Annotated in this window: 36 protein-coding genes, 2 tRNA genes and 1 riboswitch (1 of these 39 only partly in view); of the genes, 22 read left to right on the top strand and 16 right to left on the bottom strand. The window is 40.1% G+C overall.

From position 1 onward, the window contains the following. Positions 1-355 precede the first annotated feature (355 nt). The 6 genes from LXL81_RS21050 to fumC form a co-directional block, all read right to left on the bottom strand. A complete protein-coding gene (locus LXL81_RS21050) occupies positions 356-1519 on the bottom strand; it encodes an aldose epimerase family protein (RefSeq protein ID WP_234648734.1) in 1164 nt (387 codons plus the stop codon). A gap of 26 nt (positions 1520-1545) precedes the next feature. Next, a complete protein-coding gene (locus LXL81_RS21045; RefSeq protein WP_234648733.1) occupies positions 1546-2739 on the bottom strand; it encodes a galactokinase in 1194 nt (397 codons plus the stop codon). A gap of 60 nt (positions 2740-2799) precedes the next feature. Then, complete coding sequence (locus LXL81_RS21040; RefSeq protein ID WP_234648732.1) at positions 2800-3741, bottom strand: D-2-hydroxyacid dehydrogenase; 942 nt, start codon at positions 3739-3741, stop codon at positions 2800-2802. Between the two features lie 161 nt (positions 3742-3902). Further along, positions 3903-4418 carry a hypothetical protein gene (locus LXL81_RS21035; RefSeq protein ID WP_234648731.1) on the bottom strand — a complete coding sequence of 172 codons (516 nt, stop codon included), beginning with the start codon at positions 4416-4418 and terminating at the stop codon, positions 3903-3905. Between the two features lie 1019 nt (positions 4419-5437). Continuing rightward, positions 5438-7813: a glycosyl hydrolase family 95 catalytic domain-containing protein gene (locus LXL81_RS21030; protein WP_234648730.1), complete on the bottom strand. Its 2376-nt coding sequence runs from the start codon at positions 7811-7813 to the stop codon at positions 5438-5440. A 90-nt stretch (positions 7814-7903) separates the two neighbouring features. Continuing rightward, positions 7904-9304, bottom strand: coding sequence for a class II fumarate hydratase (fumC, locus tag LXL81_RS21025; protein WP_234648729.1), 1401 nt, complete (start codon positions 9302-9304; stop codon positions 7904-7906). Between the two features lie 224 nt (positions 9305-9528). On the opposite strand from fumC, the gene LXL81_RS21020 reads away from it, so the two are divergent. The 8 genes from LXL81_RS21020 (at position 9529) to LXL81_RS20985 (ending at position 17717) form a co-directional block, all read left to right on the top strand. Further along, positions 9529-9765, top strand: a complete 237-nt coding sequence (locus tag LXL81_RS21020) for a hypothetical protein (RefSeq protein ID WP_234648728.1) — start codon at positions 9529-9531, stop codon at positions 9763-9765. Then, positions 9762-10175, top strand: coding sequence for a type II toxin-antitoxin system VapC family toxin (locus tag LXL81_RS21015; RefSeq protein WP_234648727.1), 414 nt, complete (start codon positions 9762-9764; stop codon positions 10173-10175). Before LXL81_RS21020 ends, LXL81_RS21015 begins: the two co-directional genes overlap by 4 nt. A gap of 196 nt (positions 10176-10371) precedes the next feature. After that, positions 10372-10580, top strand: a riboswitch (cobalamin riboswitch). 344 nt (positions 10581-10924) lie between these two features. Further along, complete coding sequence (gene metE / locus LXL81_RS21010; RefSeq protein ID WP_234648726.1) at positions 10925-13246, top strand: 5-methyltetrahydropteroyltriglutamate--homocysteine S-methyltransferase; 2322 nt, start codon at positions 10925-10927, stop codon at positions 13244-13246. Positions 13247-13318: 72 nt separating this feature from the next. Further along, positions 13319-13717 (top strand): acyl-CoA thioesterase, encoded by a 399-nt coding sequence (locus tag LXL81_RS21005; protein WP_234648725.1) that lies wholly within the window; start codon positions 13319-13321, stop codon positions 13715-13717. A 274-nt stretch (positions 13718-13991) separates the two neighbouring features. After that, on the top strand, positions 13992-15854 hold the full coding sequence (locus LXL81_RS21000; protein ID WP_234648724.1) for a carbamoyltransferase: 1863 nt from the start codon (positions 13992-13994) through the stop codon (positions 15852-15854). Between the two features lie 42 nt (positions 15855-15896). Then, positions 15897-17018, top strand: coding sequence for an SGNH/GDSL hydrolase family protein (locus LXL81_RS20995; RefSeq protein ID WP_234648723.1), 1122 nt, complete (start codon positions 15897-15899; stop codon positions 17016-17018). Positions 17019-17098: 80 nt separating this feature from the next. Next, entirely contained in the window at positions 17099-17248 is a 150-nt protein-coding gene (locus LXL81_RS20990) for a DUF5989 family protein (protein WP_015812275.1), read from the top strand. 100 nt (positions 17249-17348) lie between these two features. Further along, the gene (locus LXL81_RS20985) at positions 17349-17717 is read left to right on the top strand and encodes an SxtJ family membrane protein (RefSeq protein ID WP_234648722.1); all 369 of its coding nucleotides are present in this window, start codon (positions 17349-17351) and stop codon (positions 17715-17717) included. A 36-nt stretch (positions 17718-17753) separates the two neighbouring features. Here LXL81_RS20985 and LXL81_RS20980 read toward each other — a convergent pair whose 3' ends face one another. The 3 genes from LXL81_RS20980 to LXL81_RS20970 form a co-directional block, all read right to left on the bottom strand. Beyond that, positions 17754-18638, bottom strand: a complete 885-nt coding sequence (locus tag LXL81_RS20980) for a Ppx/GppA phosphatase family protein (RefSeq protein ID WP_234648740.1) — start codon at positions 18636-18638, stop codon at positions 17754-17756. Positions 18639-18734: 96 nt separating this feature from the next. Then, positions 18735-20441, bottom strand: a complete 1707-nt coding sequence (locus LXL81_RS20975; RefSeq protein WP_234648721.1) for a hypothetical protein — start codon at positions 20439-20441, stop codon at positions 18735-18737. Beyond that, positions 20431-21045, bottom strand: coding sequence for an RNA polymerase sigma factor (locus LXL81_RS20970; RefSeq protein WP_234648720.1), 615 nt, complete (start codon positions 21043-21045; stop codon positions 20431-20433). The genes LXL81_RS20975 and LXL81_RS20970 overlap by 11 nt, the downstream gene beginning before the upstream one ends. Positions 21046-21420: 375 nt before the next feature. Between LXL81_RS20970 and LXL81_RS20965 the strand changes: the two genes are divergently transcribed. Continuing rightward, a complete protein-coding gene (locus LXL81_RS20965; protein WP_234648719.1) occupies positions 21421-22047 on the top strand; it encodes a hypothetical protein in 627 nt (208 codons plus the stop codon). A 95-nt stretch (positions 22048-22142) separates the two neighbouring features. On the opposite strand, the gene LXL81_RS20960 is transcribed toward LXL81_RS20965, so the two are convergent. After that, the gene (locus tag LXL81_RS20960; protein WP_234648718.1) at positions 22143-22622 is read right to left on the bottom strand and encodes an Lrp/AsnC family transcriptional regulator; all 480 of its coding nucleotides are present in this window, start codon (positions 22620-22622) and stop codon (positions 22143-22145) included. A 221-nt stretch (positions 22623-22843) separates the two neighbouring features. Here LXL81_RS20960 and metH point away from each other — a divergent pair, with 221 nt between their 5' ends. The 4 genes from metH to LXL81_RS20940 all read left to right on the top strand — a co-directional run bounded on the left by metH (position 22844) and on the right by LXL81_RS20940 (position 29952). Continuing rightward, positions 22844-26668, top strand: a complete 3825-nt coding sequence (gene metH / locus LXL81_RS20955) for a methionine synthase (RefSeq protein ID WP_234648717.1) — start codon at positions 22844-22846, stop codon at positions 26666-26668. Between the two features lie 231 nt (positions 26669-26899). Further along, positions 26900-27436, top strand: a complete 537-nt coding sequence (locus LXL81_RS20950; protein ID WP_234648716.1) for a nuclear transport factor 2 family protein — start codon at positions 26900-26902, stop codon at positions 27434-27436. Positions 27437-27624: 188 nt separating this feature from the next. Then, the gene (locus tag LXL81_RS20945; protein WP_234648715.1) at positions 27625-28863 is read left to right on the top strand and encodes a NupC/NupG family nucleoside CNT transporter; all 1239 of its coding nucleotides are present in this window, start codon (positions 27625-27627) and stop codon (positions 28861-28863) included. Between the two features lie 171 nt (positions 28864-29034). Further along, positions 29035-29952: a YihY/virulence factor BrkB family protein gene (locus LXL81_RS20940; protein WP_234648714.1), complete on the top strand. Its 918-nt coding sequence runs from the start codon at positions 29035-29037 to the stop codon at positions 29950-29952. A gap of 114 nt (positions 29953-30066) precedes the next feature. Here the strand turns inward: LXL81_RS20940 and sppA are convergent, their stop codons facing one another. Next, positions 30067-31833, bottom strand: coding sequence for a signal peptide peptidase SppA (gene sppA / locus LXL81_RS20935; RefSeq protein WP_234648713.1), 1767 nt, complete (start codon positions 31831-31833; stop codon positions 30067-30069). Between the two features lie 213 nt (positions 31834-32046). On the opposite strand from sppA, the gene LXL81_RS20930 reads away from it, so the two are divergent. Together LXL81_RS20930 and LXL81_RS20925 are read left to right on the top strand one after the other, a co-directional pair. After that, positions 32047-32556 carry a histidine phosphatase family protein gene (locus tag LXL81_RS20930; protein WP_234648712.1) on the top strand — a complete coding sequence of 170 codons (510 nt, stop codon included), beginning with the start codon at positions 32047-32049 and terminating at the stop codon, positions 32554-32556. Next, entirely contained in the window at positions 32556-32759 is a 204-nt protein-coding gene (locus tag LXL81_RS20925; protein ID WP_234648711.1) for a hypothetical protein, read from the top strand. The genes LXL81_RS20930 and LXL81_RS20925 overlap by 1 nt, the downstream gene beginning before the upstream one ends. A 107-nt stretch (positions 32760-32866) precedes the next feature. Here the strand turns inward: LXL81_RS20925 and xerD are convergent, their stop codons facing one another. Beyond that, on the bottom strand, positions 32867-33763 hold the full coding sequence (gene xerD / locus LXL81_RS20920) for a site-specific tyrosine recombinase XerD (RefSeq protein ID WP_234648710.1): 897 nt from the start codon (positions 33761-33763) through the stop codon (positions 32867-32869). Between the two features lie 49 nt (positions 33764-33812). Between xerD and aroQ the strand changes: the two genes are divergently transcribed. Continuing rightward, the gene (gene aroQ / locus LXL81_RS20915) at positions 33813-34229 is read left to right on the top strand and encodes a type II 3-dehydroquinate dehydratase (protein ID WP_234648709.1); all 417 of its coding nucleotides are present in this window, start codon (positions 33813-33815) and stop codon (positions 34227-34229) included. A 6-nt stretch (positions 34230-34235) separates the two neighbouring features. Here aroQ and LXL81_RS20910 read toward each other — a convergent pair whose 3' ends face one another. After that, positions 34236-36725 carry a M14 metallopeptidase family protein gene (locus tag LXL81_RS20910; RefSeq protein WP_234648708.1) on the bottom strand — a complete coding sequence of 830 codons (2490 nt, stop codon included), beginning with the start codon at positions 36723-36725 and terminating at the stop codon, positions 34236-34238. Positions 36726-36980: 255 nt separating this feature from the next. Here LXL81_RS20910 and LXL81_RS20905 point away from each other — a divergent pair. The 4 genes from LXL81_RS20905 to LXL81_RS20890 all read left to right on the top strand — a co-directional run bounded on the left by LXL81_RS20905 (position 36981) and on the right by LXL81_RS20890 (position 40385). After that, positions 36981-37052: transfer RNA gene (locus tag LXL81_RS20905), tRNA-Glu, on the top strand. Positions 37053-37356: 304 nt separating this feature from the next. Then, positions 37357-38418 (top strand): acyltransferase, encoded by a 1062-nt coding sequence (locus LXL81_RS20900; protein ID WP_234648707.1) that lies wholly within the window; start codon positions 37357-37359, stop codon positions 38416-38418. Between the two features lie 13 nt (positions 38419-38431). After that, a complete protein-coding gene (locus tag LXL81_RS20895) occupies positions 38432-39391 on the top strand; it encodes an SGNH/GDSL hydrolase family protein (protein ID WP_234648706.1) in 960 nt (319 codons plus the stop codon). Between the two features lie 157 nt (positions 39392-39548). After that, positions 39549-40385 (top strand): glycosyltransferase family 92 protein, encoded by an 837-nt coding sequence (locus LXL81_RS20890; protein ID WP_234648705.1) that lies wholly within the window; start codon positions 39549-39551, stop codon positions 40383-40385. Between the two features lie 76 nt (positions 40386-40461). Here the strand turns inward: LXL81_RS20890 and LXL81_RS20885 are convergent, their stop codons facing one another. Next, the gene (locus tag LXL81_RS20885; RefSeq protein WP_234648704.1) at positions 40462-40851 is read right to left on the bottom strand and encodes a RidA family protein; all 390 of its coding nucleotides are present in this window, start codon (positions 40849-40851) and stop codon (positions 40462-40464) included. A gap of 115 nt (positions 40852-40966) precedes the next feature. After that, a complete protein-coding gene (locus LXL81_RS20880; RefSeq protein ID WP_234648703.1) occupies positions 40967-41530 on the bottom strand; it encodes a Crp/Fnr family transcriptional regulator in 564 nt (187 codons plus the stop codon). Between the two features lie 328 nt (positions 41531-41858). On the opposite strand from LXL81_RS20880, the gene LXL81_RS20875 reads away from it, so the two are divergent. Further along, positions 41859-42953, top strand: a complete 1095-nt coding sequence (locus tag LXL81_RS20875; RefSeq protein ID WP_234648702.1) for a sialidase family protein — start codon at positions 41859-41861, stop codon at positions 42951-42953. A gap of 157 nt (positions 42954-43110) precedes the next feature. On the opposite strand, the gene LXL81_RS20870 is transcribed toward LXL81_RS20875, so the two are convergent. Beyond that, a tRNA-Ile gene (locus LXL81_RS20870) sits at positions 43111-43184 on the bottom strand. A gap of 164 nt (positions 43185-43348) precedes the next feature. Between LXL81_RS20870 and LXL81_RS20865 the strand changes: the two genes are divergently transcribed. Beyond that, positions 43349-44492 carry the 5' portion of an HD domain-containing protein gene (locus LXL81_RS20865; protein WP_234648701.1) on the top strand. Its footprint extends 89 nt past the window's final position, so only the first 1144 of its 1233 coding nucleotides appear in the window; its start codon is at positions 43349-43351; its stop codon lies off the right edge, out of view.

Below are 44492 nucleotides of genomic sequence, written 5' to 3'. Positions count from 1 at the left end.
CTCATGGTCTTAGAATAAGTTTGCCTTTTCTCGTCCTATACTGGCTTATCACCTTTCTGGTGAATCCTTAGGTGCTGTTGTGACTCTTAGCATTGGGTGGTGGGGAATACCTTGGGTGCTACATATCCTGCTGGATTGTTTAGGCTTCAATCTCCTCTCACCACTCAATACCAAGTTCTGAACTTAATCTTTATTAACCATGATTTTCTAAGACAAACATACGAGGCTTCAGCCTTGGGTAGGAGCGAGCCAAAATCTTTCCGGCTTCAGCCATAGCCACATATCTCAAAGGTTTTAAAACAACAAAGCTGCCAGAAAATTTCATCCCTGACAGCTCCATAAATATTTTCAACAACTACTTCACCGAAAACTTGTACTCCGTTGAAGTCTTGTACGTTTCTCCCGGTTTCAGTTCGGTGGTAGGGAATTGTGGTTGATTTGGTGAATCAGGATAATGCTCTGTTTCCAGACACAAGCCGAAACGTTTTGCATATGTTGCCCCTTTTCCGGTCATCGTTCCATCAAGAAAATTTCCTGAATAAAACTGAACCGCAGGTTCTGTTGTATAAACTTCCATAAAACGACCACTTTCGGGATCTTTCACCGTCGCAAAAAGTGATAAGCTTTTATCCGCACCGCTTATAACCCAGCAATGATCATATCCACCGCCATTTTTGATTTGCTCATCAGCTACATCATTAATTCTTTTTCCAACAAGTGTAGGCTCATTAAAATCAAACGGCGTTCCTTTTACCGCTCTCAATTTTCCGGTTGGAATCAAAGTTGCGTTTACCGGAACCATACTATCTGATTTGATATAAACTTCGTGGTTTAGTATATCACGTTTCAATCCGGTCAGATTGAAATAAGAGTGATTTGTCAAATTTAGAACCGTGTTTTTATCCGTTGTGGCTTCATAATCAATACGAAGACCATTTTCGTTTGACAGCGTATAAGTCACTTTTACATTTAACGTTCCCGGATAACCTTCCTCGCCGTCCTTACTAACATAAGTTAATTCAAGACCTACAAGAGAATCTTTTTTAATTTCAGTTGCGTTCCATAGCTTTTTGTTAAAGCCATTAATACCACCATGCAATGAATTTGGTCCGTTGTTAATTGGTAAGGAGTAAGTTTTGCCGTCAAGAGTAAATTTTCCGTTGGCTATGCGGTTTCCAAAGCGGCCCACCAAAGCTCCAAAAAATGGATTTTCTGCTATGTAAGGAGCCAGGGAATCAAATCCTAACACGACATCTTCCCATTTTCCGTTCTTGTCTTTGGCAGTTAATTCTGTGATGATACCACCATAATTGCTGATTTTCACCGTCATTCCATTGGCATTTTTAAGCGTGTAAAGGTCCGCTTTTGTGCCATCCGGAAGGTCTCCGAATACTTCTTTCGAAATCGTACTGGTCATTGTTTTACTTTCGTTTTCGTTTTCTTTCTCGTTTTTGGTTTTTGAGCAGCTCATCAGACCAAGTCCAATCAGCGCAGCGAATATTAATGATCGTTTTTTCATAAAGGTATTTCCGGAAATATTAAGGTTTAAGCATTTAGTACAATCTCCTCGGTTCCATCTGTTATCTGTACGCGATAGCAGGGCAATTCTATTTGAAATTTATCGTAATAAGCTTTTTTCATTTTTGTTTCAAAAGCTTCAACACCCTCTTTTTTTACAAGGTTGATCGTGCAACCACCAAATCCGCCACCCATCATTCGCGCGCCTATTACAGACGGATCGTCAAATGTCTGATCTACCAGAAAATCAAGTTCGTCGCAGCTTACTTCATATTCGTGTTGCAACCCCTGGTGTGTTTCGTACATTTTTTTACCAAAACTGATCAGATCTCCAGCCGTGAGGAAATCACAGGCAACCTGCACACGCTCAATTTCTTCTGTCATATATTTACAACGACGGTAAACGACATCACCCATTTCATCTTTGTAGGTTTCAATCAGGGCTGGTGTAGCATCGCGTAAACTTTTGATTTCGGGATGATTTTTTTGAAGAACCGAAACGCCTTTTTCACATTCCAATCGCCGTGTATTGTATTCCGAACTTGCCAGCGAATGTTCAACAAGCGTGTTGCACAGCACGAGTATATACTCATCCATTGGAAATGGGAAATATTCATATTCGAGCGACCGGCAGTCGAGCCGGATCACAGCTTCTTTTTTTCCAAAGCCGGAAGCAAACTGATCCATAATGCCGCATTGCACGCCAACATATTCGTTCTCTGCTTTCTGAGACATTTTTACGATTGAAAACCGATCCAGTCCCAGGTTGAAAACTTCATTTAAAGCAAACAGTAAGCAACATTCCAAAGCCGCAGAAGACGACATACCTGCACCCTGAGGTACATCTCCGCCAAATGCAGCCTGAAATCCACCAATGTTCAATCCATTTTTATAGATCTGCTCAATAATGCCCAGCTGAAAGTAAGCCCATTTCTGATCCGGTTTGGAAAGATCTTCAACCTGGAAAGTATAGGTTTCGTTTAAATCTACCGCATGCAGTATTACCTGGTTGTCAGTACGTGGAGAAATTGCGAAATAGACAGCCTTGTCTACGCTTGCCGGCAATACAAATCCATTGTTATAATCCGTATGTTCTCCAATCAGATTTATTCTTCCCGGCGAACGGAAAAGCCTGAAATCTTTTGCATCAGTATTATCTCCAAAATGCGCTATATATTTTTCACGAATCCGTTCTGCCGTGCTCAATTCTGTACTTGTCATTTATTTTTTGTTTGTTGATTATCATAATTAAATGCACTGATAATCGTTTTCAAAGCTTTGTTAATATCCTTTTGCAAGATTTATTTCATTAATCGGAGCACCACCATTCTCAATGGCCATCATATTGTTCAGGAATAAATCCACTTTTCCTACATGTTCATCCGCATGTCCGCCTCCAGTATGCTGACTGAGAATAACATTTTCCATATTCCACAACGGATTGTCATTTGGAATTGGTTCTACTTCTGTCACATCCAGAACTGCTCCATCCAGATGTTTTGAGTTTAATGCTTCAATAAGTGCTTTTTCGTCGGTTGTGCTTCCACGGCCTACACTTGCGTAAACACTGCCTTTTTTCATGGCTTGAAACATGGCCTGATCAGCAAAATTGGCGGCGGATCCGGGTAAAGTATTGATGACTAAATGGGTATTTGGTAAAACATTTAACAAATCTTCTTTCGAATGAAGATCTGCATCCGGAGAAGTTCGGGCCATTAAATGTATTGTACATCCAAATCCCTGCAAGAGAAGTTTAACCATGCTGCCAATTGTTCCTGCACCCAGAATTACAACTTCCTGACCCGAAAGCAAACGCAATTCAGCTCTTAACGGCGCGCCAACCCATTCTGTTTTTTCTTTTAATAAAGTCAGTTTATCAATGCCGCGATAAAGTGCGAGTACGCCGCCAACGATCGATTCAGCACATGGTCGGGCAAACCAGTCGCCCATATTGGCCACTTTTGTTTCGCCATTCAATCTCACTGAGGCATATTGATCAAAACCGGCAGAATCCAGTTGCCAGAATTTTAGATTATCTAAAGGTTCTGAGAACCAGTCCGGTGGCGGATTTCCCAGTACATAATCAGCTTCATAAAACAGATTTTGCGCCTCTGTTTTAGACTGGGTATCAGATTGAAAATGAATCGTATATTTTGGCGAAAGAACTTCGGTTAAGCGATTCCGAAGTGTCTCGTCAAAATTTGCGTGACAGTATATATTCATTGTTTTTATTTTAAGAGCGAAAAATTCCGTTTTTTACCTGCGCTTTTTAAATAATCATTCCAATTATTAATGTGAGATGGAATGGTTTTAATATTATTCTTTAAAACTACACTAAGAAAAGTAAACCCTCAAATTGCTTACTGCGACGTCTATGTGATCTGTCACAACCCGGCGAGAATTTTCTTTCCTCTTGATCGATAAGCCGCTGTTTCGTATTCCATATTTTCCTCAATAATGATACGAAACTCATTTTTAATATCAGGATAAATTTTTGAAAGATTAAAAAGTACAGTCAACGCAAATGCCTTGATCGCTATGGCTGTTTCCCGATTTTGGAGAAACAGAAAACATGCATCCATAACTTCTCCATGAAATTTTTGCGGGATAACTAAATCTTCCAAAACACGCAAGCTGTTTCGGATTACTGCATTGTGAACATCTTTCCGTTTTAACTGATCAACTAAAATGCCAACATATGGCTGAACCATTTCCGGGTATTTCTCAGCTGCCCAACTGACACTCCTGGCAGCCCGCTGAGCCACACGCATATCCTTTGATAAAAAGCAATTAATAAGTTCTTTAAAGTTTTTATCAGAAGAAACTGCAAATTCAGTGATTGCGATTGCATGTTTTTTGAAGTGAATTTGTTGTTTTAAAAGTTCTTCCCGGATGTTCATGGGGTTTGATTTTTGATATCCAAGATTTCATTAATCAGTTGATTACGATGTAAAATATTGGTTGATAAGATTATGTCACCCCTTCGGGGTTAGGGTACCAGATTTCCAATCTCATGCTACAATAATGTCATCCCTTCGGGATTGTGGTCGGTCGAAATTCCGAAGGGACGTTATTTATGGTTCGTGTTATGTCACCTCGTCAGGGTTGGAAAAAAAATCTATGTTCCAATCGTTTTCTACAATAATGTCATCCCTTCGGGATTGTGGTCGGTCGAAATCCCGAAGGGACGTTATTCATGGTTCGTGTTATGTCACCTCGTCAGGGTTGGAAAACGTATGTTCCAATCGTTTTCTACAATAATGTCATCCCTTCGGGATTGTGGTTGGTCGAAATCCCGAAGGGACGTTATTTATGGTTTGAGTTATGTCACCTCGTCAGGGTTGGAAAACGTATGTTCCAATCGTTTTCTACAATAATGTCATCCCTTCGGGATTGTTGTAGAATGAAAATCCCGAAGAAACGGATATATTATTGTATGTGTTGTGTCAGCCCATCGTTTGGTTAAGAAATAGATATTCCAATTTGATGCTATAATTATGTCTTCCGTTCAGAATCGTGGTCGGTCGAAATACCGAAGGGATGTTAGATTTATGGTTCGTGTTATGTCACCTCGTCAGGTTTGGGAAATCTATGTTCTAATCGTTTTCTACAATAATTTCATCCCTTCGGGATTGTGGTAGAATGAAAATCCCGAAGGGACGGATATATTATTGTATGTGTTATGTCAGCCCATCGTGGGGTTAGGAAACCAATATTCTAATCTCATTGAATAATAACTTGATCCTGTTAGATTACGGTTTTTCACAATCCCGAAGGGATGACATTATTATAGCAACGCCGCTTGACGATTAAGGCGCAACCCTGAAAGGGTGACATAACCTACTTGAAAAAGTTATTTTTTATCATGATCATACCTTTGAATTTAAACCGAAACAAACATAACCTACGCCACAAACTCCTATTGAAACAAACCAACCGAAACAACTTTCTTCTGATCTTTAATCAAATCAACTTCCAACGTTTTCGTACCTAACTTCACCTTTTGCTTTCCTGAACTCCCTGAAATTAAGGTTGCTGAGACCAATTTGCCATCTCTCCATTGCGCATCAACCGTAACATTTCCACGTGCTTTCAAACCCTTAATCTCGCCGGCTGGCCATGAATCCGGCAAGGCAGGCAATAATTCAATTACACCCGCCTGCGATTGTAAAAGCATTTCTGCAATTCCGGCCGTTGAGCCCATGTTTCCATCCAGCTGAAATGGCGGGTGGGCACAAAGCAAATTGGAATAAGATCCGCCGCCATTTACCATGTTTTCTGCTTTATCACCAACCGGACGAAGGATTCTTTTAAATAGAGAATAAGCCCTGTTTCCATCCTGCAACCTCGCCCAGAAATTAACTTTCCAGGCTAACGACCACCCGGTTCCTTCATCGCCGCGCGCATCCAAAGTTACTCTTGCTGCCTTGGCGAATTCCGGTGTTGCGGTCGGGGAAATCTGATTACCCGGATGCAAGGCAAAAAGATGTGAAACGTGACGATGTTTATCAGTCGAATCATCAACATCCTCATTCCATTCCTGCAATTGTCCCCATCGACCGATTTGCGGAGGCTGGATATGGTCTCTTACTTTTTGTGCTTCATTAGCAAAATCAGTATCAGTTTTTAAAATTTTACTGGCACGAATGGTATTGGAAAGAACGTCCCAGGCAATCTGATGATCCATCGATGCGCCGGTGGAAATTCCGCCGTGCTCCGGAGAATAGGAGGGAGAAGAAACCAGAAATCCGCTTTTCCCTTTGGTCAGATAGTCAATCCAGAATAAGGAGGCTTCCTTCATAATCGGGTATGCGGTGTTTTTTAAATAATCAACGTCGTTTGTGAAAGCATAATGTTCCCACAAATGCTGACTTAGCCAACCGGCGCCGCCCGGATAAAACCCCCATGGAAAACTCCATCCCGGAGAAGTATAACCATAAGCATTCAGCATCGTATTAACCGTCCAGCCGCGGGTACCGAAAAATTCCTTCGAAGCCAGTTTTCCTGGTTCGACAATGGATTTGGTGAAATCAGACAGCGGCAGATAACACTCCGAAAGGTTGGTAACCTCGGCCGGCCAGTATAACATTTGTATGTTGATATTGGTATGATAATCATTCGCCCAGGGCGGATTTGTGCTGTCATTCCATTTTCCCTGCAAGCTCATGGGCATCGTTCCCGGCCGTGTGGAAGAAATCATCAGGTAACGTCCATATTGGAAATACAGAACTTCAAAACCCGGATCAGGCGTACCCTGGAAATAAGCGATCTGCCTTTTGTCTGTCGGCACCGAAGTGATATGATCAGTACCAAGTTTTAAAGAAACGCGATCGAAGAGATTTTTATAATCTTTTTGCTGCTCTGATTGGAGTGCTGTTTCATTTTTACTGGCCACCGAAGCCAATACCTGCTGATTTATTTTCTTGTAATCATTTCCTTTATACTTCGGAAATTGATAGGTATAATCTGTTGATGCCGTGTGGATCAGTGTAACTTTTCTGGCATTTTTTACAGTGACGATTCCGCTGTCATAACTTATTTTTCCATCCGTGTCAATCCGGTAAGTTGTTTCAAATTCCTGTTTGTTATCTTTCAAACTCCCACCGAAAATGTATTGATTCTTTTCAAATTTCTCGTATTCCTTTTTATGTGGCGTCGAAAAACGGATGGAGTAAGTTTCCGGCGAGGTGGATTTGAAATTGTAAACCATTACCCGGGAAGGATAATTACCAAAATATGTTCTCTCAAATTTTTCTTTCCCAACCTCGTAGGTGACTTTCCCGGTTGCCGTCGAAATATCCAGTTCCCGGCGGTAATTTTTTACAGCGCTGGTATGAGAAACGCTGACATACAAATCGCCCATGGTTTGTTGGGCTCCGAAATCGCTGGATGGTGTATTTCCTTTTTTCTCATGAATAATACCGGTCATTTCTGCACTGGCGAGTTTATCCGCTTCTGCCAGCTTTCCTTGTTCAAGCAGTTCTCTTATTTTTGGAAGTGTTTTGTATGCGTCTTTTCTCAATCCAAAATTATACTCTTCGTTCGCGCCTTTTCCGCCTGCCCACAAACTTCCCTCTGAAAATTGTAAACGTTCTTCTGCCGGATCACCGAAAAACATAACGCCGAGATATCCGTTTCCTATTGGCAAAGCCTGTGTCATCCAGTCGGTTGCAGGTTTATCATACCAAAGTTTTAGATCGGTTTTGTTATAATCAGTTTTTTGAGAATAAGCATTCGGCGAAATTTTGAAAAGAAAAATGCAGAGGATTAGAAATCTTGAATGGCGAAACAGCATAAGCAGGGATTTTAGGAATTTGTAGCACAAAGTAAATAAAAAGCCCCACGCAAATGCGCAGGGCTGTGATATTATTCACGATAATTCAGACTATTTGATCTCGCCAACCATTTCTTCCGGTTTAACCCAGGCGTCAAATTCTTCTGGCGTTACATAACCCAAAGCAACAGCCGTTTCTTTCAAAGTTGTGCCGTTTTTATGAGCCGTCTGAGCAATTTCAGCTGCTTTGTAATAACCAATTTTTGTATTTAAAGACGTTACCAGCATCAAAGAATTATTTACATGTTTTTTGATATTTTCATGCAAAGGCTCGATACCAACCGCACAATTATCATTAAACGAAACGCAAACATCACCGATCAAACGTGCTGAATGAAGGAAGTTATAAGCCATTAAAGGTTTGAAAACATTCAGTTCAAAATGTCCGTTTGAACCTCCGATGCTGATCGCAACATCATTTCCCATAACCTGGGCTGCCACCATCGTCATCGCTTCACATTGCGTTGGATTTACTTTTCCAGGCATGATCGAACTTCCCGGTTCGTTATCGGGAATGTGAATTTCACCAATACCAGAACGTGGCCCGGAAGACAACATACGGATATCATTTCCTATTTTCATCAGACTAACCGCCACTGTTTTCAAAGCGCCGTGCGCTTCCACGATCGCGTCGTGGGCAGCCAAAGCTTCAAACTTATTTTCAGCCGTGATGAAAGGTAAACCAGTTAAAAGTGCAATGTGTTTTGCTACATTTTCTGAATAACCTTCCGGCGTATTGATACCCGTTCCAACCGCAGTTCCACCCAAAGCCAGTTCAGATAGGTGAGCAAGGGTGTGGTAGATGGCACGTAAACCGTGATCTAATTGAGAAGCATAACCGCCAAATTCCTGTCCAAGTGTCAACGGCGTAGCATCCATAAAATGGGTACGGCCGATTTTAACCACATGCTTGAAAGATTCCGCTTTTGCTTTCAAAGTATCACGCAGTTTGGTAATACCCGGAATAGTAACGTCAACCAGAATTTTATATGCTGCAATGTGCATTGCAGTCGGGAAGGTATCGTTTGATGATTGTGATTTGTTCACATCATCATTAGGGTGCAAAAATTTAGTTTTGTCAGCCAGGTCGCCACCTTGCAAAACGTGTCCGCGGTAAGCGATCACTTCATTGCAATTCATGTTGGATTGCGTTCCAGAACCCGTTTGCCAAACCACCAACGGAAATTGATCTTCCAGTCCGCCAGTCAGAATTTCGTCACAAACTTTACCAATCAGATCGCTCTTTTCTTTTGGAAGAACACCAGCTTCTGAATTTGTAATCGCCGCGGCTTTTTTAAGGTATGCAAACGCCCGGATGATTTCCTTTGGCATTTTATTGATATCCTGCGCAATCGGGAAATTCTGGATAGAGCGTTGCGTTTGCGCGCCCCAATATACATGAGCAGGTACCTGCACTTCGCCCATGGTATCTTTTTCTATACGGTATTCCATTTTATGACGGTAATAATAATGTAAAATGAATGAATCAGATTTGAACGGTAAAGTTAGGGTTGGACGGGGAGTTTTTAGTATTTTTTAGTGGATAAATGTTTTGGTAAGGAATTAACACCGACTAGATGATATAGAATTGATTAAGTTGCTTTATCAGTAAAAACAGTTTAAATTAGTACAAAATATTATACTAATTAGAATCAAAACAGTACTGGAAAGTAGCTATGACACATACAATAATTATTAATACAACCGACGATAAAGATTTTGAGCTAATCAAGGGATTAGCAAATCGACTTGGTTTACCAGTCGCTGAACGACATACAGAGGAGCTCTTGATGACGCCAGAAGATTCTTTCCTGAAGCTTTTTGGTAGTTGGGAAAGTGATGAGTCCGGTGATGAGTTAGCTGCAATAATCCATTCTTCCCGAAATGATAATCCCCGTGATATTCAGTTATGAGTCTTTATTTACTTGATACAAATATTTGTATTCACTTTCTTAAAGGGCAATATAGCCTGGCAGAAAAAATAAAAAATGTTGGCCCATTATCTTGCTATATCTCAGAAATTACTATTGCGGAATTGTTATTCGGTGTAGCGAATAGTTCAGAGTCTCAAAGAGAGAAAAACCGAAAAAATGCTCAGGAATTTTTAAATTCTTTTTCCGGGCGAACACTTCTTATGGGAGATTGTTTTTATGAATATGCCCGTCAGAAATCAAATTTGAGAAGAATTGGTAGGACCGTTGGAGAGTTCGATTTACTTATTGGGTCTACTGCGATTGTGAATGATTTAATATTGGTCACCAGAAATACCAGAGATTTCATTAATCTTAATGGAATTATGCTAGAAAATTGGATTGATAGCTGAAACCGGTTCTATCAATGTGCACGAATCATAGTGAAAACTTCACTTTCCAAACTCCATTTCACCCCACCAAAAAGATATTTTATCTACCACACATTTTCAATAAGTAACCGCTTCACTTAAATCCCAGACCCTAATCTCTCAGGCCTCTTTTTTCCATAACTTTGCCAATGTTCTTTGTGAACGCCCGTCAATCGGGGTAATGGTTTTCGCTTTTGGTGCCCTCAGCCAATCAAGCAGAAATTAAAAAGGAACCGTGTGAAATTCACGGGCAGTCGTGCTACTGTAAGTATCACCCTGAACAGATCAGGAAAGTTTTTACCCTCGTGACCCATTGTCATATTTATGATGAGAAGGGCGGTAAAAATGGTACAAGCCAGGAGACTTGCCTTTACTCTCAATGGCCACTCCCTCACGTTTGGGGTTTTGTCACGCATTGATTTTACAAATGTATTGCTGTCAGGTTATTATCTACAAAATTTATTTTCGGAGATATGTTTGGTCAATTTTGTATCTGACAATTTGATCAAAATCTGATAACAAAACGTACTGATTTAGCAGCCGCCACAGCGGTAAGTCGTGAGTTAATGGTTTTCGATCAGCGAGGTATATAAAATGGTCGGAATTTCTGAAAGTTATGCCTTTGGGCGAAAGTCACTTTCAACCGCGCGGCGGACCGCTCTCAACTTTAAACTAAATCAGGACGGGTAGGGCATTCCAAAGAGTTTTTATTAACTCTTTAACTAATGTTTATGTTGTCACACAATTTGGGCTACCCGCGCGTGGGAAGCCAACGAGAACTCAAAAAAGCCAGCGAACAATTCTGGGCTGGGAAAATTACCAAAGATGAATTGCAAAAAACGGGACGGGAAATTCGTCACCGCAACTGGCAGCTTCAAAAAGAGGCCGGTATTAATTTAATTCCTTCCAACGATTTTTCATTGTACGATCAGGTTTTGGATACTTCCCTGATGGTGGGAGCGATTCCGAAACGTTATCAGCAACTGATTGACGGAAAATCAAACCGGGAGCTGGATCTTTATTTTGCTATGGCACGTGGCCTTCAACGCGACGGACTGGATATAAAGGCAATGGAAATGACTAAATGGTTCGATACCAACTATCATTACATCGTACCAGAATTTGTCAAAAATCAGGAATTTAACCGCTATTCCGATAAGGTCATCCTTGAATTTGAAGATGCGAAGCAAAAGGGAGTTTTAACAAAACCGGTACTGGTCGGTCCGGTTACTTTTTTACTATTGGGAAAAGAAAAGGAAGAAGGTTTCAACAGAATTTCTTTGTTGGAAAAACTACTTCCGGTTTATATAGAAATCTTGCAGGAGCTTGCAACGCGAGGTGCCGTATGGGTACAGCTAGATGAACCTTGCCTGGTTTTGGATTTAAGTATTGAAGAACAAAATGCGCTAAACTTTGCTTACCAGAAAATTCAGGCAGCTGTTCCGAATCTGAAAATTTTGCTGGCTACTTATTTCGGTGCGTTGGATGATAATCTTTCACTCGCCGTAAATCTTCCCGTTGCTGTATTACATATTGATGTGACCCGTGGCGCATCAAGTTTTGACCAAATTCTGCAAAACCACGAATTTGTTAATTCATCCAAACTGCTTTCTATTGGTGTCGTTGATGGAAGAAATATCTGGAAAAATGATTATCAAAAGTCGCTTGATTTCATTCAGCAGGCAATCAATATTTTGGGAGCTGAACGTATTTTGGTTGCGCCGTCATCTTCCTTATTACACAGCCCGCATGATCTGGATCTTGAACATAACGAAGAAGTTTTGACGCCTGAGATCAAAAACTGGATGGCTTTTGCCAAACAGAAATTGCATGAAGTTGTTGCATTGTCAAAACTGGCTTGTACCGGGTATCATACTGACGAAACATTTATTATAAATCAGAAAGCGATCGAAAGTCGCCGCACTTCCACTTTGATCCATAAACAGGAAGTGCAAGAACGTGTGGCTGCAATTAAGGATAAAGATTTTGAACGTGTCAGCCCATTTTCTTTACGTCAAAATATTCAGCTGGAAAAACTGAAACTCCCGCTTTTTCCATCTACAACCATCGGTTCTTTTCCGCAGACAGATGAAGTCCGCCAATTACGTGCGCGTTTGAAGAAAGGAAGTTTGTCTTTTGAAGAATATGAAAGCAGGATTGAAGAGGAAGTAATCAGCTCAATCCGTTGGCAGGAAGCACTGGGTGTCGATGTACTTGTGCATGGAGAATTCGAGCGGAATGATATGGTGGAATATTTCGGAGAAAGACTTTCCGGATTTGTGTTTACAGAAAATGGCTGGGTTCAGAGTTATGGCAGTCGGTGCGTGAAACCGCCGGTTATTTTTGGAGACGTGGAACGCCCGGCTCCGATGACTATCCGATGGTCCGCCTTTGCTCAGGCCAACTCTGAAAAACCGGTAAAAGGAATGTTGACCGGTCCGGTAACGATTTTGCAATGGTCATTTGTACGTGATGATCAGCCAAGAAAAGATACTACATTCCAGATCGGCCTTGCGATTCGTGATGAAGTAATTGATCTTGAAAAAGCAGGAATTAAAGTGATACAAATTGATGAACCTGCAATCCGTGAAGGTTTACCGCTGAGGAAATCCGATTGGAAAACATATTTAGAATGGGCTGTCGATGCGTTTCGTTTGAGCGCAGCCGGTGTTGCCGATCAAACGCAAATCCATACGCACATGTGTTATTCAGAATTTAACGATATTATTGATTCCATTGCGGCAATGGATGCAGATGTGATCACAATAGAAACCTCCCGCTCGCAAATGGAATTACTGGATGCTTTTGCTGACTTCAATTATCCGAATGAAATCGGACCGGGCGTTTATGATATTCATTCGCCGCGGGTACCTACCGTTGAAGAAATTACGATATTGCTGGAAAAGGCATTAAATGTAATTCCTGCACGTAATCTTTGGGTCAATCCGGACTGCGGTTTGAAGACCAGAAAATGGCCGGAAACCGAAGCCGCCTTGCGAAATATGATTACTGCGGCTAACTTGCTGCGAGAATCGGTAACAATAACGCAGTAATAAAACTATATCAATATTATATAGAATCTCCCGGTTGTCACAGATGCCGGGAGATTTGTTTTTTCTAAGATTATGAATTTAGAAGAGAGAATTAAGCTATCGGAAACAAGAGTTTTTAAAACTGTTTTTCCAAATAATACAAACCATTACGATACACTTTTCGGTGGTACCGCTTTGTCAATGATGGACGAGGTTGCCTTTATCGCAGCAACCCGTTTTACGCGTTTGCGGTGCGTTACGGTTTCATCTGACAGGATCGATTTTACACACCCGATTCCCGCCGGGACTATTATAGAATTAGTTGGGACGGTTGTGGAAATTGGGAATACAAGTATGAAGGTGCGAGTTGATATTTTTGTTGAACAAATGTATGAGCAAAAAAGAGAAAAGGCGGTTTCCGGAATGTTTACTTTTGTCGCTCTGGATGAGCATAATAAACCAGTTAGAGTATTGAGCAAGGAAGTAGAATGAATTCTGTAAAAAATAAACCTTTCCTCAATCCGGAATGATGAATTCGACGTATATTTACAGTTGGCATGGAATTTGTGTAGAACATCCGGCTCAACTCTCCTCAGATTTAACTAAATCTACTTTGAATTATATTGCAGGATTGACGTGACCGTTTAATAGAATTTACGTAGGTATTAATAATTAATAATAATACTGCTAATTATTTATTGCCTAACATTTTGCTATTTTGACGACTACTACGATCGCACCGAATTGGTTAACTAATTGAGTTTAAATGAAAATTTTAGGAATTTCGGCCTTTTACCACGATTCAGCCGCAGCACTAATTGAAAACGGGGAAATTATCTCAGCGGCACAGGAAGAAAGATTTACAAGAAAAAAACATGATCCGGGTTTCCCTTCCAATGCAGTAAGTTTTTGTTTGGAATACGGAGGCATTACTCTAAATGAGCTGGATGCTATCGTCTTTTATGACAAACCCCTTTTAAAATTCGAAAGACTACTTGAAACATATTATGCGTTCGCCCCGAAAGGTATCAGGTCCTTCCTGACTGCAATGCCCGTATGGATTAAGGAGAAAATGTTTTTGAAGCGTCTTATCAATGAAGAGCTTGTTAAACTTGGCTACGATAAAAAAAAACCGGTAAAAATTCTTTTTCCGGAACACCATCTTTCTCATGCCGCAAGTGCATATTATCCATCTCCATTTGAAAAATCAGCTATCCTGACTATTGACGGAGTTGGTGAGTGGGCTACTGCTTCTATTTGTCTGGGAGAAGGAAAAGATATTACCAATTTAAAAGAATTGAGATTCCCGCATTCATTAGGTTTGCTGTATTCTGCTTTTACCTATTTCCTTGGATTTCGGGTTAATTCGGGTGAGTATAAATTAATGGGACTTGCGCCTTATGGCAATCCATCATCACCGGATATTGCCAGATATGAAGAAATTATTCTTAAAGATTTAATTGAATTAAAAGAAGATGGTTCGGTTTGGTTGAATCAGGAATATTTTGATTATGCTACCGGCCTCAAAATGGTTAATGAGGATAAATGGGAAGCACTTTTTGGTTTCAAAACCAGAAAACCGGAAGATGCGCTCGAATCAGTACATTGTAATTTGGGACTTGCTATCCAAAATGTTACGGAAGAAGCGGTAATCCGAATGGCAAAAGAAGCTAAACGTCTTACCGGTGCTGATTATCTTTGTTTGGCAGGGGGTGTTGCATTGAACTGTGTATCAAACGGTAAACTACAAAAGGCCAACATTTTCAAAGACATATTTATCCAGCCCGCGGCTGGCGATGCCGGCGGGGCACTGGGTGCAGCGCAGGCAGCTTATCATATTTATTTCGGACAGGATCGGAAGGTAACCTGGAAAGCGGATGCGATGAGAGGCTCTTATCTCGGCCCTACTTTCTCTGATCTGGAAGTAGAATTGACTGGTAAGAAATACAAAGCCGTTTCTACCTATTATGAAAATTTCAAGGATCTTGCTGATGCTTCTGCAAAATTATTATCCGAAGGAAATGTTGTAGGATGGGTACAGGGGCGTATGGAATTCGGGCCTCGCGCGTTGGGTGGCAGAAGTATTCTGGGTGATCCGCGTAATGCTGAAATGCAGAAAAAATTGAACCTTAAAATAAAATACCGTGAATCTTTCAGGCCTTTCGCACCATCTGTGCTTGCCGAGGACGTTGCTGAATATTTTGATTACGACGGTATATCTCCCTATATGCTTCTGGTACATCCGGTAGCCGAAGATCGCCGGAAGCCTGTTCCGGCCAATTACGATTCTATGGATCTGAGGGAAAAATTATATTTTGAACGTTCAGATCTTCCCTCAATTACACACATTGATTATTCTGCAAGGATCCAGACAGTTCATAAAGAAACCAATCCGCGTTATTATGAGCTGATTAATTCTTTCAAGGCGCTGACTGGATATGCGGTGGTTGTTAATACCAGTTTTAACGTGCGCGGCGAACCTATCGTTTGTACGCCAGATGACGCCTATCGCTGTTTTATGCGGACAGAAATGGATTATTTAGTTGTGGGTAATTATATTTTTGACAAGAAGTTGCAGCCTGAGTGGATGGAAAAAGATAACTGGCAAGAGGAATTTGTTCTTGATTAAAATGAAAACAGCTATTTATTTATTCCCCTATCAGCAAAATTTATGACATCAAAACTTGTTACCAGCCTCATCAGGATCGGTTTTCTTGGCGTGCTGTTCGTGTTCTTTTTCTATCCGGATCATTTCAATGTTAAATTCGATTATCCGGGGGCACCTCAGAGTGATAACTGGTATATCCGTTTGACTAAAACTTTTTTCTGGCTTTTACTGGTCATTGAAATCCTGCGTATATTTTATTACGGAGTTGTAAAAAGTAAATCAAAAAGTATCCTGGCCAACGTTGTCACACTAGTTGTTCCACTTTTAGTTACACTTATATTTCTTGAAATCATTTTCATGTTTGTTCCGCAAAGTCATGAGGGTGTGCTTTCAAAGGCATCTCAGATCTGGTGGGAAAAGTATTGGAACCCTGTTAACAAGCTGGGATATCATGATAAAGAAGTAACCAAATCGTCGGGAAAAAAGAATGTCCTGGTCATTGGTGATTCCTTTGCAGCTGGTCATGGTCTGGAAAATGTTTCAGATCGGTTTTCAGATCAATTGGAAGAGAAACTAGGGAAATCTCAATATGCTGTTTATAATCTTGGCGTATCAGGTGCGGATACAAGAGATGAATATAAAAGATTGAAAGAGTTTCCTGTAAAACCGGATATCATCATTCTTCAATATTTTCCAAATGATATTGAAAAAGTAGGTAGAGAAAAAGGATTGTCTCTTTCCGGAACAGCTCCATATGCAGATTTGAAAGGGCTGATGGCAAGTTTAGTAAAACGCTTTTATCTGCCAAACTTTATTTACTGGCAATTGCCTCACGCGTCTTTCAGTACGTTCGAGACATTTGTCCAAACTGCCTATTCCGACACGACAATCCTGAATTCACATTTACAGGATCTTTCCAATATGATTGCTTACCGCGATAGTACAGGCGCAAAGATGTATGCCGTTTTTATTCCCTTTTTATTCCAGTTAGATAAAAGCGCAATATATACCAAACCTGTTGAAAATTATCTTCGGGGAAAAGGCGTCACAGTAGTTCCGATAAACGATGGAATAGCGAAAATACCTGAAAAAGAACGTGTTGTCGGAAAAAATGACGGTCACGGAAGTAAAACTTTAAATACGTTGATTGCTGACAGGCTTTTTGACGTTATGAAAAAACCTTAATATCAAAAGCGATAATTTTTATCGAAATTTGTAAAGAGAATAGAAATATTTGAAAATTAAAACTTTAATAAAACTAAGAAATGGATTTTTTAACTGACTTATTCGCATTTATGAAGGAACGCAAGAAATGGTGGCTTGCTCCGGTAATTATTGTGTTATTATTAATTGGCGTATTGATCGTTATTGGTGGTGGTTCAGCCGTTGCACCGTTCATTTATACATTGTTCTAGTCAAATTAAAGCCATCAACGCTATATGTTGATGGCTTTAATTTTTCAAAAAGCTTCTTGTTTTCAGGAAGCTACATTTTTATATCCTTTTTATTTTACTAATGAGCGAATCAGAAAAAGCCAAAGCGCAGCTGGTGATAGTAACCGGACTGGTCGTGCTATATTTTATTTTTAAATCCAGATATCCTTATTTATTGATTGCAGCGGCTGCTATCGGCGTAATTTGCATAGCGATTCCCGTGGCAGGAGATTTGATCGTTAAAGGCTGGTATAAATTTGCAGAAGTACTTGGCGCAATCAATGGTAAGATTTTACTTTCAATCGTATTTTTTGTTGTTCTTGTACCCGTTGCAATTATGGCAAAATTGGGAAAGAAAAATCCGTTGGCACTAAAACGTGAAAGCAAAAAAAGTGTATTTATTGACCGGAATCATAAATACACTTCAAAAGACCTTGAACAGGTCTGGTAAAAAAATATCAATCAAGCCAATCGAAAAGGATCTGTATCAGATCCTTTTTTTTCTGCATGCTCTGTCATAAAGTAACTGTAACATACCATCTTTCAGGCCAACATCAGGTACATGGATAACGGTTGCGCCGGCCCACTTCATAGCAGAAGTATAGATGTCACCGGCCGGGACAATTACATCCGCCCGGTCAGGATTTAATTGAAGTTTGTTGATACGTTCAGCAAGTGTAAACTGTGCTATATAGTCGCGCATCCGCAGGATTTCATCCAGACTTGTTGAGCTTTCACTTAACTTGGAAGACAAATCAAACAGCTTATTGATGTTTCCACCAGTTCCTACTGCTTCAATTGGTTTTGTGTGATCGACATATTTAAGAATCCATTCCTGCATTTTCTGGAAAGCCGTTTTTGACTCTTTTCCTTCAAGCAAACGCACGGATCCCAGTTTAAATGACTTGGCAATTATTTTCTGGCGATCCTGGTATAAATTAAGCTCAGTACTTCCTCCACCCACATCAATGTGCAGATATTGTCCATTGTCCAGCGATTTTACAACGACATTGTTAACAAGTTCTGCTTCGCGCTGTCCATCAATAATTTGTATATGAATGCCTGTCCTTTGCTCGATATTTGCCCGTACTTCGTACCCGTTTTCAGCTTCCCGCATCGCAGAAGTTGCGCAGGCCATGTAATCTTCTACTTCATGAAGTTCCATCAAAAGCTGATAGGAAAGCATCAATTTGATCATACGATCCTCACTCAGAGGCGATATTCTACCTTCTGTAAAAACGTCATGTCCAAGTCGGAGCGGAAAACGTACATACTCGACTTTTTTTAAACGAGTGATTCCTTCGTCATGCAAAACCGAAGAGATTTGCATACGGGCACCATTGGATCCAATATCTATTGCAGCGAATTTCAAAAGTGAACTGTAATAAAGGTGTAATAAAAACCAAAAATAGGGCTTTTCACGAACATCTTTTAATAAAAATGTCCGGAATCGTCCGGACAAAGGTATTTACATTTTTTTGCCAATCTGGTAAAGCAGCTTTATTTTGAAGCCGGGTCCAGTTTTGGTGGCTTGCGGAGAAATCGGATTGAAATAACTGTAAAGATATCCTTCCGCCTGAACCACAACCGGATGGAAACTTTTTTCTATCCCCGCTGAAAAGTTAACAGAATTGAAAAGTTTAAGATCTATTTTTTCAGAGGCCCGTTCATTCTGGAAATAAATATCAGGGCCTGGGCGTGGACTGGAGTTAAAGAAACAATCGTACGCTATATCTCTTTTTGAGCTTAATGTGATATTCGTTCCGGCTCCGACAAAATAGGAAAGGCCTTCTCCAATATTTTTTCTGAAAGCTACATTAATAGGGATCTGCATCAGTGACGACTTGATTTTCATATTAATCACTTTTAATGCCATTGGAAGAAAGTGGTCTTTCTTAAAGTCTGAACGGTTTTTGTCGTTATAACTTTTTTCTGAATTAAACTGTTCCGGCTTTATTTTTACCCAGCTTACTCCTGTTGAAACAGAAAAGTTTTTTGAAACCAACACTTCGCCAATTACTGTTTTAACCTGGTTTTTACCTTCCCACTGTTGGGCAATTCCAAAGCGATAGGGCACTTTCAAATTGAATCTTGGGATTGTGGTTTCTGTTTTTTTAGCAGACTCAACCTTCTTGTTTGATTCAACATTTTTTGTCTCTTCCTGAATTTTAGGTGGATTAGCAGCCAGTAATACATTTCTTACCTGTTTCGGCGAGATCCGGTGAGCCAGGCCATAATTCATTTTTCGGGAAAGTGCGGTATAATTAGTCTGGCCAACGGGAGCCTTAACCTCCAGCTGATCAAATTTTTCATCAAGCGTTTTTGCAGTATATACCGGGAGGTTTTTTTGATTACCGGCATTATTATCAACCATTGAATTTCCGTTTCCAAAATTTCCATTGCCATTTGAACCGGAATTCCTTCCCGTATTTCCTGATGCGGAATTATTAGTTCCTTTTGTAATCGGATTATTATTGCCGTTTGTGCTTATGGTATTGCCATTAAGTGCAACGGAAGAGTTTGAATTAATGGTTACTGAATTTTTTCCTATACCATCATTCCGGGATTTTCCAGGAGACTGACTACCGTTGGAATCAACCGAATTTCTAACATTCTCAGGTTGGCTATTACCAGCCAAAACTTCATTTTTGGAGTTGAGCGATGGATTTAAGTTAACTTCTTCAACACTTTTACCATCAGGTTTTGAGCCAGGATCGGTATTGTTTCCTACTTCGGTTTTTTGATTTTCATCCGAGCTGGCCAGAGATTCCTGACTTTCGTTTTGCTGCGGAATAAATCTCTGCTCTTCCTGATTTGAAATCTGTTTGTCATAAACAGGTTTTTCGATGACCTGTTGTTGAACCACATAAACCGTATCTGTTTTTTGAATTACGGTTGGTGTGTTTTTAATGGTTTCAATCTGGTTTTGCAGCGTTTTTACATCACTTAGCAAAGTGTTGTTCTGTGAAAGCTGGTTCACATACAAAAACACCATGACCGAAGAAACTGCCGCTGCCGCCGCATAACCAAACCATGAACTGTATTGCTGCCAAAACGTTGGAGGCGTATTGGCTTGCATAAAGTTCTGCATTTTCGTCCAGTCATTTTCATGAAATTCGGGCTCAATGCTTTCTAGTTTCCGGCGTATAGTTTTTTCAAATTTATCAGTTTTCATTGCTTTTGAAAGACTTTATGCCCCAATCACTGGGAAAGAGATGAGGATAATATTGTTTGATCAAATGTTGTAACCGTGCTCTTGCCCTTACGTAGTGCGAGCGTACCGTAGCCTCATTAATTTGCAGTAAATCAGCTATTTCGCGATGGTTATATCCTTCTACCACATAAAGAAGAAAGACGTTTTTATATATTGGTTTTATTTCCTGTATTAGTTTTAAAATTTCATCAGCCGTTATCTGTCCCACAATATCATCATCAAACCGGGGATATGGCGCGTCTTCAAGCGAGACCATATCTTCATGATGTTTTTTATGCTTTCGGTAATAACTGATTGCCGTATTTACCATAATGGTACGAAGCCACGCCTTGAAGGGATGCGCGGAATCATACCTGTCCATATTGTTAAAAACTTTCAGGAAACCTTCGTTGAGTACCTCCTCTGCCTCCTCAGGCGTTGATGTGTAGCGTAGACAGATACTTTTTGAATAGCTGAAAAAATGCTTATACAAATACCTCTGAGCCTGGTTATTACCAGCTACACATGCAGAAACGACCGTTCCGAAGTCGTTTTCATCGAAAGAAGATTTTTTACCAAATAGCAAAGTTAGGGTGTCAAATTTGTCAGGATATGAATTTGTATTAACCGATACGCCTAAGCCCGCCAGTCCGTTGCAAGTATTTTGTTTTTTACAAAATATCTTTCGCTAAGTTAATCTTTTTGACGTAAAAATTAATCGTACATAATCTGATTCTAATAGGGTTATAATATTGATAGTCAGATGAAAAACTTGTAATAAATTCCTTTTACGCCGGTAATGGCTATTTATATAAGACACAGGAGTCAGAATTTGTTGATATGGTAATGTAAAATAATCAAAATAAAATTTCCTGCATTTTGCAACAACCCGTTCTGGCGTGGCGTAATGACCCTTAAACCAGCAAATGTTTTATTGTCACACTATTAAACAAACTGTTCTATGAAAAAGGTAGCTGCATTATTGGTAGTATCATTAGGTGTATTGATCGCCTCCTGTAACAAGGATGATTCGGGTATGAGTCCAACGACTGATACGAGCACGGATGTGAGTCTGGAAACTGTGTCCACAACGGCAGCACGTTTTTCAATTGAGTCAGATTCAGTAACAACGCATGTATGTAAAGGAAAGCTGACAGAGGTTGCAGTAGCTGATCTTTCAACGGCTATTACAACATATATTTCTACTACTTACCCATCTTCAACGATCAAATTTGCAGCAACCGATCAGAGTGGCAAGATTGTTGTAACCATCCTTCTAGCGGATGGAACAACGCCAAAAGGATTGATATTCAATGCAGATGGTACTTTTAAAGAAGAGTTAAAGCATTTTGAACATAAAGCGAAACTGACCGAAGTAGGGGTTGCAGATCTTCCCGCAACGATCACTTCTTACATCACAACAACATATGCAGGTGCTGAAATCAAGAAAGCAGGCACTAACGCAGACGAACAATATTTTGTGGGGATAGTAATCGACAGTAAAGTGAAAGTATTACTATTCAACGCAGACGGAACATTCAATAAGGAATTGGATAAACCAATGAAGGGTGGCCCGAAAAAGCATTAAAGAATTTTGTTAGGGGTGAGTTGGAATACGGGACCGGATCTTCTGGTTCCGTATTTATTTTTTGTAGTTATACTTAAAAATGAAATGCCTGAGTGTTATTTTGACTTTGAATCAAGCATTTCAATTTCAGAAGTATTTTTTATTTCTCCCATCACAAATAAACTGTGAGAACTTCCGATATTTTCCAGAGATCCTAACTTTTGCATCAAAAAATGCTGGTATTGCGACATATCGTTCACTACAATTTTCAGCAAAAAATCATAATCTCCGGAAATATTAAAACATTCCATTACCTCGGGCATTGCTAAAACTGCTTTTACAAATTTTTCGCCCATTGTCAGCGAGTGTTCTTTTAGGGCAATGTTACAAAATACCATCAGTTTTTTGCCCACTTTTTCGCGGTCAACCAGCGCGACATATTTTTTAATGATACCTTCTTTTTCCAATCGGCGGATTCGCTCATATACAGGTGTATACGAAAGATTAAGTTTTTCTGACAATTCACGCGTTTTCAACGTAGCATCCTGTTGCAGATAGTGCAGTATTTTGCAATCTGTATCGTCCAGATTATACATAGATAGATTATCTTTACAATTCCATTTTTTACTTCAAATGTAGATAAATAATTTACCCGTTGCTTAAAAAGCAGACTAACCGTCTATTTTTTTTCAATTTTTTGAATAAAACATCTATCGGCGTAAATTTGTATTGTGGATTTTGTGTGACCAGCGTCATTTGAAGTTTGCAGATTTAAAAACATGGCGGAATTATTTTTTCGGACTACGATAAAGATATAATGATAACAACTCAGAAGTTTGACATTCGTGAAATATTGAAAGAACGTATTCTTGTGCTTGACGGTGCAATGGGTACGATGATTCAGCGCTATAAATTAGAAGATTACGATTACAGCGGAGAAAGATTCAAGGATTGGGGCCATGATGTGAAAGGTAATAATGATTTGCTTTCACTGACGCGCCCTGATGTGATCAAGGAAATCCATGCGGCATATTTTGAAGCTGGTGCGGACATCGCTGAAACCAATACATTTTCAGGAACTACCATTGCCATGGCCGACTATGGTATGGAGGAACTGGTTTATGAATTAAATTTTGAATCTGCCAGACTTGCCCGCGAAGTTGCCGATGATTTCACAGAGCGTGAGCCCGATAAACCGCGTTTTGTTGCCGGTTCAATAGGACCAACCAACAGGACTGCTTCCTTGTCTCCTGACGTAAATAATCCGGGTTACCGCGCAATCACTTTTGATCAGCTGGTTGAGGCTTATTATGAACAAATCAAAGGTTTGACAGATGGAGGTTGTGATCTTCTTCTGGTTGAAACGGTTTTTGATACACTGAATGCAAAAGCTGCGCTTTTTGCGATAGATAAATTTTTTACTGATGCCAAAAACGGATTGGTGGAAGTTTTGCCAAGCTGGAAAACAGGTGCAGACGGGTTTTTGCCGATCATGGTTTCCGGTACTATTACGGATGCATCCGGCCGTACACTTTCCGGACAAACTACGGAAGCATTTCTTACTTCTATATCACATTTGCCGCTTTTATCGGTTGGTTTGAATTGTGCGTTGGGAGCAGATTTAATGCGTCCTTATGTACAAATTCTGGCGAGTAATTCACCTTTTTATACTTCCGCTCACCCGAACGCGGGTTTGCCAAATGAAATGGGTGAATATGATGAATCACCTGAACAAATGGGTGAGGTGATCGACGGGTTTTTGAGAGATAACCTGATCAATATTATTGGAGGGTGCTGCGGAACTACGCCTGGACATATTCGTGTGATCGCGGATCTGGCCGGGAAATATAAACCAAGAGAAATTCCAAAATCTGAAAAGATCCTGAAGCTTTCAGGTCTGGAACCGATGGATATTACCAAACTTACCAATTTTGTCAATATTGGTGAACGTTGTAATGTGTCGGGTTCTAAAATGTTTGCAAGACTGATCCGTACCGGAAAGTTTGATGAAGCTTTGGCCGTTGCCCGTGATCAGGTAGAAAATGGTGCGCAGGTAATTGATATCAACATGGATGAAGGGATGATCGACGGCGTTGAAGCCATGAAAACCTTCGTAAACCTGATCGCCGCTGAACCGGATATTTCTCGTGTGCCGTTAATGATCGATTCTTCAAAATGGGAAGTGATTGAGGCTGGTTTGAAATGTACACAAGGAAAAGCAATCGTTAACTCAATATCTTTAAAAGAAGGCGAGGAGAAATTTAAAGAATCGGCCAGGGCAGTTTTACGTTACGGAGCTGCGGCTGTTGTGATGGCTTTTGATGAAACCGGACAAGCGGATAACCTGGAAAGAAGAAAAGAAATTTGTGGGAGAGCTTACCGCATTTTGGTTGATGAAGTAGGATTTCCACCGCAGGATATCATTTTTGACCCAAACATCCTGACCGTTGCCACAGGAATGGAAGAGCATAATAATTATGCGGTCGATTTCATCGAATCTGTAAAATGGATTAAGGCGAATCTGCCTTTTGCAAAAGTTTCGGGTGGTGTTTCTAACGTTTCGTTCAGTTTCCGTGGAAATGAACTGGTTCGTGAAGCGATTCATACTGCATTTTTATATCACGCCATCAGAGCGGGTATGGACATGGGAATCGTTAATGCCGGACAACTTGGTATCTATGACGAAATTCCAAAGGATATTCTTGAACTGGTTGAAGACGTACTTTTAAACCGAAATGCAGAGGCTACTGAAAAGCTGGTAAGTTTCGCTGAGACCGTAAAAGACAAAGGAAAAGTGGCGACCGGCCCGGATCTTAGCTGGAGAGAATTGCCGGTGAGAGAGCGGATCAGCCATGCTTTGGTAAAAGGTAATGCCGATTATATTGAAATTGATGTTGAAGAATGTCTTCCTATGTTTTCGCGTCCGCTGGAAATCATCGAAGGTCCGCTGATGGACGGGATGAGTATTGTTGGAGATTTGTTTGGCGAAGGAAAAATGTTTCTTCCGCAAGTGGTAAAATCTGCCCGTGTAATGAAAAAAGCGGTTGCATTTTTACAACCTTATATTGAAGCAGAAAAACAGGAAGGATCGTCATTTGCAGGTAAGATTTTGCTGGCAACAGTAAAAGGGGATGTCCATGATATTGGTAAAAATATTGTGGGTGTTGTGTTAGGTTGTAACAATTATGAGATTATAGATCTTGGTGTGATGGTGCCGACGGACAAAATCCTGGCGGCGGCTATTGAACATAATGTTGATATTATCGGTCTTTCAGGATTAATTACGCCATCGCTTGACGAAATGGTGGGTGTTGCCAAAGAAATGGAACGCCGCAATTTTAAAATGCCGCTATTGATCGGTGGTGCAACGACATCGCGTATTCATACAGCTGTAAAGATTGATCCGAATTATTCAGGCGCTGTAATTCACGTTCTCGATGCTTCACGGTCTGTTCCGGTTGCCGGAAAACTGATCCAGAGTGATCTGAGCCAGTCGCAGGTTTTGTCTGATATCAAAGTAGAATATGCAAAACTTCGTGATGATCATGCGAAAAGAGGGGGGGAGAAGGCGCATCATTCTATTGAAAAATCACGTGAAAATAAGGTAAAAATTGACTGGAAAAATTTCAAGGCAATAAAACCGCAGTTTTTGGGAACACGTGTTTATGACGATTACGACCTTGCTGAAATAGCAAAATATATCGACTGGACTCCATTTTTCCAGACCTGGCAGCTGCACGGAAAATATCCAAAGATATTTGAAGACAAGGTGGTCGGTGAAGAAGCTTCTCGTTTATTTGAAGATGCAGCGGTACTTTTAGGACAAATCATTCGTGATAAAAGTTTGAAAGCACGTGCTGTGATCGGTTTCTGGCCCGCAAATTCTATTGGTGACGATATCGTTCTGCATCATTATCAGGAGGAAGTAAAACAAACATCCTGTGAACGTCATGGTTCGCATGAGCATATTGAATATAAAATCAGTCAGCATACGCTTGAACAAGTAAATGGAGGCGAGTTGGTGAATGATACCATGAAGGTTTTACATCACTTACGTCAGCAAAGTGAAAAAGCAAAAGGTCTGGCAAATTATTGTTTGTCCGATTTTATAGCACCGCTTGAAAGTGGTCATCTGGATTATATCGGAGGATTTACGGTCACAGCTGGCGTTGGTATCGAGGCTTTGATCGAAAAGTATGAAGCTGATCATGATGATTACAACAGTATCATGGTAAAAGCTTTGGCAGACCGTTTGGTTGAAGCCTTAACAGAACTTATGCACGAACGCGTGCGAAAAGAAATCTGGGGACATTCTCCGGAAGAAAATTTTACGAATGAAGAGCTGATCAAGGAAGCGTATACCGGTATTCGTCCGGCCCCGGGATATCCGGCAAGTCCTGATCATACAGAAAAACGTATGTTATTTGATTTGCTTGAAGCTGAAAAACTGGGTGTTACACTTACGGAAAGCTACGCCATGTACCCGGCAAGCAGCGTAAGCGGATGGTATTTCTCTCATCCGGAGAGTCGCTATTTCCCGGTTGGGAAAATCTTTAAAGATCAGGTTGAAGATTATGCAAGAAGAAAAAATATGCCGCTGGAAGAAATTGAGAAATGGCTTGCTCCGGTTTTAGGTTATTAATAGTAGTAAGGTTCAATTTGCAAAAGAGAGACGGGAAACCATCTCTCTTTTTTTGTTTTTAACTGCATTGTTACTTTTCACGTAGATATACGTACATAGGTAAAGTATTAATACGCTAAATTTTGTAGAAAATATTTAAAACCTTTGTAAGCTGCTGATACTGTTTATGATGTATCAACGTTTGTATTTATAGCCAGGAAGAATTTAAGAAAAGCAACATACACATTAGCCATGAAAAGGAATATTTTAATCTTTATTTTTCTGATTTTAGGTGCCACTTCTTTCAAGTACAGGTCTAAAACGCAAGCAGGTATTTTGAATCCGGATACACGGGTATTGATTGAACAAACAGGAGATTCGTCACAAGATTCGGGCCTGGAAATAAAGACAGAAAACGATGAGATAAGAAGTCTGGAAAATCAGGAAAGAGAAGCTTATATACATGGTGATACAACAAAACTTTCCCGGTTATGGTCTTCTACTCTTGTAGTAACAAATCCGGATAACAGTGTCGAAACGCTTTCAGACATTAAAACTGATTTGTTTAAAAACAAAGTGTCGATTGTTCCGTTTGACCGTATCATCGAAAAAATTACGATTAATTACAACATGGCTGTTGTAATGGGTCATGAAACCACCACCGCTACAATGACTTCTGATAACCAGCAAAATGTTGTTACCAGAAGATTTACCAACATCTGGATAAAAAATGGAAATGACTGGAAACTAACTGCACGCCAGGCTACTAACATCTCCAACATTCATTAAGACCTGGTTATTTCCGGGTTTTTTATTTTCAATAATGTCTTCCAGGTAAAGTATAAGACATTAAGCGAAAAATTTATTGTTAATCCGGGATCTGAAAAAGGTCAAAATCTTATTTTGCATAACCTGTAACTTACATAAGAATTGTTTGTTATTTTGCATCTTGGTTTTGTGGGTAACAAATAATTTTCATGGAAAGATTTACTGGTCTGTTTGGTATAGCATTGATTTTGGGTATTGCTTTTGCAATGTCAAACAATCGTAAAGCAATTAATTATCGTACGGTTGGCGTTGGTCTGGCAATTCAGTTTGGACTTGCAGTATTTATTCTTCGCACCGATACGGGTCAGGCAATATTCCAGTGGTTAGGTGCAAAAGTTCAGAAATTACTCTCTTTCTCAGACAAAGGTGCTGATTTCGTGTTTGGTACGCTCGTTCGCCCCGAACTGATGCAAAAGGCGTTTGGGCCGGGAAATGATTTTGTATTCTTTTTTAAGGTAATTCCTACGATCATTTTTGTTGCTGTTCTTGTCAATATGCTTTATCATTTGGGCATTATGCAGCGGATCGTTTCCATCATGGCACGTGGCGTATACTGGTTGATGGGTGTTAGTGGGGCGGAAGCAGTTTCCAATGTTGCCAGTACTTTTGTTGGTCAGGTTGAGGCTCAGATCATGATCAAACCTTACCTGAAAAACATGACAAATTCAGAACTTCTGGCCTCCATGACGGGAAGTTTTGCCTGTATAGCGGGTGGCGTAATGGCAGTTTATATTTCTCTTGGTGTTCCCGCGCCTTATCTGATTGCGGCCAGTTTAATGGCTGCTCCCGGCGCCTTGGTAATCTCTAAAATTGTATTTCCCGAAACGGAACAGTCTAATACCAAAGGCGCTGTAAAACTTGAAATCAAAAAATCACATGCGAATTTGCTGGATGCTATCGCCGCAGGAGCGGGTGAAGGATTAAAAGTCGGGTTTAATGTTATTGCGATGTTAATCGGTTTTATCGCACTTGTGGCGCTACTTGATTATTTGCTGGGGTTAATTGGAGGTGTTTTTTCCTTCCCGCAGTTAAGTTTTAATTTCGTTTTAGGAAAAATATTTTCAGTTTTTGCGTGGGCCATGGGCGTTCCTTCCAAAGATATTGAAGCAGCCGGTTCTCTAATGGGTACCAAAATGGTGATTAATGAATTTGTTGCTTACCTGGATATGGTAAAAATGAAAGATACACTAGATCATAAAACCATTGTAATCACAAGTTTTGCACTTTGCGGATTTGCCAATTTTAGCTCGATTGCGATCCAGGTAGGAGGTATTGGAGAGTTGGCTCCTTCACGCCGGGCAGATTTGGCGCGTCTTGGTTTTAAAGCACTGATATGCGGAACACTCGCATCATATATGTCAGCGACTTTGGCTGGGTTGCTTTTGTAGTTGTTATTAACTTTTTTGGAATGTATAAAAGAAGTCAGCACCTGGTGTTGACTTCTTTGTTTTGAATCTTGTCAAAATAAATTTAACTCTTTCTTATTATATCATTAGATCTATTGGCATGATTATATTCGCATCCAAAACACACGCAGTATTAATTAAAACAGACCTCCTATGAAACAAATCAAATTTGCCTTCACACTATTATCCGATAGTTTTAATGAATTTATGAACGACAATGGACTCAAACTGAGTGCTGCTTTGTCTTATTATACCGTTTTTTCACTTGCACCCATGCTTCTGGTCATCATTTCGGTGCTAAGTATATTTTTTGGAAGGGACGCAATTCAGGGAGAATTGTTTGATCAGATCCGGGGATTGGTTGGTGATAATGCCGCGGCGCAGTTGCAGGAAATTCTGAAAAATGCACAGGTTTCAAATAAATCAGGTGTTGCTGCCGCTATTGGAGTTGGTACCTTACTGATTGGTGCGACCGGGGTTTTTGCTGAAATTCAGGATTCAATCAATTATATATGGTCGATTAAATCAAAACCAAAAAAGGGTTGGTTACAGTATCTGAAAAACCGGCTGCTTTCGTTTTCTATTATTCTGACACTCGGATTTTTGTTGTTGGTATCTTTGGGTGTTAATGCGATGGTTGATCTTTTAAGTTCCAGATTGCAGCAATACTTCTCTGAAGCATCGGTTATATTGTTTTACATCGTAAATCTGGCTGTTGTGCTTGCCATTATTACAGCACTTTTTGCTGTGATATTCAAGGTGCTTCCTGACGGATTCCTACGCTGGAAAGAGTGTCTTGTTGGAGCAGGGTTTACAGCTGTTCTGTTTTTGGTTGGTAAATTTGTAATAACTTTTTATATTGGTAAAGCAGATTTGGGTGCAACTTACGGTACTTCCGCTTCCATTGTCATCCTGCTTACCTGGGTTTATTATTCTTCAATCATTCTTTATTTTGGTGCTGAATTTACCAAGGTTTATGCCAAACTGGATGGTGTCGGGATTGCACCAAATCAACATGCCGTTTTGGTTATAAGAAAAGAAATTGACGAGGAAACCGGGAAGGCGGTTTAAACATTTTGCCACGAATACACGAATTTTCACGAATAAATATTCGATGTATATAATAGAAAATCCCTGACCGAAACTTCGATCAGGGATTTTCTTGTCCTTTTATTTATTACTAAATTATCTGATTATCAATTCGTAAGGTAATCTGGTTTGCATTCCGCCCATGTTCATCAGTTTTTTATACATCTTCACATAAGTAGACAATTCACCCAGATTTCTGTCCAGTACTTTATCTTCTGAGCCTCCCATCATTTTACCCAGCAATTCTTCAAACGGCTTTTTCTTTTCAGGAAAATAACGAACGCGGTAATCGCCCTCGCTCAATTTTGCAGCTTTTGCAGCGATGACGATTGCATCGTCGATTCCGCCTAAAACATCAACAAGTCCATTTGCTTTTGCTTCGGTTCCGGACCAGACACGTCCTTGTGCCAGGCTTCTCAATCTTTCAACAGGCATTTTTCTGCCGGCTGCTGCTTTTGAAGTGAAATTGGCATAACCTTCATTGACATTTTTCTGGATCATCGATTTCTCAAATTCCGTCATGTCGCGGGTTGCCGTTGGCCAATCGGCGTGTTCACTTGTTTTAACAGCATCAAAAGTTACACCCAGCTTGTTATTCATAAAATCTTTTACATTGAATATCAAACCAAAAATTCCAATAGAACCGGTGATCGTATTAGGTTGGGCCACAATTTTATCACAACCCATTGCCATATAGTATCCTCCCGAAGCAGCAACATCCGACATGGATGCAATGATTGGTTTCTTTTTCGATGTAACCTGAATTTCTCTCCACATCACATCCGAAGCAAGTGCGCTTCCGCCCGGAGAATTGATACGAAGCACGATTGCCTTAATCTTGTCGTTATCACGTGCTTTTTTCAATTCCTTGATAAAATCATCCGATCCGATAGATTCATCGCTTCCTTCTCCGGAATTGATTTCACCTTCTGCTACAATAACGGCAACACGGTTGTTATAATCACCATCTTCCGGTGTTACGTCTGATTTTATATATTTATCAACTCCTATGTAAGAGATATTTTTCTTCTCTTCGATACTCAGTTCTTTTTTGATACTGGTTTCAAATTCATCCCAATATCCTAAATTTGTTACCAGTTTGTTTGCCAAAGCCGCCTTAGGATTATCAATCGAAAGTGAATCAGCATAACCTTTTAATACAGGAACTGCTATACCACGGGATTTGGAAATGTTGGTCAGGAAATTACCATAAATCGCACCGATCAGTTCTGCTGATTGTTTTTTACTTGAATCACTCATATTCTCACGAATAAAAGGCTCGATCGCGCTTTTGAAAGACCCAACCCGGAATATTTCAGGTTTGATATCCAGTTTGTCAAATGTTCCTTTGTAAAAACTATATTCAGCCGACATCCCGTTCCATTCCATGTCGCCAGCCGGGTTCAAATATATTTTATCTGACAAGGAAGCCAGATAATATCCTTTTTCTGTGAATGACTCACCGTAGGCAACGACAAACTTTTTAGATTTTTTGAATTCCAGAAGCTGGTTTCTTATTTCTTCCAAAGTCGCCCATCCAGCTTGTGGATTTTCTGCTTTCAGATAAATCCCTTTGATTTTGTCATCCTTCTGTGCATTTTTCAAAGCATCTTTAATGTCTTTCAAACCCGTAACATTTTCGTTTCCGGAAAAAGGACCGCCAAGTTCTGACAATGGATTTTCAACGCCAACTTCTGCGATGGGTTTATTGAGGTCGAGTTTTAAAACCGATTTATCTTCAACAACAACTTTCTCCTCCGACGAAAGCTTAGAACCTATGCCAATGAGAATGAAAAACGACAGTATAAAGAAGACCAGAATACCGACCAGGGTTGCAAAAACGTATTTAAAGAATTGTAACATAATGGATATATAGCAAAGATTTTGAGTTTTTCAGATATTCAATTAACAAAATTAACTATTTATTGTGCCAGGTAGGTTAACAAATAATGTCCGAAGGCAATTTTAGTGAAATGAATGGTTATATTTTCATGTAGCTAATTCTTTCTTTTTTATTTCCTTGCAAATCCTCGGATTGGCTCGATCAGATTCATTATTTTTGTACAAATTATAGCAATGAAAAGAACACTTATACTTGTGCGCCATGGTGCTGCCGAAGACCAGAAACTGATGGTCCGGGATTTTGAACGCGAATTGGTTGGTAAAGGCAAAACAGATTCTTCTGCCATGGGCAGATGGCTCGCTTCAAAAAATATATTTCCTGACCGTTTTATTTCAAGTCGCGCCGCACGTGCCGCACAAACGGCGGTGATCATGGGTGACCAGCTGCATTTTCAGGCTTCGGATATTGTGTTGGAAGATGTTTTATATGATGGAGGTGCACGTGGTTATCTGGCTGTGGTGAATGCAATACCTGCGGAAAGTGAAGTGGTTGCCTTGTTCGGGCATAATCCGGATATAACCTATTTTGCTGAGTATCTGTCTGGCGCGGATCTGGATTCTATGTCAAAGGGCAGTCTTGTAATCATTGAATTTGATAATCTGGAATGGGCGGAAGTTTCTGCCAAAACCGGGACTTTTATTTTGTATCAATCTCCCAAACAACTGCGGGACTCAATTCAGTAATGGAAACTCCAAATCGTAACCGTCGGATCTTTATCACCGTATTTATCCTTTTTGTGGCACTCTTCATTTACATTTCCTACGATATGTCGAGCCGGACTACGGCTCCCTGGAACAAACCGAAGCAATTGGAACGTGCATTGCCAGGCGCACTTCCTGAAAAGGATACGCTGGGGATTGATTCGCTTTTGAAGGAGGTGAAATAGGGTTGCCAGGTTTGGTCAGGAAGTTGTCAGGGGTTGTCAGGAAATTGTCAATTATCGTCAGGGGCTTGTCATTGGTTGTCATAAATGGTCAGTATTTGTTGTGGCAACTAAGATCTTGGGTGGAATTCGGTGATGATTTGTCTTAGGTAATCTCTGTCCAGGTGGGTGTAGATTTCTGTTGTGGTGATGGATTCGTGGCCGAGCATTTCCTGGACCGCTCGTAAACTGGCGCCGCCTTCAATTAAATGGGTGGCAAAAGAATGGCGGAAGGTATGCGGACTAACATTTTTTGCAATTCCCGCTTTTTCTGCAACATCTTTGATGATCAGGAATACCATCACCCGTGAAAGTTGTCCGCCGCGGCGATTCAGGAAAACGATATCCTCGCTGTCTTTTTTGACTTCAATTTCCTTTCTTACATGTTCCAGATATAGTTCGACATATTTTATAGCTTCTTTTCCAATCGGGACAAGTCTTACTTTATCTCCTTTTCCTAAAATCCGGATGAAGCCTATATCAAAATAGCAGAAGGTTAATTGCAGTCCGATCAGCTCGGAAACACGTAGACCTGAGCTGTATAAAACTTCTATAATTGCCCGGTTTCTGGTTCCTTCCGGCGTGGAATGATCAATGGCGTTGAGCATTTGCTCAATTTCATCATAAGACAAAACATCAGGAAGTTTTCTTGGCAAACGCGGTGCTTCGATTAATTCTGTCGGATCTTCTGAAATCTCGTTTTCGAGCAATAAATATTTATAAAATGCCTTAATACCCGAAAGCATCCTGGCCTGGGAATGTGCAGTTAATCCTAATTCTGACAAATATTTTAAAAAAGCTAAAAGATGTTCCTCTTTTGTCTCAGCCGGAGATACGTTTATTGCGGCGAGTTCGATATATTCAGCAAGTTTTTCTACATCGCGAACGTAGGCCTGAACCGAATTGTCGGAAAATGACCTTTCCAGGCGCAGGTAGTTTTTAAAATGTTTGATGTAGCTTTGCCACATAATTTCACTGGATGTTTAATCTTATAAATGTAAGGCCCGAATCTTTTTTATGAAAAAAATCTTAATTCTCAACGGTCCGAATCTCAATCTTTTAGGAACACGTGAGCCTACGGTATATGGAAACCAGTCGTTCGAAGATTATTTTAAGGGTTTAAAAAACGAGTTTCCCAAAACGCAGCTTCATTATTATCAGTCCAATCATGAAGGCGATTTAATTGATAAGATCCATGAAGTAGGTTTTACTTTCGACGGTATTATTGTGAACGCAGGTGGTTATTCTCATACTTCAATCGCCCTGGCCGACGCACTTTCTGCGGTTACTACGCCGGCCGTTGAAGTTCATATTTCAAACGTTTACACCCGTGAGCCTTATCGTCATCACAGTTATCTGACAGATCGCTGCAAGGGACTGGTAACCGGTTTAGGCTTAAAAGGTTATGAACTTGCGCTTAGATATTTTTTATAAATCCGATTATCTGAAAACTGCATTACTAAAAAGTATTTTGCCATTGTAAAGCATTCCACGGAAAAGAGGATCATCCATCAGATATGTGATTTTTCCCTGTCCCATCTGCTGAACGCCCATGATCAAAGTATTTTTTAGTTTTTCGGTTGCCTTGTTTCCTACAAAACCGGCTTTGTAAGCCGTGTCTGTAAGGTAACCAACATTCCAGCCGTCTGTCAGGTAATCCATATTGTAGGCATTCCTTACAATGGTGAAATAATCCTTGCTGCAACCAAACGAAAGCGGATGTGTAGCGTCAAGCGTTACCTGGAACATGCTGCCCGGAGATGTCGTGCTAGCTTCCTCTCTTTCCTGTTCTCCAAACTTTTTAAAAGTATCCAGGTCTTTTTTATGGCTTGTTACTTTTTTGGTAAGGTCAAATCCTGGTTTGTTCAAAAATGCATCATTTGCGTTTTCCATAACAATAAGTCTGCCGCCTTTTTTTACCCAGTCCTGCAAAGTGGCCAGTAATTTGTCATTTAGAATATTGGCATAATTTCCACTTGGTAAAATCAAAACATCAACCTGATCAAAAGGAAGTTGAGAAAGTTTTTCCTGTGAAATCAATGTCAGCGGATATTTTATTTGTTGTTCAAAATAATGCCATACTGCACCTACAGCCGTAGGTGAAATGCCGTCTCCAACTATTGTTACAATTTTTGGCGGCCGAATGGTGACCACTTCGTCCGAGCCAAAACTGGCTCCCGCTGTTACGCCGCCTGTTGCCACGGGAACAAGTTTGACAAAATGTTTTGTAGCCAACTCGGTTACCAGACTATCAAAATTGTTCACATAATTTCCTTTTTTGGTAATGATCAAAGTCCCGGCTTCGAAGGTCATTTTATTTGTTTCAAAAGGAATATTAGATGAACGAACCAGAATTTTTCTTTTCAACAATTCAGAAAGAAAAACGGCGTCATTGACACTGTTCCATTTTGCGAGGTAAGCATAAGGTGAAGCAGCAGGAATTTTGTTTTCAATTTTTTCAGGTTGATAGGCTGCCGGAACGTATTTTTCTTTTAAGCCAAAAGTCTTGATTCCGTATAAATATGAAATTCCCCAGCTGGTAATATCGTACGTAATGGAATCTTCAAGAACTGGTTTTGTTTCAAAAAGAATTTTAAGCAGATTGGATTTTGGCTGGTAAGCGCTGATCAAAAGATCGTTGCTTTCCATTTTTATATTTTGATCTGATAGCGTAGTCAGTTCCGTTCCTTTTACGGCGAGATTTTTACCGGCGATACCATATTCAAAACCTTGTTTGGAAAGCCATTCGGTAAAAGACCTTACGCGCTCCTCATTTCCCTGAGCTTTGATAAGATAAGTCTTATATGTGCCAATCGGTTTTTGGACTGCATTTTCGTAAAAACTATTAAACTCAGAAACCATTTTATCCTTATTGGTAGAAACAGTTTCAAGAGTCGCCACACTCGTCACATAATGGTGTTCTATTCTGTTTTTCAAAGTCAGCGTATCATTTTCATCCGGGCGTTCAATGGCTAACCCGGCGCGGCCTCCGCCACCTTGCTCATATGTCATCCCGATTGCTCCGTTATAGGTTGGCCAGGTATCGCCATAACTTGGATAGAACAAATCATATTCCTTTTTGGAAAAATAAGTCCAGTTGTTCTGATCAAAATATTTCCGGCAATTTGCGCCCAGAATCTCATTGAACTCACGCTGCCATTTGGTGATATCCTGATGAAAAGGTTTGGCGGCAGGAGGGAAGTAATAACTTCTGTTCGGGCCCATTTCGTGGAAATCGGCGTGCAGATGCGGCAACCACTGGTTATATAAAACGATGCGTTCCTGTGTTTCCTTTTGTGTTTGCCAGGCCCAGTCACGGTTCAGGTCAAACAGATAATGGTTAAATCTCCCACCCGGCCATGGTTCATTATGTTCCAAAGCAAATGGAGTAACATCCGGCACTTCATTTTGAACACGGTTATACCATTGCACATAACGGTCGCGACCGTCTGGATTAATACAAGGATCAAGAATGACTATCGTATTTTTTAAAACATCCTGCATCGAACGGTTGTCCTTATTCAGCAGTTCGTAAATCACTTTCATGGAAGTCTCAGAAGATACCGCTTCGTTTCCATGAACATTATAACTCAGCCAGGCAATTGCCGGCGTTTTGCTGTCTGTTTTTACGGTTTGATTTTTCGTACTTTTAATATGATCCAAACGAATTTCTTCCAGGCGTGGAAAGTTTTCAGGTGAGGCGACGATAAAAACCATCAGCGGCCTGCCTTCATTGGTACTGCCATATTGTATAGCTTTAACCTGACCGGGATTTTGAGCGGCGATGGTCTTGAAATAATCGAGAACCTGATAGTGGAAGGAGAATTTGCTGCCCAGCGGGTGCCCCAGAAATTGTTCCGGCGTTTTGTTTTGGGCATTTGCATGAAGTATTACAAAAGATAATATAAGACCGTAAATGTATCTTATCATGATGGAGCGAAGATTTTAGAAAGTTAACCTTCCAAATTTAATAAGTAATGTGAATTTACAGCTATGTCGAAATAATTAAAAAAAAGTTTTGAATTGAAGTCTCTGAAAATCAGTTTGGTAAAAATTATCTTTCATTTATTTTTCTAAACCATTTGGATATAAAAAATCAACCGTGCATATTTGCACCACGATAACGGAAACGGAGTTGTAAAACGAAAGAAAAGTGCGATTCGCATACGAAGTAGGAGACCAGTCGGCCCATTCGTCTAGCGGTTAGGACACGACCCTTTCACGGTTGAAACAGGGGTTCGATTCCCCTATGGGTCACAAAACCGTGTGAGAGTAATAGTTTTCAATCACATCACAATCGAGTTAAGTTATTCGAGAAGCCTACTGAAAAGTGGGCTTCTTTTTTTGGTTTTGGGCTGCATTTTTTCGACTGGCCAAATCTTTTTTTTATCTCCTGTTTATTTGACTTAGTTTTGTGCTGTGCTGATTTTTCAACTTAAAATAGTAATAAGACGAATTTAGTGACCGACTGTTGATTTATCAAAAATGAAAGTCCCGGACTTTTTGTTTGGTCATGATATCCCGAATTAAGACGCTCAATACCCTAAGCATTCCTGTATACATGCATTTAAATAACTTCAACTTTTTAAGATTCTTAGCTGCAATTCTGGTTATTTTTGGACATTCTTATCCTCTTGCAGGATATGGGAATCTGGACTACATACAGGAAATAACCGAAGGCTTGTTCCCGACTGCTCATATTGGAGTTTGTATATTTTTTTCTATCAGTGGTTATCTGATCGCAAAAAGTTTGATATCTAGTAAAACCTATCTGAGTTTTTTGTGGAAACGTTTTATCAGGATTATGCCGGGGTTAATCGTTGCAGTTCTGTTTACGGTGCTTGTCATTGGCCCTTTATCCACCACGCTTTCGCTTTCTCAATATTTCAGCAGCCGGGAAACGTTAGCCTATTTAAAGGTTATCAAAATATTCCCGCATTATAATGATAGTCTTCCCGGCGTTTTTAAAACTTTACCTACATCCATGGTCAACGGTTCGTTGTGGACTTTGGCCTACGAGGTTACTTGTTATGCTTTCTTACTTGTAGGACAGATTATATTCAGGAAACACCTTAAATGGGTAGTTCTGTCAATTTTTCTTGTACTCTGGGGCTCTTTCTTTTTCTGGCACGATACTCTTGCTGACAATCCGGCAATGATCCGGATCATTCATTTAAACTGGGGAGCCTTATTTGATTTTGGATTATACTTTTTGGTAGGTAGCCTTTTATATTTTTACAGGGATTTTATCAGTTACCACTGGGCATGGTTGGCTGCTGCTTTTGCGATATTTATGTTGTCCTATATATTGTCGTCCAAACTGGGCATTACTTCCCTGAACAGCATCGTCTGGGTTCGATATGTCGTTCTTCCATACGCAACGATTTCGATTGGATTTACCAAAAGCCCTCTCAATTATTTTGGAAAATTTGGTGACATTTCCTACGGCTTGTATATCTATGCATTTCCTGTTCAACAACTTATTTTGTTTTGGTACGGTCCGGAAAAAATTTCGATTCCGGAAATGTTCCTGTATTCTTTAGTATTAGTTTTACCTCTGGCATGGCTTTCATGGAAGTATGTTGAAGAACCTGCGCTGAAAAGGAAAGATGCGATAAAATAGGTTATATCTAAATATGATGCACAGACTCTTATTATTTGGTATTTTATTGATGTTTTGGAGATGCGCAAGCACGGATCAGCCTCAGCCGGCTCCTGAACCTGTTGAGCCGGTTAAAATTGACTCATGCCTGAATTTACCAGACAACAGTGCCATTAAAACCTTTAATCTTGAGACGCCTGTATTCACAAATCTTACGGATAGTTTGAGTTATGGTACAAAAGTGTACCTGCTTCCTGACACAACGCTGAATGCAGCAATAACCGAAATCAGTGTAGATAGTGGTAAAATCTGGGTACCTGCGAAATGTCTGACTTTGACGAATTCTGGAGAAGTCTGGGCCCGCAGAAGGTATGATAAACTGACATCTCCGGTTGCAAAAAAATCATACGTTATATATTATAAAAGAGTCCTGATTGTAGGGAATAGTATAACAGGTCACGGTCCTGCGCCTGAACTGGGCTGGACAGGCGACTGGGGAATGGCAGCGAGTAGTGCTGAAAAAGACTATGTGCATATCATATCTAAAAAACTTCGGGCGTTAAATCCAAACGTTGAGATTAAGATCCAGTATGCAGTCGAGTTTGAAAGGACCTATTCCGGATTTGATTATAAATCTTTGGAAAGTCTGGCAGATTATAAGCCCGATCTTATCATTATGAGAATTGCGGAAAATACAGATGTGGATTATATCTATGACTACGAAAACAGATATACAAACTACGTCGCAAAACTTACCTCAAAAACGGATGCAAAGGTGATTTGTACTACCAGTTTTTGGAAAAGTAAATCGGGAGTGACTGCGGTAATAAAAAAGGTGGCTTCGGACAAAGGCTATTATCTGGCAGATCTTACGCCACTCTGGTCGGATAACAGTTATTCTGCCATCGATCTTTTTTTAAATCCGGATGTTGGCTCGCATCCTTCCGATAAGGGTATGAAGGCAATCGCAGACCTGATCAGTGTTTACTTTTAAGTGTTATTGAACAGGATTCATAAACTCCTCTCTCAGATAATTTCTTCAATTTTAAAAATGCCGTTTGGTACCAATTATTCTTTATAACATTGCTGCCGGAATAAAATTATGAGACATTTACGTCGGCACATCAATTTTGTAAAAAAGCAGTTTATATATGATTTTTGGTGGATTTCGAATTGAAGATTTATTTAGCAGACTAAGAAATAAAAACAAGCCGGGTGACTATTATCTGACACTTTGCTGTATTGTCAAGGACGAGAATGAATATTTGAAAGAATGGATTGAATATCATATAAAAATCGGAGTTCAGCATTTTTATATTTACGACAATGAAAGCAAAATACCTGTTACCGATACTTTAAAAAAGCTGGATCTGTTAAAATTTGCGACTGTAATAAAGGTTTATGGAAAAGCTAAACAAGTAGTTGCTTACAATGATTGTTTGGCCAGACAGAGGAAATCTTCCCAATGGATCGGGTTTATAGATGTTGATGAATTTATAGTTCCTAAAAGCACGAATGGCGATTTACAAATTTTTCTTCGGGATTTTGAACAATTTGGAGGAGTCGGAATTAATTGGCTTGTCTTTGGATCCAGCGGTCATTTAAAAAGAACAGGCCGCCCCCAGCTGGAAAGTTTTATAAATAGATCAGAACTGAGTTTTCCCGTAAACCGGCATGTGAAAGTCATAGTACAAACCAGATATGTCAAACGGTCAATAGGTGCGCATTTATTCAGTTTTAAAAAACCGTATTTCGCGGTTAACGAAAATGGAAATAAGATAACAACTTCATATTCAGATATCAGTGTAGATAAAATTCAGATCAATCACTATTACTGCCGCTCACTGGAAGAATATCAGGATAAGGTTAACAGAGGTTTGGCAGATACTTCAAGAGGAAAAAGGGAAATCGAACATTTTCATAATCACGATTCAGAAGCGAATAGGGTTGAGGACAGGACCATCCTGGGGATTTTTGAGAAAGAATAGAATTTCCCGGCTACAATGATAATTATCGGTATCATTTTTCCTGTATGACACCGATAATTATTATCAATTCCTCAAATTATTTCACAACCGTTGCTTCCAATTCTACTTTTAAGGTTTCAAAAAGGCTGGTGACTTCTAACAAAGTAGTCGCTTGTTTAATATCATGTTTGGTAATCCACTCCTGAAATATGGAGAAGTTGGGCCAGAGCTCTGCTGTTGAAGTGGTGTAAATATTTAACCGGACAATATTTTTACATTCAAAGCCAGCCTCGCTAATTACTTGTTCCAGGTTTTGCAGAGCCAGGATTAATTGGGATTTCATGTCTTCGTTACTAGACGTGCCGTCAGCATATATGGCGGTCTGCCCGGAAACGTAGAGCGTACTTTCAACATTTTTTACTTCGACAGCCTGGACATAACTACGTTCGTCCTGCCATTGCCAGGGATTGATGATTCTTTTTTCCATGTTATTAAGATTTTGCCGTGCAGGCATTGTTTGAAAATTTGCACTGCAAAGTTCTCATTAGCACATGGAATGAGTTGTTGACAATTCTCACAATTCTGAAGTGAGGTATGTCACACTAAGTTGATAATCTGCTGAGTGTTTCGCGGGAAACGCCCAGATATGAAGCAAGAAGACTTTTTGGTACGCGCTGAACAAGTGCAGGATATTGTTTGAGCAACTGTTCGTAACGCTCTTTTGCGTTTGACGTCATTGAAGATATAATTCGCCGTTGTGCTGCCAGAAATCCAAAATTTGCTTTTTGAAGAAAGAAACGTTCCATTTTTTGAAGGCTTTCACATAACTTTTTGTAATCATCGAGCAACAGGCATAAGACTTCTGTATCTTCAATACATTCCAGTGACATCGTGGCTTCGGTTTGCGTATAATAGGCGTTGAAATCGCTTTCCCACCAGTCTTCCATGGCAAAGGAAACAATGTGCTGCTTTCCGGTGTCATCTGTATAAACCAACTTCAAAAGTCCTGAAATAACAAAATAATGGTATTTCACTAAATCCCCTTCCTGAATCAGGAATTGATGTTTTTTATATTTTTTGATTGAAAAATGGGTGGATATGAAGGCAAACTCATCATCGGTGAGGGGGACTACTTTTTCGATATGTGTTCTGAGTTTTTCGCGCATAAATTAGAGGCGGATACTAATGGTATAGGTTTTAGAAGGATAAATTGAGGTGTTAAAAATAGGTATGTTTTTATGATAAGCGATTAGTGGTACATCTAAAATTTGTGACCATTAGTGCTGAGTCATAGGCTACGGGGCAAAAAACCACTTAAATCCGATCTCGGATAAGGTTTATTGATATCGAACGTTGTTGCATCAAGTTCGGGTGTGGTGATCCTAACCGTTACTACGCCACATAGCGTAATGATGGAATTTTGTATAGTAAAAGTAAATTGACAGGCCTAGGCCTTTTTAAAGAATATACTATATTTTGATAAAACTTTAAGAGATGATGTTGTTAAAATTGTTGACTGGCATTTTTGGTTTTTTTGCCTTCTTGTTAAGTTATAATGATACGAGGCCTATTAATACAATTGGATCAGAACAAGTGCTGGGAACAGGTAGCCAGCCAGAAATAAGTGTTGATGCAAAAGGGATTATGCATATTGTATATGGTGCCAAGAATGGGAATGAACGGGACCTTTACTATATATTTTCAGATGACGGAGGTAAATCATATTCCAGTCCGGTACTGCTGGGTAACTTTTCCCAGATGGGCCTGGGAATGGGCAGAGGGCCGCAGCTTACAACCACTAATGACTACACCATAGTTACCGTTGGTGATCACCATGGTAATCTGTATTCTATGAGCCTTTCCAATGCAAACAAAGAATGGTCTAAACCTGTTAAGGTCAATGATGCGGATTCGACCGCCAAAGAAGCATTGTCTGCCATCTGTGCTGGTAAGAATAATCTGGTTTATACTGCCTGGCTTGATACAAGGCTTGGCAATAATAATTTATATGGCTCGCTCTCAAAGGATGGAGGGCTGACCTGGGGTAAGAACCAGTTGATTTACAAAGGTGAACAAAAAGGAATCTGTGAGTGCTGTAAACCGTCGGTTGCAATGGGTCATGATGGTGTTCTATATGTTATGTTCCGTAATAAGCTTAACGGAGCGCGGAACATGTACCTGATCAGCTCCAAAGACAATGGAGCGCATTTCGACAAAGCCAGGAAGCTGGGGTCGGGTGACTTCATGATTAACGGCTGCCCTATGGATGGTGGGGACTTGTCAGCCGATCCAAGTGGGAGGCTCATTACCGTATGGAGGCGGCAGCTGGATATTTTTATGGCTGAACCTTCAAAACCAGAAATAAAACTTGGCAGTGGCCGCACACCGGTAACCGTACAAACCAGCAAAGGCCCGGTAATTGCATGGCATGAGGGCGAGATCATACAAATTAAAAATACGGATAGCAAGAATTCGTTTAAGTTGGCAAAAGGCCAATATCCTAAGCTTGCATTAGCTAATGATAAAAAATCGATATTTTGTGTGTATGAACTGGATGGGCAGATTATGCTCAAGTCTTTTCGGCTCTGATCAGAGTTTCTGATAATATTAGTATCTCCAATCCATATTCCTATTGGAAGTTAATTAAAAGCAAAGGGCAGTTTTTTGGGTCCCAAAAAATAATTTGAAGTGATCTGAAAGTAAAAAACCGCCTATACCATGAGTAAAGGCGGTTTTGAAAGACTTGTGGGCCCACCTGGAATCGAACCAGGCACCTACTGATTATGAGTCAGTTGCTCTAACCGAATGAGCTATAGGCCCGTTTATTTTCTTTTAAATCGAAATAACCACCTACTGATTATGAGTCATTAGCTTTCTACTTCGGACTGCAAAATTACTCAAATCGATTAAATCTCCAAATGATTATCATAAGATTTCATTCTTTTCTGCGTTCGTAGTTTACTACTTTTGCAAAAAAAGAAGTTTTGAATAAGAGAAAAATAATCAACGACCCGGTTTACGGCTTCATCACCATTTCTTCGGATTTACTCTTTGATTTGGTTGAACATCCTTATTTCCAGCGTTTAAGAAGAATTAAACAGCTTGGTTTGGCTGACCTGGTTTATCCTGGCGCGCTGCATACTCGTTTTCACCATGCGTTGGGTGCCATGCATTTAATGAGCCTGGCTTTGCGGGCCTTGCAGGAACGGGGACATTTAATTTGGGAACCCGAAATTGAAGCTGCCCAGGCTGCTATTCTTTTACATGATCTTGGGCACGGGCCTTTCTCACATGTGCTGGAAAGTGTGCTTTTGCCGGGTGTGGAACACGAGTCCGTCACTTTGGCGATGATGAAAGAGCTCAACAGGCAAATGGACGGACGTCTGGATATTGCCATTCAAATGTTTGAGGGTGTGTATCCCAGAAAGTTTTTTCACCAGATGATTTCCAGTCAGCTTGATATGGACCGGATGGATTACCTGAATCGTGACAGTTTTTATACGGGTGTTATCGAAGGCTCCATTGGTGCTGATCGCCTTATAAAAATGCTGGACATCAGTCAGGATCAGCTGGTAGTTGAAGAAAAAGGGATTTTAAGTATAGAAAATTTTCTTCATGCGCGGCGGCTGATGTATTGGCAGGTTTATCTGCACAAAACTTTACTGAGCGCGCAGGCGATGCTTACCGAAATTCTGAGACGGGCCCGTGAATTATCTTCCCAAGGCGAAAACTTATTTGCGACATCGGATTTTTCCCGGTTTCTCCATCATAATTTCACACTTGCTGATTTTGAACAGAACATCGATTTGTTAGAATCTTTCAACAATCTGGATGATAACGACGTATGGGCTTCTGTAAAAGGATGGGCGAAACACCCCGATGAAGTTTTGTCCACACTTTGTAAAAGCTTGCTGGACAGGCATTTATTTAAAATCAGTTTTTTTAGTACAATTCCCGGAGAAGAAATTTTGAAGCCGATTAGAGAAAAACTTTTGTCCGCCGGTGTTGCCGAAAATCAATTATCCTACTTCCTGATTACAGGAGAAACAACAAATTCTGCCTACGAGAAGGAACAGGACCCCATAAAGGTCAAAATGAAAAATGGCACTTTGCTGGATATTGCCGATG

The sequence above is a fragment of the Dyadobacter sp. CY356 genome, from assembly GCF_021440195.1.
Taxonomy (GTDB): domain Bacteria; phylum Bacteroidota; class Bacteroidia; order Cytophagales; family Spirosomataceae; genus Dyadobacter.
Note: the sequence above shows the minus strand (reverse complement) of the source record. Positions and strands in the feature narration are given on the sequence as shown.

Excerpts from the sequence above, each read along its gene's own strand:
- LXL81_RS20960 (WP_234648718.1), bottom strand. The coding sequence starts at position 22,622 with ATGTATAATCTGGACGATACAGATTGCAAAATACTGCACTATCTGCAA.
- fumC (WP_234648729.1), bottom strand. The coding sequence starts at position 9,304 with ATGGAATACCGTATAGAAAAAGATACCATGGGCGAAGTGCAGGTACCT.
- LXL81_RS20900 (WP_234648707.1), top strand. The coding sequence starts at position 37,357 with ATGCATTTAAATAACTTCAACTTTTTAAGATTCTTAGCTGCAATTCTG.
- LXL81_RS20950 (WP_234648716.1), top strand. The coding sequence starts at position 26,900 with ATGAAAAGGAATATTTTAATCTTTATTTTTCTGATTTTAGGTGCCACT.
- LXL81_RS20995 (WP_234648723.1), top strand. The coding sequence starts at position 15,897 with ATGACATCAAAACTTGTTACCAGCCTCATCAGGATCGGTTTTCTTGGC.
- LXL81_RS21000 (WP_234648724.1), top strand. The coding sequence starts at position 13,992 with ATGAAAATTTTAGGAATTTCGGCCTTTTACCACGATTCAGCCGCAGCA.
- LXL81_RS20940 (WP_234648714.1), top strand. The coding sequence starts at position 29,035 with ATGAAACAAATCAAATTTGCCTTCACACTATTATCCGATAGTTTTAAT.
- LXL81_RS20885 (WP_234648704.1), bottom strand. The coding sequence starts at position 40,851 with ATGGAAAAAAGAATCATCAATCCCTGGCAATGGCAGGACGAACGTAGT.
- LXL81_RS21040 (WP_234648732.1), bottom strand. The coding sequence starts at position 3,741 with ATGAATATATACTGTCACGCAAATTTTGACGAGACACTTCGGAATCGC.
- LXL81_RS20890 (WP_234648705.1), top strand. The coding sequence starts at position 39,549 with ATGATTTTTGGTGGATTTCGAATTGAAGATTTATTTAGCAGACTAAGA.
- LXL81_RS20895 (WP_234648706.1), top strand. The coding sequence starts at position 38,432 with ATGATGCACAGACTCTTATTATTTGGTATTTTATTGATGTTTTGGAGA.
- LXL81_RS20945 (WP_234648715.1), top strand. The coding sequence starts at position 27,625 with ATGGAAAGATTTACTGGTCTGTTTGGTATAGCATTGATTTTGGGTATT.
- metE (WP_234648726.1), top strand. The coding sequence starts at position 10,925 with ATGTTGTCACACAATTTGGGCTACCCGCGCGTGGGAAGCCAACGAGAA.
- LXL81_RS20965 (WP_234648719.1), top strand. The coding sequence starts at position 21,421 with ATGAAAAAGGTAGCTGCATTATTGGTAGTATCATTAGGTGTATTGATC.
- LXL81_RS20975 (WP_234648721.1), bottom strand. The coding sequence starts at position 20,441 with ATGAAAACTGATAAATTTGAAAAAACTATACGCCGGAAACTAGAAAGC.
- LXL81_RS21015 (WP_234648727.1), top strand. The coding sequence starts at position 9,762 with ATGAGTCTTTATTTACTTGATACAAATATTTGTATTCACTTTCTTAAA.
- LXL81_RS21045 (WP_234648733.1), bottom strand. The coding sequence starts at position 2,739 with ATGACAAGTACAGAATTGAGCACGGCAGAACGGATTCGTGAAAAATAT.
- aroQ (WP_234648709.1), top strand. The coding sequence starts at position 33,813 with ATGAAAAAAATCTTAATTCTCAACGGTCCGAATCTCAATCTTTTAGGA.
- LXL81_RS20875 (WP_234648702.1), top strand. The coding sequence starts at position 41,859 with ATGATGTTGTTAAAATTGTTGACTGGCATTTTTGGTTTTTTTGCCTTC.
- LXL81_RS21005 (WP_234648725.1), top strand. The coding sequence starts at position 13,319 with ATGAATTTAGAAGAGAGAATTAAGCTATCGGAAACAAGAGTTTTTAAA.
- LXL81_RS21035 (WP_234648731.1), bottom strand. The coding sequence starts at position 4,418 with ATGAACATCCGGGAAGAACTTTTAAAACAACAAATTCACTTCAAAAAA.
- LXL81_RS20925 (WP_234648711.1), top strand. The coding sequence starts at position 32,556 with ATGGAAACTCCAAATCGTAACCGTCGGATCTTTATCACCGTATTTATC.
- LXL81_RS20910 (WP_234648708.1), bottom strand. The coding sequence starts at position 36,725 with ATGATAAGATACATTTACGGTCTTATATTATCTTTTGTAATACTTCAT.
- LXL81_RS21030 (WP_234648730.1), bottom strand. The coding sequence starts at position 7,813 with ATGCTGTTTCGCCATTCAAGATTTCTAATCCTCTGCATTTTTCTTTTC.
- LXL81_RS20880 (WP_234648703.1), bottom strand. The coding sequence starts at position 41,530 with ATGCGCGAAAAACTCAGAACACATATCGAAAAAGTAGTCCCCCTCACC.
- LXL81_RS21050 (WP_234648734.1), bottom strand. The coding sequence starts at position 1,519 with ATGAAAAAACGATCATTAATATTCGCTGCGCTGATTGGACTTGGTCTG.
- xerD (WP_234648710.1), bottom strand. The coding sequence starts at position 33,763 with ATGTGGCAAAGCTACATCAAACATTTTAAAAACTACCTGCGCCTGGAA.
- LXL81_RS21020 (WP_234648728.1), top strand. The coding sequence starts at position 9,529 with ATGACACATACAATAATTATTAATACAACCGACGATAAAGATTTTGAG.
- metH (WP_234648717.1), top strand. The coding sequence starts at position 22,844 with ATGATAACAACTCAGAAGTTTGACATTCGTGAAATATTGAAAGAACGT.
- LXL81_RS20985 (WP_234648722.1), top strand. The coding sequence starts at position 17,349 with ATGAGCGAATCAGAAAAAGCCAAAGCGCAGCTGGTGATAGTAACCGGA.
- sppA (WP_234648713.1), bottom strand. The coding sequence starts at position 31,833 with ATGTTACAATTCTTTAAATACGTTTTTGCAACCCTGGTCGGTATTCTG.
- LXL81_RS20930 (WP_234648712.1), top strand. The coding sequence starts at position 32,047 with ATGAAAAGAACACTTATACTTGTGCGCCATGGTGCTGCCGAAGACCAG.
- LXL81_RS20990 (WP_015812275.1), top strand. The coding sequence starts at position 17,099 with ATGGATTTTTTAACTGACTTATTCGCATTTATGAAGGAACGCAAGAAA.